This is a genomic window from Clostridium sp. KLE 1755 (assembly GCF_000466465.2).
Lineage (GTDB): Bacteria > Bacillota > Clostridia > Lachnospirales > Lachnospiraceae > Eisenbergiella > Eisenbergiella porci.
This window is the reverse complement of sequence record NZ_KE992732.1, coordinates 1-57,671: the sequence shown is the minus strand read 5'-3', so window position 1 is coordinate 57,671 and position 57,671 is coordinate 1. Positions and strand designations below refer to the sequence as shown.

The 57,671-nt window shown below is 50.3% G+C and carries 45 protein-coding genes (1 of these 45 running past the window's edge); 13 read left to right on the top strand and 32 right to left on the bottom strand.

The genetic code is table 11. The features are described from left to right. The 11 genes from HMPREF1548_RS17320 to HMPREF1548_RS17270 form a co-directional block, all read right to left on the bottom strand. On the bottom strand, nucleotides 1–1,353 hold the 5' portion of the coding sequence (locus HMPREF1548_RS17320) for a sulfatase family protein (RefSeq protein WP_276945658.1). 135 nt of this gene lie to the left of the window's left edge; the window shows 1,353 of its 1,488 coding nt (coding positions 1–1,353); it begins with the start codon at nucleotides 1,351–1,353; the stop codon falls past the left edge of the window. Next, complete coding sequence (locus HMPREF1548_RS17315) at nucleotides 1,350–2,711, bottom strand: sulfatase family protein (protein WP_035322687.1); 1,362 nt, start codon at nucleotides 2,709–2,711, stop codon at nucleotides 1,350–1,352. Before HMPREF1548_RS17315 ends, HMPREF1548_RS17320 begins: the two co-directional genes overlap by 4 nt. Before the next feature lie 5 nt (nucleotides 2,712–2,716). Next, nucleotides 2,717–3,610 carry a carbohydrate ABC transporter permease gene (locus HMPREF1548_RS17310; protein WP_051358430.1) on the bottom strand — a complete coding sequence of 298 codons (894 nt, stop codon included), beginning with the start codon at nucleotides 3,608–3,610 and terminating at the stop codon, nucleotides 2,717–2,719. A gap of 62 nt (nucleotides 3,611–3,672) precedes the next feature. After that, on the bottom strand, nucleotides 3,673–4,602 hold the full coding sequence (locus HMPREF1548_RS17305) for an ABC transporter permease (RefSeq protein ID WP_025488282.1): 930 nt from the start codon (nucleotides 4,600–4,602) through the stop codon (nucleotides 3,673–3,675). A gap of 148 nt (nucleotides 4,603–4,750) precedes the next feature. Next, nucleotides 4,751–6,403: an extracellular solute-binding protein gene (locus HMPREF1548_RS17300; RefSeq protein WP_021637677.1), complete on the bottom strand. Its 1,653-nt coding sequence runs from the start codon at nucleotides 6,401–6,403 to the stop codon at nucleotides 4,751–4,753. Between the two features lie 221 nt (nucleotides 6,404–6,624). Next, on the bottom strand, nucleotides 6,625–8,592 hold the full coding sequence (locus tag HMPREF1548_RS17295; protein WP_157065703.1) for a helix-turn-helix domain-containing protein: 1,968 nt from the start codon (nucleotides 8,590–8,592) through the stop codon (nucleotides 6,625–6,627). Between the two features lie 269 nt (nucleotides 8,593–8,861). After that, nucleotides 8,862–9,560 carry a GTP pyrophosphokinase gene (locus tag HMPREF1548_RS17290; RefSeq protein ID WP_021637674.1) on the bottom strand — a complete coding sequence of 233 codons (699 nt, stop codon included), beginning with the start codon at nucleotides 9,558–9,560 and terminating at the stop codon, nucleotides 8,862–8,864. A 179-nt stretch (nucleotides 9,561–9,739) separates the two neighbouring features. Continuing rightward, a complete protein-coding gene (locus HMPREF1548_RS17285) occupies nucleotides 9,740–11,383 on the bottom strand; it encodes a DUF4091 domain-containing protein (protein WP_021637673.1) in 1,644 nt (547 codons plus the stop codon). Between the two features lie 119 nt (nucleotides 11,384–11,502). Continuing rightward, the gene (locus tag HMPREF1548_RS17280) at nucleotides 11,503–13,152 is read right to left on the bottom strand and encodes an extracellular solute-binding protein (RefSeq protein WP_021637672.1); all 1,650 of its coding nucleotides are present in this window, start codon (nucleotides 13,150–13,152) and stop codon (nucleotides 11,503–11,505) included. 33 nt (nucleotides 13,153–13,185) lie between these two features. After that, on the bottom strand, nucleotides 13,186–14,061 hold the full coding sequence (locus HMPREF1548_RS17275) for a carbohydrate ABC transporter permease (RefSeq protein ID WP_021637671.1): 876 nt from the start codon (nucleotides 14,059–14,061) through the stop codon (nucleotides 13,186–13,188). Between the two features lie 18 nt (nucleotides 14,062–14,079). Beyond that, nucleotides 14,080–15,021 carry an ABC transporter permease gene (locus HMPREF1548_RS17270; RefSeq protein ID WP_035322686.1) on the bottom strand — a complete coding sequence of 314 codons (942 nt, stop codon included), beginning with the start codon at nucleotides 15,019–15,021 and terminating at the stop codon, nucleotides 14,080–14,082. 233 nt (nucleotides 15,022–15,254) lie between these two features. On the opposite strand from HMPREF1548_RS17270, the gene HMPREF1548_RS17265 reads away from it, so the two are divergent. After that, nucleotides 15,255–17,033, top strand: a complete 1,779-nt coding sequence (locus HMPREF1548_RS17265; RefSeq protein ID WP_021637669.1) for a cache domain-containing sensor histidine kinase — start codon at nucleotides 15,255–15,257, stop codon at nucleotides 17,031–17,033. A gap of 59 nt (nucleotides 17,034–17,092) precedes the next feature. After that, entirely contained in the window at nucleotides 17,093–18,475 is a 1,383-nt protein-coding gene (locus tag HMPREF1548_RS17260; RefSeq protein WP_021637668.1) for a response regulator transcription factor, read from the top strand. 42 nt (nucleotides 18,476–18,517) lie between these two features. Here the strand turns inward: HMPREF1548_RS17260 and HMPREF1548_RS17255 are convergent, their stop codons facing one another. From HMPREF1548_RS17255 to kdpA, 8 genes are all read right to left on the bottom strand, one after another. Continuing rightward, nucleotides 18,518–18,940, bottom strand: a complete 423-nt coding sequence (locus HMPREF1548_RS17255) for a tetratricopeptide repeat protein (protein WP_021637667.1) — start codon at nucleotides 18,938–18,940, stop codon at nucleotides 18,518–18,520. 123 nt (nucleotides 18,941–19,063) lie between these two features. Next, on the bottom strand, nucleotides 19,064–19,762 hold the full coding sequence (locus HMPREF1548_RS17250; protein WP_021637666.1) for a response regulator: 699 nt from the start codon (nucleotides 19,760–19,762) through the stop codon (nucleotides 19,064–19,066). Next, the gene (locus HMPREF1548_RS17245; protein ID WP_021637665.1) at nucleotides 19,746–21,341 is read right to left on the bottom strand and encodes a DUF4118 domain-containing protein; all 1,596 of its coding nucleotides are present in this window, start codon (nucleotides 21,339–21,341) and stop codon (nucleotides 19,746–19,748) included. The genes HMPREF1548_RS17250 and HMPREF1548_RS17245 overlap by 17 nt, the downstream gene beginning before the upstream one ends. A gap of 17 nt (nucleotides 21,342–21,358) precedes the next feature. Continuing rightward, nucleotides 21,359–22,060, bottom strand: a complete 702-nt coding sequence (locus tag HMPREF1548_RS17240) for a response regulator (protein WP_021637664.1) — start codon at nucleotides 22,058–22,060, stop codon at nucleotides 21,359–21,361. Between the two features lie 37 nt (nucleotides 22,061–22,097). Then, entirely contained in the window at nucleotides 22,098–24,821 is a 2,724-nt protein-coding gene (locus HMPREF1548_RS17235) for an ATP-binding protein (protein ID WP_021637663.1), read from the bottom strand. A gap of 82 nt (nucleotides 24,822–24,903) precedes the next feature. Then, nucleotides 24,904–25,512 (bottom strand): potassium-transporting ATPase subunit KdpC, encoded by a 609-nt coding sequence (gene kdpC / locus HMPREF1548_RS17230; protein ID WP_035322684.1) that lies wholly within the window; start codon nucleotides 25,510–25,512, stop codon nucleotides 24,904–24,906. A 59-nt stretch (nucleotides 25,513–25,571) separates the two neighbouring features. Beyond that, complete coding sequence (kdpB, locus tag HMPREF1548_RS17225; protein ID WP_035322682.1) at nucleotides 25,572–27,650, bottom strand: potassium-transporting ATPase subunit KdpB; 2,079 nt, start codon at nucleotides 27,648–27,650, stop codon at nucleotides 25,572–25,574. 50 nt (nucleotides 27,651–27,700) lie between these two features. After that, nucleotides 27,701–29,518, bottom strand: coding sequence for a potassium-transporting ATPase subunit KdpA (gene kdpA / locus HMPREF1548_RS17220; protein WP_021637660.1), 1,818 nt, complete (start codon nucleotides 29,516–29,518; stop codon nucleotides 27,701–27,703). Nucleotides 29,519–30,110: 592 nt separating this feature from the next. Here kdpA and HMPREF1548_RS17215 point away from each other — a divergent pair. The 10 genes from HMPREF1548_RS17215 to HMPREF1548_RS17170 all read left to right on the top strand — a co-directional run bounded on the left by HMPREF1548_RS17215 (nucleotide 30,111) and on the right by HMPREF1548_RS17170 (nucleotide 39,170). Next, the gene (locus HMPREF1548_RS17215) at nucleotides 30,111–33,266 is read left to right on the top strand and encodes a leucine-rich repeat protein (RefSeq protein ID WP_021637658.1); all 3,156 of its coding nucleotides are present in this window, start codon (nucleotides 30,111–30,113) and stop codon (nucleotides 33,264–33,266) included. Nucleotides 33,267–33,476: 210 nt separating this feature from the next. Further along, a complete protein-coding gene (locus HMPREF1548_RS17210; RefSeq protein ID WP_035322680.1) occupies nucleotides 33,477–33,740 on the top strand; it encodes a hypothetical protein in 264 nt (87 codons plus the stop codon). Between the two features lie 103 nt (nucleotides 33,741–33,843). Beyond that, the gene (locus tag HMPREF1548_RS17205; RefSeq protein WP_390580511.1) at nucleotides 33,844–34,365 is read left to right on the top strand and encodes a zeta toxin family protein; all 522 of its coding nucleotides are present in this window, start codon (nucleotides 33,844–33,846) and stop codon (nucleotides 34,363–34,365) included. Nucleotides 34,366–34,466: 101 nt separating this feature from the next. Continuing rightward, complete coding sequence (locus HMPREF1548_RS17200; RefSeq protein ID WP_021637653.1) at nucleotides 34,467–35,015, top strand: GNAT family N-acetyltransferase; 549 nt, start codon at nucleotides 34,467–34,469, stop codon at nucleotides 35,013–35,015. Between the two features lie 140 nt (nucleotides 35,016–35,155). Beyond that, complete coding sequence (locus HMPREF1548_RS17195; protein ID WP_035322679.1) at nucleotides 35,156–35,692, top strand: helix-turn-helix domain-containing protein; 537 nt, start codon at nucleotides 35,156–35,158, stop codon at nucleotides 35,690–35,692. Nucleotides 35,693–35,715: 23 nt separating this feature from the next. Beyond that, nucleotides 35,716–36,093: a hypothetical protein gene (locus tag HMPREF1548_RS17190; RefSeq protein WP_025488262.1), complete on the top strand. Its 378-nt coding sequence runs from the start codon at nucleotides 35,716–35,718 to the stop codon at nucleotides 36,091–36,093. Between the two features lie 143 nt (nucleotides 36,094–36,236). After that, nucleotides 36,237–37,256, top strand: coding sequence for a phosphotransferase enzyme family protein (locus HMPREF1548_RS17185; protein WP_198168644.1), 1,020 nt, complete (start codon nucleotides 36,237–36,239; stop codon nucleotides 37,254–37,256). A 28-nt stretch (nucleotides 37,257–37,284) separates the two neighbouring features. After that, complete coding sequence (locus HMPREF1548_RS17180) at nucleotides 37,285–37,593, top strand: cupin domain-containing protein (protein ID WP_021637648.1); 309 nt, start codon at nucleotides 37,285–37,287, stop codon at nucleotides 37,591–37,593. Between the two features lie 115 nt (nucleotides 37,594–37,708). Beyond that, nucleotides 37,709–38,479, top strand: coding sequence for a nucleoside phosphorylase (locus tag HMPREF1548_RS17175; RefSeq protein WP_035322675.1), 771 nt, complete (start codon nucleotides 37,709–37,711; stop codon nucleotides 38,477–38,479). Between the two features lie 184 nt (nucleotides 38,480–38,663). Next, nucleotides 38,664–39,170, top strand: coding sequence for a helix-turn-helix domain-containing protein (locus HMPREF1548_RS17170; protein ID WP_021637646.1), 507 nt, complete (start codon nucleotides 38,664–38,666; stop codon nucleotides 39,168–39,170). Nucleotides 39,171–39,268: 98 nt separating this feature from the next. On the opposite strand, the gene HMPREF1548_RS17165 is transcribed toward HMPREF1548_RS17170, so the two are convergent. The 7 genes from HMPREF1548_RS17165 to HMPREF1548_RS17135 form a co-directional block, all read right to left on the bottom strand. Next, nucleotides 39,269–39,685, bottom strand: coding sequence for a pyridoxamine 5'-phosphate oxidase family protein (locus HMPREF1548_RS17165; protein ID WP_025488257.1), 417 nt, complete (start codon nucleotides 39,683–39,685; stop codon nucleotides 39,269–39,271). Between the two features lie 98 nt (nucleotides 39,686–39,783). Continuing rightward, nucleotides 39,784–40,140 carry a winged helix-turn-helix transcriptional regulator gene (locus HMPREF1548_RS17160; protein WP_021637644.1) on the bottom strand — a complete coding sequence of 119 codons (357 nt, stop codon included), beginning with the start codon at nucleotides 40,138–40,140 and terminating at the stop codon, nucleotides 39,784–39,786. A gap of 42 nt (nucleotides 40,141–40,182) precedes the next feature. Then, nucleotides 40,183–40,890, bottom strand: a complete 708-nt coding sequence (locus HMPREF1548_RS17155; protein WP_021637643.1) for a response regulator transcription factor — start codon at nucleotides 40,888–40,890, stop codon at nucleotides 40,183–40,185. Continuing rightward, complete coding sequence (locus HMPREF1548_RS17150) at nucleotides 40,887–42,026, bottom strand: sensor histidine kinase (RefSeq protein ID WP_021637642.1); 1,140 nt, start codon at nucleotides 42,024–42,026, stop codon at nucleotides 40,887–40,889. Before HMPREF1548_RS17150 ends, HMPREF1548_RS17155 begins: the two co-directional genes overlap by 4 nt. A 34-nt stretch (nucleotides 42,027–42,060) precedes the next feature. After that, nucleotides 42,061–42,711, bottom strand: a complete 651-nt coding sequence (locus HMPREF1548_RS17145; protein WP_021637641.1) for a potassium channel family protein — start codon at nucleotides 42,709–42,711, stop codon at nucleotides 42,061–42,063. Between the two features lie 6 nt (nucleotides 42,712–42,717). Next, nucleotides 42,718–44,067, bottom strand: coding sequence for a TrkH family potassium uptake protein (locus HMPREF1548_RS17140; RefSeq protein WP_021637640.1), 1,350 nt, complete (start codon nucleotides 44,065–44,067; stop codon nucleotides 42,718–42,720). 144 nt (nucleotides 44,068–44,211) lie between these two features. Continuing rightward, nucleotides 44,212–44,739, bottom strand: coding sequence for a hypothetical protein (locus tag HMPREF1548_RS17135; protein ID WP_021637638.1), 528 nt, complete (start codon nucleotides 44,737–44,739; stop codon nucleotides 44,212–44,214). A gap of 497 nt (nucleotides 44,740–45,236) precedes the next feature. On the opposite strand from HMPREF1548_RS17135, the gene HMPREF1548_RS17130 reads away from it, so the two are divergent. After that, entirely contained in the window at nucleotides 45,237–45,857 is a 621-nt protein-coding gene (locus HMPREF1548_RS17130) for a flavodoxin family protein (protein WP_035322673.1), read from the top strand. Between the two features lie 88 nt (nucleotides 45,858–45,945). Here HMPREF1548_RS17130 and HMPREF1548_RS17125 read toward each other — a convergent pair whose 3' ends face one another. The 6 genes from HMPREF1548_RS17125 to HMPREF1548_RS30080 form a co-directional block, all read right to left on the bottom strand. Continuing rightward, on the bottom strand, nucleotides 45,946–47,304 hold the full coding sequence (locus HMPREF1548_RS17125; RefSeq protein ID WP_035322704.1) for an SPFH domain-containing protein: 1,359 nt from the start codon (nucleotides 47,302–47,304) through the stop codon (nucleotides 45,946–45,948). Nucleotides 47,305–47,506: 202 nt separating this feature from the next. After that, complete coding sequence (locus tag HMPREF1548_RS17120) at nucleotides 47,507–48,964, bottom strand: GntR family transcriptional regulator (RefSeq protein ID WP_021637635.1); 1,458 nt, start codon at nucleotides 48,962–48,964, stop codon at nucleotides 47,507–47,509. A gap of 16 nt (nucleotides 48,965–48,980) precedes the next feature. Then, nucleotides 48,981–52,973 carry a PAS domain-containing hybrid sensor histidine kinase/response regulator gene (locus tag HMPREF1548_RS17115; protein ID WP_276945858.1) on the bottom strand — a complete coding sequence of 1,331 codons (3,993 nt, stop codon included), beginning with the start codon at nucleotides 52,971–52,973 and terminating at the stop codon, nucleotides 48,981–48,983. A gap of 16 nt (nucleotides 52,974–52,989) precedes the next feature. Continuing rightward, nucleotides 52,990–55,581 (bottom strand): EAL domain-containing protein, encoded by a 2,592-nt coding sequence (locus HMPREF1548_RS17110; RefSeq protein ID WP_021637633.1) that lies wholly within the window; start codon nucleotides 55,579–55,581, stop codon nucleotides 52,990–52,992. A 202-nt stretch (nucleotides 55,582–55,783) separates the two neighbouring features. After that, nucleotides 55,784–56,842, bottom strand: coding sequence for a YeiH family protein (locus tag HMPREF1548_RS17105; protein WP_035322701.1), 1,059 nt, complete (start codon nucleotides 56,840–56,842; stop codon nucleotides 55,784–55,786). A gap of 330 nt (nucleotides 56,843–57,172) precedes the next feature. After that, the coding region (locus HMPREF1548_RS30080; protein ID WP_021637629.1) for a GH32 C-terminal domain-containing protein at nucleotides 57,173–57,671 on the bottom strand (499 nt) is incomplete at its 5' end.

Genomic DNA, 57,671 nt, shown 5'->3' with positions numbered 1-57,671 from the left:
CACATATTTGGCAAACCATTCCTCAAGCTCTGCCAGCAGAAGCCGTCTGATCCCTTCATATTCCTCTTTATGGATCAGATTATGCTCCTCCCCGGCATCCTCCGTCAGATGATACAGCTCGTCCGGCCCGTAAGGGTATCTGTGCACCAGCTTCCATTCCCTGGTCCTTATCATGCGGTTGGGGCCGTATTCATCCAGAACCACCACCGCTTCCCCTTCCAGGTTTTCCCCTTCCAGAGCCCTGCGGAAGCTTCTGCCGGGCAGGCCGGACGGAAATTCCTCCTTCATCCCCAGCAGATCCATGAGCGTAGGGAAAAAGTCATACTGGCTGTGCATGCTTGTAACCACCTGCCCCTGGGGCAGCGCCGCGGGCCAGGAAACGAGGAAGGGCACCTTTACGGAGGTATCATACATGTTGAAGGGGAAGGTTCCGTTTCCTTTTCCCCAGATCCCATGATGCCCCATATTCATTCCATTGTCCGCCATAAAGAATATAAGGGTATTTTCCAGCTCCCCTTTTTCCCGCAGGAAATCAAGAATTCTCCCCACGCCATGATCCATGGCAGTAATTGCGGCATAGTAGCCTCTCAGCAGTTCCTTCCTGTGTTCCCCCGTCCCCATGGGAGCCGTAGGTATCTGCCTGGGATGGGGTTCTTTTTCGGGAACGGAGTCAAATGGACAGCTGCGGTAGCGTTCTATATACTCCGCGGGATGCTCCTCCTCTTCCCATGGGCTGTGAGGAGCGGTATAGTGCACGCCCAAATAATAGGGCGCAGCCTGCGCGGATAATTCCTCCAGGAAGGTGAGCGCATGATCGGTAATCAGATCCGTCACATACCGCTTTTCCTGATGCAGGACACCGTCCTCCACCATATCCGGGCGCATATAATGGCAGCCGCCGCGTCCGATTGTATACCATTTGGAAAATCCATGCTGTGGGCGCAGGCTGTCCCCCAGATGCCATTTACCGGACAGGGCGCAGGTGTAGCCGTGCCGTTCCAGCACATCCGTATAGGCGGGCATTCCATCCAGATATCCGATAGGCCTGTCCTCCAGCCTGAACTCCCCACTCTTCTTAAGCTCCTCTGAAAGCTTCCCCTGATCCACATTTCCCGACGCGATCCAGTCGTGCACGCCGTGCTGGGAGGGAATCCTTCCCGTCAGAATCGAAGCCCTCGCGGGCGAACAGACAGGGGAAGTACAGAAAAAATCGGTAAATCTTGTTCCGTGCTCCGCCAGGTAATCCAGGTTGGGCGTCTGTATTTCTTCATTGCCCGCACAGTGCATGGCCCACGCCCCCTGATCGTCCGTTAAAATAAAAATAATATTCGGCATACCCTTTTTCGAATTCAATACCATACCTCCCTTGGGAGAAAGCGCTTCGGCGTACGATACTTCTTATGATGCTCCTTCATCTTCCGTGTCAGCTCCTCCACCACAGCCTGATATTCCTCTTCCTGATAGAGATTCCTTCTCTGCAGAGGATCCTTTTTCATATCGAACAGAACATGGTCATGGAAAATCTCTCCCGTATTTCCCCGACCCACATAGGCCAGCTCATAGTCTTCCGTCAGTATCCCCGCCCTGGGCACATCGCTTGGATGAATATAAAGCTCCCTTTGATAGTGCGCCTCACCTTTAAGCAGATCCTCTGATTTATCCGTGCCGTGAACCGCAAAGGGATAGTCAATCCCCGCCAGCCCGGAAAGTGTCACGCCAAAATCAACCACATCCAGATAGGTGCTGCTGCGCACGCCTGTTTCAGCCTTACACGGCAGGTGCATTACCAGCGGCAGATGATATACGCTTTCATACAGGTTGTTTTTCTCCAGCAGGCCGTGATCTCCCATATATTCTCCGTGATCTGTGGTAAAAATCACTATCGTGTTATCCCATAGGCCGTTTATCTTTAAATAATACAGCATTTTCCCCACATTGTCATCAATGCATTTCACAGACCCCAGATACTGAGCCTTCAGCCTGGCCAGATGCCCTTCCCGTTCGAATATGCCCAGAGGGAAATAATGGTTCCTTCCCCAGGTATCCCTATCCGCCCAGTCCGGAATTTCCCTGTCATAAAAGCTTTCCGGGATTTCCATCCTCTTCGGATCAAACATGGTATCATAGGGGGCCCTCACCTCATGAGGCTGATGGGGATCCGGAATACTCACCATCAAAAGGAATGGCTTTTCCTTCTGCCTTTGCTCCATAAAAGAAACAGCCTCATCCGCAAGCCAGTCCGTCGTATAAGTGCGTTCATCCCCAACACAGCGTTCCGGCCGGATGCCGTCCTGTGTCCTGATTACGGATTTGCAATGTCCAAACTCCACCTTATCCTTCCAGTCCTCAAACCCCAGCGGATTATATTCTCCCAGCAGGTCCCCACTTTCCTTGTGATCTGCCAGATGCCATTTTCCGATATACCCGGTCTGATACCCCGCCAGACGAAAAGCCTCCGCGAAGCCATGCTCCTGCATCCCTACAGGGACGCCGTTCCTGTAGGCCCCGTTGGCATGGGGATAACGGCCGGTCATAAAACAGCCTCTGGAGGGTGTGCAGACGGCGCTGGGCGTATAAAACTCATCCAACGCAAGCCCCTCCTCAGCGATGGAATCAATATGGGGCGTTAATACCTCATGCCCGCCGTAGCAGCCCAGCACATCTCTTCTGAGCTGATCCGTATATATAATAAGCACATTTTTTTGTTCCACAGCATTCACCCCTTTACCGATCCGATCATTACGCCCTTAACAAAATATTTCTGTACAAAAGGATAGAGCACAAGCACCGGCAGGGAGGAGACGATAATTACCCCGTATTTTATGGTACGTGCGATTTCCTTCATTAATTCGATAGATTCCGGGTCTGTCACTGAAGGATCCACGGACTGGCCGGTAATCAGAATGTCCCTCAGGATCAGCTGCAGCGGATAGAGCTTGTTGTTATTGACATAAATCAGCGCATTAAAGAAGGAGTTCCAGTGCCCTACCGCATAATACAGAACCATAATGGCGATGATTGCCTTGGACAGAGGGATTACCACCCTCATAAAATACTGGAACATGTTGCAGCCGTCGATCTCCGCGGCCTCCTGCAGCTCCAGCGGCAGCGTATTTACAAAAAAGGTGCGGCACAGTATCAGGTTGAATACGGAAAAAGAGCCAAGTATCATCAGTACATAGGGCGTATCGGTGAGATGCAGCCCTTTGACGATTAAGTAGGTGGGAATCAGGCCGCCTGAAAAATACTTGGTGATGATCAGCAGCTTCATGACAACGCCCCTGCCCGCCATATCCGGCCGGGAAAGGGCATAGCCTGCCGGAATGGTGAGGAACAGGGCAATCAGCGTACCGAACAGCGTATACCGGATGGTGTTGTAATAACCTGTCCAAATCCGCCTGTCGCTCAGGATATAACGGTAGCCCTCCCAGGTAACCCCTTTGGGAAAAAGAAGAACCTTCCCGGAGGCCACCAGCTCCGGGCTGCTCACAGATGCAATGATAACGAACCACAGCGGGTAAAGCACCGCCAGTGTAAGCAATATTACGCTTGCATAGACAATTGTCAGAAATACCTTATCCGACAGGCACAGCCGTTTAAAATTTTTCATAATTACCTCTTTCTGCATATCGCAGGCATGCCTGCAATGCTGCGTCTTTCAGACCTTGCCTCCTACCACAGACTGTTTTCCGAAGTCCGGCGCGCAATCGTATTGACCGCCAGAAGCAGCAGCAGGTTTATCACGTTGTTGAAAACACTGATTGCCGCCGAATAGCTGAACTGCCCGCCCTGGATGCCCACCTTATAAACATAGGTGGAAATAATTTCGGAATAATCCAGGTTAATATTGTTCTGAAGCAGGAATACCTTTTCAAAGCCCACGTCCATGATCTCTCCGGTACGCATGATGAGCATAATCACCATGGTGGGAATAATAGACGGTATGTCGATAAAAAGCATTCTCTGGAATCTGGTCGCACCGTCCACCGTAGCCGCTTCATGAAGCTCCGGCCCTACGGAGGTGAGCACCGATATGTACATGATGGACCCCCAGCCGATTCCCTTAAGCACTCCGGACCAGACATAAATATGCCGGAAATTCGCAGGATTTGACAGGAAATTCACCGGATCTATACCCAGAATCATCAGAATCTGGTTGATAATGCCGTCGCTGGCAAGAAATATCAGAATCATGCCGCAGAATACCACTGTGGAGATGAAGTGCGGCGCATAGGTCACCATCTGGGAAAACTTTTTCAGCTTTTTGCTGCTGATATAATTCAAAAACAGGGCAAACAGTATGGGCAGCGGAAATTCCGCTATCAGAGAATAAAGGCTCAGCGCCAGCGTGTTCCATACCAGATTCGTAAACTGATAGGATTCAAAAAAAGTCTTAAAGTGCTTCAGGCCCACCCAGGCGCTTCCCCATATGCCGTCGGCAACTCTGTAATCCTTAAAAGCCAGCTGGATCCCATACATGGGAAGATAGCTGAACAGCAGGACATAAATCATCATGGGAAGGACAAAAAGATAGCAGCCCCAGCTTCTTCTCAGTTTTTTCAGGCTGCGTCCCCTGTTCTTATTCATTTTGTTACTTTTCATATATGCTCCCATCTGCGCGCTGAAGCGCACATAAAAATAAGGGAGTGTGAAACCGCTTTTTCACACCTGCTCCCGTCCGCGCATTTTGGCGCGAGTGTAATTCAACGGACCAGCCGCGGGGTTAAAATCCCCGCAGCCTGCCCGCGCCTTATTTGTTCATGGAGTCCACGAATTCCTGGCAGAGCGCCGTATATTCATCCACCTTCAGGCTCTCCAGCTTTTTCAGGTGATCCTGCCATTTCGCGTCATCGATGCCGTTAATGATGGAATCCGCAATGAATTTCTTAAGGTAAGTGTCAATATCCGCACTCAGCACGGATCTTCTCTCCGCATTTTCCAGGGAAGCGGTTCCGGCCGGCAGGGATACCACGCCGTATTCCATCTGTTCCTTTACAGCCTCAAGCTTCAGATCTCTCGGCCATTTGTCATCGTAGATAAGTGCAAGGTCATATTCGTTTCTCCACAGGGACGGGGTGACGCCTGCAAAGCTTTCCGCATTCCTGTATTCAGCCTTTGTCTTGTAGCCGCCGTGCTCTTCCAGTACCTGTGCATCCATGGTGAGGAACATGGGAACCTCTTTGCCGTCCTTTTCCACGATATCCCACCATACGCCGCGTTCCCCGCGGCCCCATAACAGTGCCTGCTCCAGGGTGGAATTGATATAGTCATACCATCTTACCAGCGCCGCCGGATTCTTACAGTTTTTGCTGATGACGAATCCGCCTGTCCTTGTCACATTATTGATGCCCACCATCCTGTCCCCGGAAGCATTTTTCAGAAGGGGAAGCGCACGGAAGCTGTCCGTATCGGCGGTTCCACAGTCCCCCGGATTGTAACCTGCCAGCATTCCCACCTTGTTGCCGGAGGAATCCCTTGCCGCATACTGATCGTCGCTCAGGGTAAAGACATCCTTATCGATCAGGCCTTCCTTATATAAATCATTCAAATAGGAAAGCGCATCATAATATCCCTGTTCCTTTGCGCTGAAAGTTACCTTATTATCCTTTGTAAATACATGGCTGCTGTTCTCTATCACGCCGAAGGCGCCCATCATATTGTCTATGGCGTTTCCCCATTCCCATGCGGAATTGAAGGTAAAGGGAATTTCGTCCTTTTCCCCGTTTCCATTGGGATCCTGATCTCTGAAGGCTGTCAGCACCTCCTTAAGCTCCTCGGGGGTTTCCGGCATATCCAGCCCCAGCTTATCCAGCCATGCGCCGTTAATCCAGTACTGGGTATCAATAATATTCTGTGTGGATTCATCACCGGTGGGCAGGGAACGGATTTTACCGTCAGGGGAAAGCAGCGCCTGCGGATAATCATCCCTGGTGCTGAAAAATTCGGTTACGGCCGGTGCATACTGATCCAGATAGTCATCCAGGATCGCCAGCTGTTCGAAGTTTCTCGCCATATCCACATCCCCGATAATCGCATCAGGAAGGCTGTCCGTACTGAACATAATATTGATTTTCTCATCCCAGCCTGAGGCGGGTATTTCCATCCATTCGATATGGATATTCGTTGCCTTTTCCGTTTCAATGACACAGTTTTTCTCGGCGGCCGATTTAATAGAGCTTCTTTCCGGCACTGCTATCACAAAGGTTTCCGGCTCATTTACAATGGGAAGCCCCTCCGCATTGAAATTGCTGTCCGCTTCGGCTGCCGCCGTCTGCGTCTCCTTAGATACGGTTTCGCTGCCGGACTCTTTCTTATCAGAAGCGCCGCATCCGCCCAGTATGGTTCCTCCAAGCATTACCGCACTCAATACAAGTGCACCAATTTTGGTAAATCTCTTCTTCATTTACCTTCCTCCTTTTTTCGCAGCTTTTTGTGCACTATGCACACCAGCTGTATCTGATGTGCCAATCATATCGTCATTTTTGCATTCCGTACATATCATACATTTGAATAATGTATCGCTTTCATGAAAATAATACAGGAATTTTCAATTTTCAGCCTCCAATTCATTAAAAGAATACGGGCCTGGGAGTCTCCTCCAAAGCCCGTTTTGTATGCAGCCGACTAAAAATCCTGTTTCCTGATCTGTTCCCTGTAAGCCCCCGGCGTCATACCGGTCTGTTTTTTAAACACCTCAATGAACACCGTGCTGCTTCCGTATCTCAGCAGCCGGGCAATTTCCGATACCTTTCTGTCACTTTCCTCCAGAAGCTCTCTGGCCCGATCCATTTTAATATTCTCCACATATTGCGATATGCTCATACCCTGATTCTTTTTAAAGAAATGGCTTAAGTTGGAAACGGAGGTTTCAAATTCGGAGGCCATATATTTTACGGAGAAATTGTCCTCCAGGTAATGCTCGTGAATATAGGTGAGTACATCCACGATATTTTTCTTCCGGTAGCCTCCGGCCGCTTCTGCCTGCTGCGGCCTCTCCTGTTCCTTCCTGCAGCTCAGGGCCTCCCTTATCCGCTCCTTCCACCGATCCGCGGATTTCACAAGCCCGTCTTTTTCCTCTTCGAATAAAAGCTCCGGATCCAGCTCCGCCATACGCAGCATATCCCAGAGAATACAGACGGCCGCCGTTTCCTTCACTTCCTTTATCGTATCGAACAGCCCCTCCAGCAGTACATCCGCCCGCAGCGTATCGCCAAGCTCCACCGCTTCCCGGAAGGCGTTCATCTCCACCTCCGGATAGCCCTTTCCCGTTTTATCCAGGCTGCGCAGCGCCCGGGAGGCCTCCCGGTAGGACTGCCGGATCCGGGATATGTCCATGCACAGCTCCCCGATTCCGATATCCGCGCCCATTTTGCTGCACCTGTCCCGCTTCTGTTCAAGCTCTATTCTCGTTTCGTCCGAACAGATCAGATAAACCCTGGCCTCCTCAAAAAGAGCCAGCGGATAGGCGGTGGTAATACTGCTGCCGCTCATCTGCTTATTGAAAAATTCGCATATCTCCTGGTTTCTTTCACTGTCCTGGGGAACAATAACGAAAAATTTGTACCGTCTGTTCACATAGATTCCATTTTCCAGGCAGCTTTTCCACAGTTCATCCCCCTCCTGGATATCCTGTCTCAGAAGCTCATATAAGCATTTCTCCGCCCGCAGCCTGTTGCGTTCCTCCTCCAGTTCCTCATTATTCTCCATAAGCCACTGGAAGGAACGGTAACGCCGCCTGGAAAAATACAAAGCCAGGCCAAAGCCCGTCACCACCGAACAGCCAAACCAGATGCCGTAGCCCTTCAAAAACGGCTCCATATTTTTATATACCACGGCTTTGGGAATCATCTGGATGACCTGGAACCCGGAATCCAAATCCCTCATGTATGTAAGATAATCCTTCTCCTCCTCCAGCCCATCGACGGGCTTTCCCAGCTCATACAGCACCACACCGTCGTGAATGATCCTGGTCACGCCGCTTTCCGGAAACTCGCTGATTCCGAACTGTTCCTTCAGCCTGTCCCTTGTTATGGTAAAAAGAAGGTACTGCACCTCGTTTTCTCCCGACTTTCCCCAGGTATGCAGCGGGCAGACCAGAACCATTTTCTCCTGCTGCCGCTTCCCCACCGCCTTTCTGGCACAGATGGCTTCCTCTTCCTCCGGGAAATCCCGTTCCATCATACAGATGGACTGAAAAAAATAATCCGCCTCATACAGGCCGCCGGAGGACAGCACCCGTTCCCGATCCGGCTGATAGAGATAAATATTCTCCACAAAAGGGAAATTTTCTTCCTTCTGCTTCAGATCCGTTTCAATATCCAGAAAATACCCGGGCGGCTTCTCCGCATAATAAGAATTATACCGTTTATCATATCTGCATTCCGTATTATAAAAATTGACCACGCTCATCTGCTGGTGCCAGTATTCCTCTTCCCTTTCACCATAGCTTCTGAGCATCGTCTCTATCTTCTGCACCTGCTGTCTGCCTTCCATAATAAAGACACTGCAAAACACAATGATCATTGGTATCAGCAGAACAAGATTATAGGTAATCACAAAATGAATGTAGTTCGGTTTATGCGTCTTTTTCAAACCTATACCTCCCGCATACCACAGTCCTGCCTGTGGTACGGCATCCCTCAGCAGTTGGGAAGGAACCTTCCGGCTTCCTCCGCGAATCCCTGCATCACTATGTATTATGAGGCATTTCAGAGGGTAATACAATCCTTTTCTTGCTGCATAATTTTCCCTGCCCGGAAGGAAAAAACGCCGGCCAGCCGGCGGCCGCTCCTCCGTTCTCAGCCGAAAAAAAAGATGCCCCGCCGCGGCACCTTTTTTGTAATCCTGATTCAATTTTCCCGCTATCCTCTCTCAATCCGGTTGCGTATCTCCTGCATCCTCTCATCCATGCTGCTGATGATTTCCGCGCACACCTCCAGCTCCTGCGCTATCTCCTCCGAGTGGTCAATGTCCTTTTTGTATTTCAGCTTATGCTCCAGGCTCGCCCAGAAATCCATGGCGATGGTACGGAACTGCACCTCCACCCGCATGTATTTCTTACAGTTGGAGAGGAAAATGGGCACCTCCACGATAAGATGCAGGCTGCGGTAGCCGTTGGGCTTGGGATTTGCAATATAATCTTTTTTCTCAATCAGCTTAATGTCGTCCTGCTTCACCAGCATGGCGGCCAGCGCATAGATATCGTCAGGGAAGGAGCAAATCACGCGCACCCCGGCAATATCGTTCAGTGTCTGCTCTATATTCTCAACCGAAAGGGGGACACCCTTCCTGCGCATCTTCTCAATGATGCTCATAGGCTTCTTCAGGCGGGCTTTAATGGTTTCGAAGGGGTTCCTGTTATAGGTCATGGAAAATTCCTCGTCCAGAACCCGGAGCTTGGTTTCCACCTCCATCATGGCGCAGCGGTATCTGCTCATCAGCTCCATAAAAGGGAACGCAGATTCCAGCAGCTCCTCAGGCCGCTCCCCTTGTATAATCCGGGTAAAAGGATCAGACGCCAAATCCTTTTCCTGTAATTCTTCCGTTCTTTTCTCTTCCATAATCCTTTTCCTTTATCACGGGCCGCATTCCTGCTTCACAGACTGCAGCCCGGTAATATTACGGTGATATTCTGTAATGTTTTGGCCGCATCACGGCTTCCATAAGCATAACACAAAATATTTTTTTGGAAAAGCATTCTGAAAGGCTTTATAAAGATTTAAGCTTCCTGAAATTTTTATTAACTCAGGGCACAAAGCAGTTCCTCATATACCTCCTCCATAACCTGCGGATCGTCACAATATTCCTGGTTGCTGACAAACATCCGGCCGATTAGTTTATCATACAGCTCTTCGTTTTTTTCCTTCAGCAGCCTTAAAAGTTCCACGTCCTCCGCCCCGCGCCTTTGTGCTTCCAGACGCATCCCCGGCCAGACCTCCTTCTCTGTCCCGGGATAGACAAGGAACGAATCCCCGCAGGGGAAATTTGTCCCCAGCCCTGTATCATTGGGACAGCTGGTTCCCTGGAAGGGATTCATCCCTTCCGGAAACTGATTGAAGCCCCAGTGCAGAAAACCGGTGAGATGGTTAGCCTCACAGCCCCAGAAGAGCAGCCGGTTTTTAATCAGGGCAAAGTCCAGGAAACGGTTCAGCCAGTATCCCTGGGGACCGCAGCACACATAGTTCCATACCTCTTCCCCTAAATCCGTCAGTCTCCCAAAACCTTCCCTGTCCGCTTCAAAGCCTGCCATGCCAGGTACCCAGATGTCAATACCGCCGCGGAAGGCTGCGGAGCTAACGGCCTCAATAATCCGGGCTCCAGGTAGATATTTGCGCAGCACGGATGCTGTAAGATAATACTGCCTTTTTCTGGACTCCAGCGTTTCCGGGCAGTCCACATGAATATCCGGTTCATCATGGATATGCACCATCACCTTATCGTCCCACCCGTTTTCCCGCAGAAAATCGGCCAGAGCCCGGATAAGACGAACCGTTATTTCATATCCTTCCCAGGTATCAAGATCCACGTCCGGCGCGGCCATACAACGGAAAGAAGAAGTAAAGACATCAGGCGAACCGTCCTCACGGATGCCTCTGGTCAAAAGCGGGCCTATTTCCAAATACTTCATGCCACAGTCAAAAAAACGGGCAATCCTTTCCCTTAGATAAGAAAAGTCAAACCGGTATGGATTAGTACCCGCCACGCAGGATGTATCCAATTGTATATAAAAACAGGTCTGGTGTGCCCGGCGCATCAGGGATATATATTTTTCCAGTATGTCCCCAAATGCCTGCCCCTCCGGTTTCACATTATGGAACCGGCAGATGGATGGAATACTGAACCAGTTGGTTATCTGAAAGCTTTCCCCGGGGATCCGCACCGGATACACCTCGATCTCCAGCTTCAGGCTGTACTCTCCCTCCTCCAGGTCAATCCTGATTTCCGCCTGACAGGTTCCCGCATGAATCTTCTCTTTAGGAACAAGGCAAAGGTAAATGGCCGCCTTCCCGTCTTTTACCTCCATAATTCCTTCCGGGCGCGGCGCCAGACAGTCATAAACCTGGAAAGGTGCTTTCTTTATCGTATAAGGAGGCCTTTCCTTCACCGGCTCCATAAGTACCATACCTCCGCCCTGATCCACACCATTGCCTGTATTATACTCCACCGGTACAGCCTTCATTTCATACCATTCCGCCGTAAAATCTTCACTTATGAAGGAACATACCGCTTTGCCTCCAGCTGAGGGCAGAAGCAGCTGTATCCCTCTTTTCCCATTCAACGGGGTAACAAACCGCAGCTTCTCCGGCAATGTCCCAAGCTCACTGTCCGGAAAAAGGAATTCCTCCTCCTGAGTCACCCTGCCTGATCTGATTTTTCCTTTCATACAGATTACCTCTCTTTCAAAAACAGGCGGCGCAGCCCTCCTGTTACGGTGCTGCGCTGCCTGTCTCCGGCATTTATGCCGTTTTATATCAGACCGCGGTTTCCCGCCGGCCCTGAATTTTATTTGGTAATGCCCGCCTCTTGGGCAGCTGCATTCACCTCTGCAATCATATCGCTCAGTCCCTTGGATTCATAGCTGTCCATCAGCGCATCCACCATCTTATCCACCGGCTCCGTCCCCATCATAATCTGCATGAGATCATCATCGGTATTGTATACGAAGTTATCCTTCAGCGGTGTGCTCAGGAACATAATTGCATCATAGTATTTGGGCAGATAACCGTTCTGAACCGCATCCTGATGCCTTGCCTCATTGAGTTCCCTGTACTCCATCGGACGTGTGCTGGGGAATGTCATATCCCAATCGGAAGGATTCCACATGGCAATACTGTTCACACTGGAATTGGGGTTCATGAAAGGATACTTGGAGGCCAGATCCACGCCTTCCTTCATCACAACATTACCGTCGGACAAATCATAATCCTCGCCTTCAATACCGCAGAATACCAGCCGTTTTCCCTCATCGCTGTAAAGGAAATCATACAGCTTGCAGATAGCTGCCATTTTGGCATCATCCACATTCGCAGAAATATAGCTCTCCGACCAGGATTCCGTATCCACAAAATAATATTTCTTTCCGTCTGCGCCGGGATACAGCTTTGCAATTTTCACATCATCCAGGAAGCTGCGGCCGTACAGGGCTTCATAATCCTTTCCAATCTGATCATACAGCCATGCCGGGCCGGAACCGGCGAATACCATGGCCGCCGACTGTCCCTGCAGGAACTTCTCCTTAGAGGTGTCCAGCTTTGCAAGAGCCACGTCCTTTTCAATGGTTCCCTCCTGGTACATATCCCTGGCAAGCTGCATGGCAGCCTTCATATCCCCTGCAAAATAGCCGGGTACAAACTGATCGTCCTTTACCACCCATTTTTTGTCAATGATGCCGCCGTAAGGGTATATGAATCCGCCCAGCAGGCTGGGAAGCGCCTGGGTAAGCCCGCCCACATTCTTTCCTTCCGGGTCGGCCTCGATAATTTTCTTCAGCATATCCCTGAATTCATCATAGGTTTCCGGCTCCTTGGTCACGCCTGCCGCCTGTGCCAGATCCCAGCGGTACACCACGTTCCTGTCCTGCACACTGTAGGAGATGTCACCGTAGGTCTGACGGGGTATCATATAATAATGGCCGTCTCTCATGGCCGCCACCGCCCTGTCCATCTTCAGGTATTCCTTCAGATTGGGGTAAGCGGACAAATCATCGGGAAGTGCGCGGATGACACCCTGCTCAATCCATTTCCCGTAAAAGTTCTTGCTCACAAAATCCCCTGCAAAAATATCGGGAAGCTGGCCGTTTGTCGCCCAGAGCTGGATTTTCTGGTCCGCATCGTCCCAGGTTACATTCTGGGGCACAAGCTTCACGCCTGTTTTTTCTTCTATTGTCTTGTAAATGGGATCATTTTCCCCGCCGGACAATCCGTCCTCAGCTCCCCATATGGCAATGGTAACCTCCACCGGTTCCGCACTGTCGGAAACAGCTTCTGCGGCTTCTGTGTTTTCTGCCGCCGCTGTCCCGGCCTCGGAGGCCTCCGGCGCTTTTCCCGTTTCCGCCGGGGCGCTTGTTCCTGTCTGCCCGCCGCAGCCTGCCAGTAAGCCCGCCGCTACGGTAACCGCTAATAAAGCTGCTGATAACTTCTTCATCTTTTTCATATTCTCTCTCCTTCTCTTTTTTTATTTTCAGGCCTATTCCTTAACGGAACCGACCAGTACCCCCTTTACAAAATACTTCTGCACGAAAGGATATACACACAGGATGGGCAGCATGGTGATGATAATAGTCGCCATCTGGATGGACTGGACAAATACCTTGTTATGGGTGCTCATCATGGACTGCGCCTGGGTTGCCAGCTGGCTGTTGAAATTGACCAGCACATCCCGCAGATAAATCTGCAGCGGCTTGATATTTTTATCACTGATATACAGATAGGCGTTCCACCATTCGTTCCACCGCTCCACTGCATAAAACAGCAGGAAGGTGGCCATAAACGGCTTGGAAATAGGGATAAAAATACGCGTCATCACCACAAATTCATTGGCCCCGTCAATCCTGGCCGCCTCCTCCAGGCTGGCGGGAAGGCTGACGAAATAATTTTTCATGATAATCAGGTAATAGGTGCTTATCATGCTAGGAAAAATCATGGACCAGATGCTGTTGTCCAGCCCAAGGCCGCTTACCACCAGATAGGTGGGAATCAGCCCGCCTGAGAACAGCATGGTAAATAAAATCGCGCTGAGGAAAAATCTTCTTCCTATCAGCCTTTTTCTGGACAGCACATAGGCTGCCGTAACCGAGAATACCATATTTAAGGTGGTTCCCACAATGGTAACGAACAGCGTGGTTCCCAGCGACCTGTAAAAATAGGGGTCATTCATAATGGTTTTATACCCCGTCAAATCAAATACATGAGGATACAGATACGGAGAATAGGTTGCGCTGGCCAATGTATTAGCCAGGGACACAATCAATACATTATAAAACGGATAAATGGTAATCAGTGCAACCAGCCCGAAAACCAGGTATAAAATCACATCAAACAGTGATATTTTTTTCTTCTTCATAATTCTCCCTCCTCTCTGTCAGAACAGCCCTTCTTCTCCCACGCTTACCACCGCTTTATTGGCCGCGGTAATCATGACAACGCCGATTACAGATTTCAGCAGGCCGATGGCCGTGGTATATCCAAAATTGGTTCCCACCTGGAAGGACTGGCGGAATACATAGGTGTCGATAATATCTGCCACCGGATAGACCGGGGAGGAATACAGATTGAATATCTGGTCAAAGGAAGCCCCTCCCATAATGCCGCCGATCTGGAGGATGAGCATGGTGCACACAACGCCCAGAATCCCCGGCCAGGTGATGAAGCGCATTTTCTGGAACCGGTTGGCGCCGTCTATGCTGGCCGCCTCATAAAGCTGCGGGTCAATCCCGGTCAGGGCGGCCATATAGATAATGGCGTCCCAGCCGCATTCCTTCCAGATATTGGATATCCAGATAAAGGGCCGGAAGGAGGTTAACGACATCAGCGGCGATACCTGGGGAAGGTGCAGCGCCCCCAGTACCTGGTTTACGATACCATTGGAAGCAAACATACTGATGAGGATGCCTGACAGCACTACCCAGGAAATAAAATGCGGGAAGGTAAAAACCGTCTGGAAGAATTTCTTCACACCGGGCCGCCTGATTTCATTCAGGGCTATTGCCATTAAAATCGGCATTGGAAAATGAAACAGCAGCTTCCCGAAGCTGAAAATCAATGTATTTTTAAAGGCGCGCCAGAACTCCGCATCCTTAAACATGGCCTGAAAGTGCGTAAACCCAATCCAGGGGCTGTGCCACAGTCCCGTGTTGTACTGGTAATTCTTAAAAGCCAGGGTAATTCCTCCCATGGGCAGATAACAGAAAATCACGTACCACAAAAGCACCGGAAGCAGCATGGTATAAAGCATCCAGTCATTTTTCAGATGCTTCCTGAAATTCCCTCCTGGCTTCGGGGCCGCCTTTTTTTCTCGTTTCATCCCTTTTCCCACCTCGCTATTGTGTTTTGCCTTTCTGTCATTATTATAGAAAAATACAGGCCGAATAAGTATGGTCAAATCAGGGGAGTTCCCGTTTCAAAAAATGGATAATTTTTAGAAACGGGAACTTATTTTTATAAAAATGGATTTTCTTTAGGTGGGATCCGGCATTTTTCCATACAGGGTTTGGGATGGGTATGCTATACTTTTATCCATAAGGAAGGGGGAGAATTATGTCAAAGCTATCCATTAAGAAGCAGTTTCAGATCATATTGGGGTGCATGGCCGCCCTCTGCCTGATTCTTTCCGTCGTATCCTATACTGCGCTGGACCGTCTGCTGCTGAAAAATGCCGCCGCCTACGCTAGAAATACCTCTCAGAAATTCGATGGAGAAATGAACTACCTTTTTCAGCGTATTGACTCCATTTTCAACACCCTGCTATTTGACCGTAATATCGAAGGGCTTCTACACACTCCCTATTCCTCTGAAACCCAGAAATACGTGAAGGAGCTGCTTGTCCAGTTTTCCTCTTATTCCATTATGAACCAGGATATCAGCGATATTGCCCTGGTATCCTCCGAAATGTCCTGGTCCAATGTGTATGATGCAGCTACGCTGCGCCGTCTTTCCGCACAAATGGAAGGGAGCCACGGACTTTACAGCTTCGGTTTTCTGTCCTCCCCTCTCACGGATTCCAACCGGTCCCGGGAAAAACGGATGGTCTTCGGCTGCAACGTATATGGTATGCATGAGATGGCCAACTACGGGAAATATCAGGGAAGCCTGATCCTCTCCATTGATTTAAAAAAGGCGCCGATTATTCTTCCTACACAACAGGAGGGAACCACCTATTTTCTTCTTGTTGACAATAAGGAAAATCTTTTCTCCTTTAACTGTCCGGAGGATATCACCCGCAATCTCCTGAAAAGCTGTGAAAAAAAGAACGCCTTAGCCGCAGGGGAGACCGTAGATTATGATACCCACGACTATTTGATTTACGTTACACCGGTTTCCGATATGGGGTACCATATCATCAGCGCTATTGATAAACGCCAGCTTCACCAGGAGGTCCTGCAGACCACTGTAATCATCACCTTCATTATCACGGCCTCACTTTTACTTCTGGCATTTTTCATGTATACACTGCTCCATAACATGGTTTCACCGCTGAATCAGCTTTCCTGCTATATCGGGGAAATCAGGCAGAAGCCCCTGAATAAAGAAAGAAAGCCCCTGCATTTGGACGGCTGTACGGAAATCCGCACTCTGAATGCTTCCTTCCATGAACTCCTTGATGAGCAGCAGACACTAACCCGTCAGCTTTACAACACCACGGTTTCCTTATACGAAACGGAGCTGGAAAAAAAGCAGGCGGAGCTGGAATTCCTGCGCAGCCAGATCAATCCTCATTTTCTCTACAATACCCTGGAATCCATCCGGGACATTGCCCTTGAGGAGCAGGTGCCGGAAATCGCCGGCATGTCCGACGCCCTGGCCAGGCTGTTCCGGTATAATGTAAAGGGCCAGGCAATCGTCCCCTTATCCCAGGAGCTGGAAATCACCATGGCCTATCTGGATATCCAGAAGGCACGTTTTCCCGGGAAGCTGGAGGTCATCTGCAGCGTCCGCCCGGAGGCTGGGAATGTACCTATTATGAAGTTCCTGCTCCAGCCGCTGGTGGAAAATGCAGTCTTCCACGGCATAGAACCCGCCTTACGCAAGGGTACCCTGTTCATCGGCGCAAGGGTGCAGGAAAACAGGCTGCTGATTACTATCCAGGACGACGGAATCGGCATTCCTCCGGACCAGCTTGCGCAGCTTCAGGCGCATCTGGCCGATATCAGCATCATTAACACCTATACCCAGCAGCATGTGGGCATACTCAACGTAGCGCACCGAATCCTTCTTAACTATGGAAAGGACTACGGGCTTACACTGGATTCTTCACCGGGGGAGGGAACCCGTATCCTTCTGACACTGCCCGCCGATGCCGCACAGAAGCCTGCCTGACGGGGCCTCATCAGTCCTCCTGTCCCCCTCCAAAGCAGACCCTATAAAGGAGCAAATCTATGTTTCGTGTTATCATTGCCGACGATGAAAGCAGAATTGTAAAAATGCTGACCGCTTCTATTCCCTGGACGAAGCTGGGGCTTTCCGCCGCGGGCACCGCCTCCAACGGGCTGGAAGCCCTCCGCCTTGCGGAAGAACAAAAAGCGGATATCATTATCACGGATATCCGTATGCCCGGCCTGGACGGCCTGGAGCTGTGTGAGAGGCTGCACGAATCTAATCCCAATATCCAGATCATCCTGATTAGCGGCTATGCGGACTTTTCCTATGCCCAGCGCGCTATCCAGTTGGGTGTGCTGGGCTATTGCCTGAAGCCTGTGGATATTCCCGAGCTGCAAAAGTTCCTCCGTCAGGCCGTCCGGAACATCCGAAGGGAGGTTTCCCTGCAGGCCGACACACTGCTGGATTATATGGAAGAAGGCGAAGAGTCCCCCCTGCGCGGCATCCTCCGGGATTTCGGCTTCACCGCCGGAGAACTGTATATCGCCTCCTCCGTGCGTATGCCGGACTGCGGGGAAGCGCTTGAAGCCGGGCTTACGGTCCGTCTGGGGAAAAGGAAGTATCTGTACCTGAGTGAAAAACCCTTCCAGCGGGACGCCGCCTGCCGCCTCATTGGGGAAAGCACGGAAAAATGCGGCATCAGCCTGCCCGCCGCCCCCCTGTCCCCCGCCCAGCTGAAGGACAGGGTGACGGAGGCGGAATTGATGGCCTGCCATTTTTTTATCACCGGCGCTTCCTGTCTGACGGAGGTTCCCGTTTCCGCCGGCCTTACAGAGGAATTCTTCAGACAGCTGCAGGAGGCGCTGGCTTCGCCGGATTCCCTCCTTGCCTTCCTACAGAAGCTGCAAAAACAGAACTGCGCGCTTTTTCTGGATATCGGCAGCGCCTATCGTTTTTACAACCTGGTATACGCCAGCCCCTTCCTTGATTCCTCTCCGGGAGCTGATGAACACTTCCTGAACGGTTACGAACAGCTTGCGGAAACTTACGGCTCCTTTGCAGATGTCCTCGAAGAAATGGAAGCCCGCCTGCGTATGCCGGAGCCTGTTCCGCCGCAGCCTCAGAATGCATCTGAGGCCTCCTCCTTCATGCAGATTATCAAGTATCTGAATGAAAACTATGAAAAGGATGTCTCCCTGAAAAAGCTCTCCGAGCTTTTTCACCTGAATTCCTCTTACGTAAGCTTCCTGATAAAAAATGAAACAGGCCTTACCTATTCCCAGTATCTGACGGAGCTGAGAATAGGCAAGGCCAAGGAACTGCTCTCCCACACCGATTTGAGCCTGGCTGAAATCAGTGAAGCAGTGGGCTTTAATGATTATTTTTACTTTATTAAGAAGTTTAAAAAGGTAGTGGGGGTGACGCCGGGGCATTTCGTATGAAATGCCTTACCGACCCTTTTCATTCGCGTCATCAGGCTTTTTTCAATGAAAAAAGCATTTGTTTTCTCCATTTCTCTTAACTACATGGCCAATGCCGTTTTCATCATACTCAATTTTAAAGTGTTCCTTTTTTTCAGCCGTTCCGCAGTCCTCCATTGTATATGCGGCTGCTCCCGGCCTGGAAAAGCTGCCGTAGTTCTCCATGTTCTTTCTTGCAGGAAGAAAAGTGGGATCCAGTACCGAAGCCGCCCGGAAATGCTTCATGGCTGCAACATGGTTTCCCTGCATCTCCATCAGAATTCCCAGCAGGTTATGAGGCTGCGCCGCATCCGGATACTCCTTCATTGCTTCACATATCATCTCCCTGGTTTCTCCCATACAACAGTCATTTAAAAGACCTCTTACATTTTCACTTAACCAATCCAAATATTCCTGCTTTGTTCCCGCTATTGTTGCTGTTCTCATTTTCACTGCTCCTATTATTTCCTTTTGATAAACTTATTTTAAAGGAAAGCCTGTGAGAGTGGTGTGAGAGTTTAGGGCAGGCGTGTGAGAATGTTGTGAATTAAAATCATGAAAACACGGCGGCTATTCATCAGCCATCCGATACCCCACTCCGATTTCCGTCAGGAGATACCGCGGCTTGGCGGGATTCTTCTCTATCTTACGGCGCAGGGCGGCCATCAGGGCACGGAGGGCCTGGGTATCGGAATCATAGGAAACACCCCAGACCTCCTTCAGCAGGTAGCCGCTGGTCAGCACCTTGCCTGCATTTTTCATAAGCAGAGACATCAGGCTGAATTCCATGGGGGTCAGGTGCAGCGGTTCACCGTCCAGGGAAGCGGTATGCTTTTCCACGTCCAGCTCCAGACCTCCCACCCGGTACACCGACTGCGGGCGGGGGAGCCCCTGACGGTAAAGGTGGCGCAGCGCCACACGGATGCGCGCCAACAGCTCCGTTGCAGAGAAGGGCTTGGTCAGATAGTCATCCGCGCCCATATCCAGCACAGCGGCCTTCTCCCTGTCCTGATCCCTGGCGGATACGATGATGACAGGCATTTCCGACCACTCCCTTACCTTTTTCAGCACCTCCCCGCCATCCATGTCGGGAAGGCCCAAATCCAGGAGCATCATGTCCGCCGGCTCCGCCAGCAGCTGCTTCATAGCCGTTGCCGCATTCCCTGCGGTGATGCACCGGAAGCCCTCCGCCTTCAGCGCATAACAGATAAAATTCCTGATCTGTATATCATCCTCCACCACCAGAATCATCTCATGATACTGCTCCATTGCCCTGCTCCTTTCCGTCCTTAACAGCTTCCTCCCCCGCCGTATCCGTTTTCAGGGGCAGGGTAAAAATAAATTCCGCCCCCGGGCCGTCCGTTCTGTTATGGGCCTCCATCCTCCCGCCGTGCTGGCGGACTATGGATTCGCTGATGGTCAGGCCCAGCCCGATTCCCTTCCGGGAATCCACCGGCTTGATCTGCGAGGTATAAAAGGTCTGGAAAATATTCGGCAGATCCTCCGCAGCAATGCCCTCTCCTCTGTCCGCTACGGTGAATACGGCATTTTCTCCCCGGCTGTCCTTTTTTACCGTCACCCTGATTTCCTGCGTCGCATCGGTATGCTTTACCGCATTATCCAGTAGATTAATCAGCACCTGCATAATCAGCCTGGCATCCATGGGCACCATAAGCACCTCCTCCGGCGCCTCCACCTGAATTTCATGCTCCGGCGCCCTGCCGGCCATCCGGGCCACCGCGCCGCCTACAATTTCCTCTGCCGCCTCCTCCTGACTGCGGATCACCATCCGTCCTTCCTGCAGCCTTGTAAGGCCGAGGATGTTTTCCACCATGCCGTGGAGCCAGACGGCATCCTTATGGATCCCCAAAGCCAGCTCAAAGCGGGGATCCTCTCTGCGGGACATATCCATAATCATTTCCGACGTACCCATAATCCCTGAAAGCGGCGTGCGCAGATCATGGGATATGGCCCGGAGAAGATTTCCCCGGTATCTTTCCTGCTGCATCTGCTGCTGGGAGGCTGCCTGCTCCCTGACCGCCAGTATCCGATCCATGGCCAGAGCCACACACTCCAGCATGGAATGAAGAAAAACCATCTGCGCATCATCAAAGCCGGCCGCTTTTTCCGCCGGAATCCGTACCACGCCCAGAATCCCCTGCCCGCCGTAAACGGGCCAGTCATAAAATTCCGGGCCGACAGCAAAGGACGTATGCAGCTGCCCCAGCCTTTTCTTCAGCTCCTCTTCGCCCTCCAGCCTTTTGCTGACAAGCGCTCCTTCCTCCGTCCGCTGCAGGAAGGTCTTTTCCGGGCTTCCCTTTTCATCATAACACAGGCAGGCAGCCTGGCAGCCAAGCAGATCACTGATAATTACGACCGCGGTTTCCGCCGCATCCGAAAGCTCCTTCGCCTCCGTCAGACGGCTGGTAAGGCGGTATAGGGCCTGCGTTTCCCGCTCCTTTTCCAGCGCCCTTTCGGCGTTTTCCTTCTCCCTGGAGGTGAGCGTGCTCGTCACGAAGGCCACCACTGTCATGACCGCAAAGGTAACCATATAGCCCGCATCATAAAACTGAAGGGAATGGTAAGGCTTTGTGAAAAAATAATTGAAGGTGAGAGTTGCCGCCACCGAGGCCAGAATTCCCCAGAAATAGCCTCTGGTGAGGCTGGAGGTGATAAATACGGCCAGGATATATAGAAGCACCACATTTGTTTCCTTAAAGCCTATTTTACGAAACAGCAATCCCACCAGCGTGGCCGACAGCAAAAACACCGCAGTTTCCAACGTATAAAGCGGCCACAGCCGCCCATCCCTTCCGCCAGGCCCCGCCTGCTCCTCTTTCCTGCTCATAAAAACCCCTTTCCGGCCTACAACCGGTTCATTTTATAACCGATTCCCACCCTGGTCTGGATGTAGCGGGGATTTTCCCTGTCCGGCTCGATCTTTTTGCGCAGGGTTGCCATATAGACGCGCAGGGAAGGGATATCGCTCACATTTACATTTTCCCATACCTTGTTCACCAGATACTGATGGGTGAGCACCTTGCCCACGTTTCTCGCCAGCTCGCACAACAGCCTGTATTCAATGGGAGACAGATGCAGCTCTTTCTCTCCCATATGGACCTCCGCCGCCGCAAAATCTATTTTCAGATCCCCGTTGGTAAAAACAGTGGTTACCTGCCCGTTTTCAGACTGTATGTAGCTGATGCGCCGGAAGGTGGAACGCAGCCTTGCCAGCAGCTCCTCCACGCTGAAGGGCTTGGTGAGGTAATCGTCCGCACCCGCATCAAGCGCTTCTATTTTATCCTGATCCTCCGTGCGCGCGCTGATAACTATAATCGGGACCGAAGACCAGCTCCTGACCCTGCGTATAATCTCCACGCCGTCCATATCCGGCAGACCCAGATCCAGAAGAATGATTTCCGGGCTGTGGGAGGTGATTTCCATCAGGGCCTGCGCCCCGTTGGATGCCTTTTCATAATGATAGCCCTGGGTTTCCAGGGTAGTCGCAATCAGATTGGAGATTGCCTTTTCATCCTCCACAATCAGAAGGTTATGTTTTGTTTCCATACTTCAAACGCACCTTTCCTTCCGCAGGCGCCTCTTTTTACAGAGCCGCCTGCGAAATATCCCTGCCCAAATCCTCCGCCTTCAAATCAAACAGAAAACAGGTCCCCCGGGGGACATTGTCCCGTACCTCCAGCCGGCCTCCGTGCGCCTCCACAATGGAACGGCACAGGGAAAGCCCTACCCCCATGCTGCGCGTACCATCCGCCGCCTGGTATTCTCCTGTGTAAAAAAGGTCGAATACCTTTTCCTTTCTGTCATCGGGAATCCCCTGCCCGTCGTCCGCAATATTCACATAGATCCTGTCACCCAGCTTTTTTGCGGAAATATCGATATGGGAATCCTCCGGCGTATATTTGATGGCATTGTCCACAATATTCATGATCACCTGCATGATCAGCCTGGCATCCATCCAGGCCATTAGAAATTCGTCCTCCAGGCGGACCTGTATCTTATGCCCGCGCAGCCTCCTCCGGATATGGTTAAGCGCCTCGTCAATCACATCCTCCAGCAGCTCCGGCTGCAGCTTCAGCTCCATGCTGCCGTTTTCAATCTTCGTTACGGACAGCAGGTTCTCCACCAGGTTATACAGCCACACGGAATCATCGTAAATATCCTCATACAGCTTTTGCTTCTGCTCCCGGCTCAGGCTGTCCCCCCGGTCCATCAACATACCCGAATTGCCGGAAATGCTTGTAAGGGGCGTCCGCAAATCATGGGAAATGCTCCGGAGAAGATTGCTGCGCAGCTGCTCCTGCTTAATGCGCAGCCGCGCCTGGTTACGATCCTCCATGCTCTTTTCCTTTTCCAGCGCCAGCGCCGCCTCGTTCAGCATGGCGTTCAGTATGCTTTCATCAAAGGCAGGCAGGAAGCCTTCCCCCAGGCAGATGCCCACCACGCCATATACTGCGTTGGCGCTGCGTACCGCCAGGTACAGCCCCTTCGCGCCGGGAAGGGTTCCTGTGGATGCCCCTGCATGCTTATTATTCCTGAAGCTCCAGGAGGCAACCGCCGTCTCATCCGGGGAAAGCAGCTCCTGGATATGGCTGTTTTTTTCCCTGGGAAAACAGTATGGCCTGACGCCCTCCCCGGGTTCTCCCGCATAATATACCACATCCCGGTTCAGGAGCTTTACCAGCTGCTCCGCCACCGTTTCCGCAATTGCCGCCTCTCCGGAGGCCATCTGCAGCTTCCGGCTGGTATCCAGGAGTATTTCCATCCTCCATGCCTTTTTTACGGCCTGCCTGCCGTAGGATTTCACCCTTTTTGCCAGGAAAGCAGTGATAAAGCCGGCCAGGAACATGATTAAAAAGGTAATCATATATCCCGGATCGCTGACGCGCAGGGAATGATAGGGATAGGTAAAAAAAATGTTGAAGCATGCCACGCTCAGCACCGAGGCCAGAATATTATATATCTGATTTTCTGTAATCAGGGCGATCAGAAGCACTCCCAATATATATATGGTTACAATGTTGGCTTCATCAATGCCAAGCAGCCGGAACAGATACGCCAGGATGGTGGAGGCGGCCAGAATTGCGGCCATCAGCAACGTATCCCGCAGATAATTCTGTCCCTTTGCCGCTATCAGCCTTTCCAGATGTTTTTTCCGCTGATATTTCTGTGTATAATTGTCCGGAATCAGGTAGACCTCCAGCCTGGGCACCAGCGCAGTAAGCTGATCCGCGAAATTCACATTCTGAGAAAAAAGCCGCCGCTTCGTATAGCTTCTTCCCAGAACGATCTTGGACACGCCGGAAATCCTGGCATATTCCGCTATCTGCCTGGTAATGTCCCCACCATACAGGGTTACCGCCCTGGCCCCCAGCTGCTCTGCCAGCCGCTGGTTCATGCGGAGCCGCAGCGCATCCTCTTCCGCCATCCCCTCACCGCCGGGCATCTCCACATGCACAGCCGTAAACCGGGCGCGGAAGGCATTGGCCATCCTTGCCGCCGCCCTTATGACCTTGGCGTTGGAGGGCGATGAGGACAGACACACCAGGATATGCTCCCCCGTATAATATTCGCTGTCCCGGTTCTGTTCCCGGTTCCTCTCCGTCACCCGGTTCACCCTGTCGGCGGTTCTGCGAAGCGCTATTTCCCGCAGCGCCGTCAGATTGTCTATCGTGAAAAAATGATCCATGGCGTTATCCGCCTGCCCGGGCCGGTAAACCTTTCCCTCCTTCAGCCGTTCCAGCAGTTCCTGGGGTTCGATATCCACCAGCTCCACCTGATCCGCCCTGTCAAATACAAAATCCGGGATTCTTTCCTGCACCGTAATCCCGGTGATGGATGCCACAATATCATTCAGGCTTTCCAGATGCTGTACATTCACGGTCGTATACACGCTGATTCCCGCCTTCAGCAGCTCCTGGATATCCTGATACCGCTTGGTATGCCGGCAGCCCGCCGCATTGGTGTGGGCCAGCTCATCCACCAGAAGCAGCTGGGGATGCCTGCAAAGCGCCCCATCCAAATTAAATTCCTTCAGCAGGATATTTTTATAGGGCAGCTCCAATACGGGCAGCTGTTCCAGCCCGTTCAGCAATGCCATGGTTTCCGGGCGGGCATGAGGCTCTATGTAGCCCGCCGCCACGTCGATTCCCGACTCCGCCGCCTGACGGGCCGCCTCCAGCATAGCGTAGGTTTTCCCCACACCCGCTGCATAGCCGAAAAATATTTTCAGTTTTCCCTGATTTTCCCTTGCTTCCTCTTCCTTTACCTGCTCCAGAAGCTTATCGGGATTCGGTCTGTTTTCATCCATTCCGTCTATTCTCCTTAGCTGAAAACGGCTGTTCCTGAAATCACAGTAAGCCGGCAGTCCCGGGACTGTCGGCGCTGCTTCCTCATTCTGTGAGAATTCCGTCAAGAGCCAGATTTACTTCAAGCACATTCACAGTTTTCTCTCCCAGTATACCAAGGAACCTGCCGTTTGTATACTTTGCAATCACCTCTCTGACTTTCTCCTCCGGAATGTCCCTGGCCTGGGCAATCCGCGGCACCTGATACTCTGCGGCCGCCGGTGATATATGGGGATCAAGGCCGCTGCCGGAGCAGGTAACCAGCTCCACCGGGATGGCATCCATATCCGCATCCGGGTTTGCCTCCCGGATCATGGCTACTCTTTCGGCGGTCATTTTTTCAAATTCCTCCCCGGCGGGGGACTTGTTGGAAGCGCCCGCATACATCAGCGGATTCCCCTCCTCATCCTGATAAGTGGATACATCCAGAATCATGATTCTTCCCCAGAGGTGCTCCGGATCCGTAAACTGCTGTCCCAGCAGCCCGCTTCCGTACTTAACCCCATTTACCTCTATTATGCTGCCATTGGCCTTATCTTTGAAAAAAAGTGCGGATATCCCGGTCATGGCCAGCGTGTACAAAAGACCGCACAAAATCATCATTATCAAAAACAGCAGGGCGCTTTTCCCTGAAATTTTTCTGAAATCCTTCATTCCTGTCATCCTCCTACTTACTTTGCGCTGCAAAATATGAGCCTTCCTTTGCCTTTTTCCTAGGCAAACAGCCCGCAAGCCGTCAGCATCATATCGATCAGCTTGATACAAATAAAGGGGGCGATAATTCCGCCTGCCCCGTAAACAAGCAGGTTCCGGGAAAGCAGCTTCCCTGCGGATACCTCTCTGTATTTAACCCCCTTAAGCGCCAGCGGTATCAGCGCCACGATGATCAGGGCGTTGTAAATAATCGCAGAAAAGATTGCGCTCTGTGCGCTGTGCAACCCCATGATATTAAGCGCCGCCAATCCGGGATACAGCCCCATGAACAGGGCCGGTATAATTGCAAAATACTTGGCCACATCATTGGCAATACTGAAGGTAGTCAGGCTGCCTCTGGTCATCAGCAGCTGTTTGCCGATTCTTACAATGTCAATCAGCTTGGTGGGCGAGCTGTCCAGATCCACCATGTTGCCCGCTTCCTTTGCCGCCTGGGTACCTGTATTCATGGCTACCGCCACGTCCGCCTGGGCCAGCGCCGGCGCATCATTGGTGCCGTCGCCGGTCATGGCAACCATATGTCCCCCGGCCTGCAGCTTCCGGATCATGGCCAGCTTTCCTTCCGGTGTTGCCTCTGCGAGGAAATCATCCACACCTGCTTCCGCCGCAATCGCCGCAGCGGTCAGCGGATTGTCGCCTGTAACCATCACTGTCCGGATGCCCATCTTTCTCAGGTCGGCAAATTTCTCCTTTACTCCCGCCTTAATGATATCCTTCAGATAAATCACGCCGAGAATGATATGATCCTTCGATACCACCAGCGGCGTGCCGCCCTGGCTGGCAATTCTCTTCACCACATCGCCGCATTCCCCACTGTAAATCCCGCCATGCGCCTCCACATATTCCTTCATGGAATCGGCCGCGCCCTTGCGGATTTCGGAACCTTTCGTATTTACGCCGCTCATTCTTGTTTTGGCGGTAAAGGGGATAAATTCCATAGGGGCCTCCGACAGGTTTCTTCCGCGGATGCCGAATTTTTCCTTCGCCAGGATTACCACGCTTCTGCCCTCCGGTGTTTCATCGGGAAGGGAAGCCAGCTGCGCCGCATCCGCCAGCTCCTGCGCCGTATGGCCGTCCACCGGGATGAATTCACTGGCCTGCCGGTTACCCAGGGTAATGGTGCCCGTTTTATCCAGCAGCAGTGTATCCACATCACCGGCCGCCTCAATGGCACGGCCGCTCATCGCAAGCACATTTGCCTCATTCAGACGGCTCATGCCCGCAATGCCGATGGCGGAAAGCAGCGCGCCTATGGTTGTGGGAGCCAAGCAGACAAGAAGCGCCACAAGCGATGTCACGGAGGTGGGGTTTTCCACCCCCATCTGCTTTGCCGAAAACAGGGAATACGCATACAAGGCCATAACTACCAGGATAAATATGATGGACAAGGCAACCAGGAAAATCTCCAGCGCAATTTCATTGGGGGTTTTCTTTCTTGCCGCGCCTTCTACCATGGCGATCATTTTATCCAGGAAGCTCTGTCCGGGATCGCTGGTAATTCTTATCACAATCCAGTCGGAAAGGACTCTCGTTCCTCCGGTGACCGCGCTCCTGTCACCCCCGGCTTCCCTGACCACCGGCGCTGATTCCCCGGTAATGGCGCTTTCATCCACGGAGGCTGCGCCTTCAATTACCTCACCGTCACCGGGTATCTGTTCCCCGGCCCTGACGATTACGATATCCCCTTTTAAGAGCTTTGCTGACGCAACGTCTGTGATCTGATCCTTCTTTTGGGGGGAAGGGATTTTATGCGCCTCCACATCCTGCTTTGCAGCCCGCAGGGAGTCCGCCTGGGCCTTGCCCCGGCCCTCCGCAATGGCTTCGGCAAAGTTGGCAAACAATACGGTAATCCAGAGAATAACCGTAATGCCCAGGATATAGACCGGCGCCGCATCCCTGATTCCAAACAGGGATACGAGCCACAGCACCGTGGTCAGAACCGCCGACACAAATACCAGGAACATTACCGGATTTTTCAGCTGTGCCGATGGCGCCAGCTTCAGGAATGCATCCCTGAAGGCCCGCAGGACCATTTTTCTATCGTGAAGGGCACTTTTTGTTTTAATTCCGCTGCTCATTTCTGTTACCTCCATATTAAATAAAATAACTGTTCAGGATGGCGCATCTCTCAGCCTGCCATCTGAAAATATTCCGCAATCGGCCCCAGCGCCAATGCCGGGAAGAAGCTCAGGGCGCCCACCAGAAGTACCACGAATATCAGAAGAAATACAAACAGCCCGTTACAGGTGGAAAGGGTTCCTGCCGTTGCAGCCACCTTTTTCTTTTTAGCCATGCTGCCCGCCACCAGAAGCATGGCCGCCATGGGGATGAACCTCGCGCCCAGCATAACCAGGCCAATGGATACGTTAATAAAAGGGGTGTTTGCATTGAAGCCGGCAAAGGCGGAACCATTGTTTCCTCCGGCCGAGGAATAGGCATAAAGCACCTCCGACAAGCCATGCGCCCCGGTATTATTCAGACTGTCCGCCGTGGAAGGGAGGAGCGTTGCAATACCGCTGCCTGCCAGAATTACAAGCGGTGTGGCCAGACAGCAAAGCACAGCCATTTTCATTTCAAAGGGTTCGATTTTCTTTCCCAGATATTCCGGCGTGCGCCCTACCATCAGCCCTGCTATGAAAACGGCGAGGATGGCAAATGCAAGCATGCCGTAAAGTCCGCAGCCAACGCCGCCGAATACCACCTCTCCCAGCTGCATGAGGAGCATGGGCACCAGGCCGCCGACAGGCGTATAGGAATCATGCATGGAATTTACGGAACCATTGGAGGCCGCAGTGGTCCAGGCTGCCCAGGTCACGGATGTGGCAATGCCGAAGCGTGTTTCCTTCCCTTCCATATTTCCGCCGGCTGTCCCGTCCGTACTGTCCACAGCCACCGCGCCGTCCTGCGCCAGCTGAGGCGTCCCGTTGTGTTCATTTACCGCACAAACAGCTAAAGCTGCCGTCAGAAGGATAAACATGGCGGCAAATATCGCATAGCCCTGTCTTTTATCCTTTACATTCCTTCCGAAGGTAAAGCAGAGCGCCACCGGTATCAGAAGCAGATAAAGCATTTCAATCAGGTTGCTGAAAATCGTGGGATTTTCAAAGGGATGGGTGGAATTCAGGCCGAAGAAGCCGCCGCCGTTGGTCCCCAGCTGCTTGATAGAAATCTGGCTTGCCGCAGGCCCCAGAGGGATTACCTGCTCTGTAACGATCCTGGACGCCTCAACCGGTACGCCGTCCACCGTCACCGCGCCGGTTTCTTTATCCACATGCGCTCCTTCGATGATTTCTCCATTTTCATCCAAAGCCACCGGCTCAAGCAGCTCCGCCTTATCATAAGGCCGCAGGCTCTGCACCGCCCCCTGGGAGCTGATGAGGATGCTTCCCACAACAGCCAGCGGAAGCAGGATGTAAACAACGGCTCTGGTCAGGTCGGCCCAGAAATTGCCGATGCCGTTTTGCTTCACTCTGACAAAGCCCCGGATTACCGCAAACAACACCGCGATTCCCGTGGCCGCGGACACAAAGTTCTGTACTGTCAGGCCCATCATCTGGGAAAAATAGCTCAGCGCGCTTTCACCGCTGTAGGCCTGCCAGTTGGTATTGGTCATAAAGCTGACTGCCGTGTTGAAGGCCAGGTGCCAGGAGTTTCCCGGGATGTGCTCCGGGTTCAGCGGCAGGATCCCCTGCAGAAGCAGCATAAAAAACAATACCAGAAAACCGATTGCATTAAATATGACCGCGCTCATTATGTATTTCTTCGCAGACATTTCCTCCCTGCTGTCTATACGGAGGATTTTATATATCAGCCTTTCGCAGGGACCGCAGATGGGGGAAAGGATTACCTTCCCGCCGTCCATAACCCTTCCGATATAAGCTCCCAGCGGAACAGCCAGCACCACAAGGATAATAAGATAAACCGCATATTGCATAAAGCTTTCCATTACCTGTCTTCTCCCTTCAATAAAATAACAAAGTAATAAATCAGCATGCCGATGCCTGTCGCAGCTATCAGCCAAATCAATATATCCATCACTGTCTCCCTTCCGCCGCCCGGGGACGGCATAGCTGTATTGATGCATCAGGGCGAGGCCTTTTGACGGCTCCGGCCCTGATTACTGATTGAAGTATAGCAGGGTCCGTAAAAAAATAGGGTTAGAGAAATCCCTCCCATGTTAAAATTGTGTTAAAAGGGGGGATTACCCCCACAGTGTACGGGCCGTCCGGTTGGGAGGTTTTCCAGGACATGGGAGGGTGGACAGATGATTCTCGTAAAAGCTGTTGAAACTTATCACTATTTCTTTAAGAGGTATTGCATTTTTATTACGGTTTGAGGGAAAATTTTACTTGTATTTTGGGTTTGTATTGCTATTCCATTAAGATTTTGCGGATTGGAATTCTTTTGTTAATCTTAAGATTTACTTCATTGTTTTCCTATGTGGGATGGTTCATAATGGGGGTATAAGGAAGCAGATTGTTTATTTTTAATAGGTAATTGCGTAACAAGTCCGCAATTAGAAGAGGGGAGGCATCTTAATGAATGGTTTGAGACGTGTTTCTATATTGCTTGGAGTCAGCCTGGTGCTGACGCTTTTTCTGGGGGGAATGACTGTCCTGGCGGATGAGGCTGGGAGCGTGAGCGGGAATTCCAACCCGGAGCCTCCTGTTGTGGAGGCGCCGCCGGAGACTCCCGGTGAACCTGACGGGAATGGGACACCTGTACCCCCTGCGCCCGCTGAGCCTTACCTTTGCGGGAAGGACGGAATTATTACAGGGGTGAACCCCGAATACATACAGGGCCTGCTGGCACAGGGAACGAATCAGATGAAGCTGGTTATTCCTGCTGTGGTTGGAGGCGTTCCGGTGAAGGGCATTGGGGATAATGCCTTTAATCAGAGTAATTATGCCAGCATTAGTTTTGTTGGGCTGGATTTATCTGCTGCCACCGGTCTTACTGCCATCGGGAAAGGTGCATTTTTTAACTGTACGGGGCTGACGGGCGGCCTCAGGCTTCCTGCAGGAATAACATCGGTAGGGGAAAATGCTTTTTATTCCGCGGGATACCGTTTTGTTTATCTTTCGGGTAAGAACACTGTATATGGGGATTCGGCATTCGGCGGGGGAGCGCTTGCTGCGGTTGTCTGCCCGGACAAGTCTTCCTATGACGCACTTACCGTCAAACCGCCGGTGGATCGCGCAGAAAAGCTGACTTACCCTGTCACTCTGCGTTTTGTGGATGAGGCGGGAAATGAGGCGGCTAAGGCCAGGGCGGCATTGTACCGGATGCCTTTGAAGTATGTACAGAAGGATAATAAATCCTGGACAATTAAGGCGGATTATAAGCTTCCGGAACCTTCCGCGGGTACGTCTTCCAATAATTGGAGGTGGGTATTTGATAAGGGAAGCAGCACCGGGGTTACCCCTGATTCCCTTGTGACCGGCGAGGTGCTCACACTGATTCAGCCGCTGGATCTGCCTCAGGTAGGCTTTGGCGGCGATATTGATAAGACCTATGACGGCAAACCGGCTTCTCTCAATGTCTCAGCCAGCCATCCCCATTACTCTTCCTATCAGGGCGCGCAGAACGGGGATGTGATTTTCTATTTTATCTGGACCTGGGTTGACGAGAGCGGAAAAGAAACAAGAAAATCAGATTATGACTTATTCAATATGGAGTTCCGGGATGCGGGCAGCTTTACCTGCCGGGTTACGGTGCAGGCGGCAATCAAAGGCGAGAATAAGATCATTTATGAGGATCATCATGACTTTAAGGTGAAAATCCGTAAGGCAGAGCCTGATGTTACCCCTGTTATTTCCTCCGACAGCATCTCTGTCAGCGGCAGCCTCCCTACGCTTTCCCTGAAGGAAGGAAGCACGGAAGGCACTATCCGCTGGGATGACGGCCAGACGATTCAGGAAGGAAAACATGATTATTCCTGGACGTTCACGCCGAAGGACAGCAATAATTATACAGAGGCACAGGGCACAATAACCCTGGAGGGTGTTTCTGATGCCCTTTACGCAATTGAAGTTACAGTATCCGGTAAAGGTAAGGTATCTCCATCCGGCTCCTTCTCGTTAAGTAAAGGGGAGACTGTTGATTTCACCTTTACGCCTGAGCCGGGTTATAAGCTTGATTCCGTTACCTTTGACGGTGTTGATATCAAAGGGGAACTCAAGGAAAATACCTATCAGTTGAAAAATGTACCTGCCGGGGATTCCAAGACCCACAGGCTTGCGGTATCCTTCGTTATTATGGAATCTGAGGATATGAAAAAGGTGTTTGACAGCCTTCCTGTGTTAAGTGAAGGAAGCAGTGTCAATACAGAACAGGCAAATGCTTATCTGGATGCTAAAATCCAATATGAGGAGCTTTGCCAAAACCGTACGCCCAATATCCCCGAAGAAACGCTGCTGAAGTTCCACCGTTCCCTGCTGGCTCTCCCTTCTATTAAAATAGACGTGGATGAGACCGGGATCGTAACCATGTCCGACTATGCCGCACTTCTGTACGATATGACAGCGCAGGAAGCCAGGGAACTGAGAAACGGCGCCATTACTAACTACACAATAACAATCAATGTAAAAAAATCTACTGTTAATCCGGAACAGAAAAAGGAAATCCAGTCCCTGTTAAAGGATGCCGTTATCACTTCCGGAAGCTACGATATAAAGCTGTATAAGATTATTACCAAAGATAGCACCACCACAACCACTGCTTTATACGAAACACCCAAACAGCTCATTTTGAGCTTCCCTGTTCCAAAGGATATAAAGGCAGTTGCAAACGGATACCAGAGAACCTTTTATGTTGCCGGATTACATGAGAACAGCCGATCGCGTACTTCCGCTTCACTTTTTACCAACAGTGATTCTTCCGGAAAGACCATTACCATTAAATGTGATAAGTTTTCGGTGTTTTCAGTTATTTACCAGGACGTAAAAAAAGCGGAGGATTCCCACCACTCCGACAATAAGGATAATAACAGCTCCAACAATAATGACAATAACTCTTCTTCCAACACATACGTACCTGACTATGAGAAGGATTTCTGGGACAATGTGGTCAAGCTGATTAAAAAAGCAAAGGCCGGGGATACCGTAAATGTCAATGCGGTTACCTATGATAAAATGCCTGAAGCAGTTATGGCCGCCCTTCGGGAAAATCCTTATGTGGCCCTGATTGTGAGATGGGACGGAGGAAAGCCTGTCATTATACCGGCTCAGACGGCGCTGGTTTATGAAAAGGGACGTGTATATTATCCGCTCTCCCTTCTAAGTGAGCTGTACGCCAAGGTAAATGCGGCGCTTACAACGCCCGCTCCCGCTCCTTCGGGTTCCGGCTCCACTTCCAACAGCAATTCAGGAAAATCGTGGGAAATTTCCGCGCCTTCCTCCAATAAGACCTCCTCCTATACGCCAACGCCAAAGGATAAAGGTTCTGAGACAACAACGGAAACAGAGACGGAAAGCGAAACGGAAACACAGGAAACCGAAACCCCTTCGGAAACGATGGAGGAACCCACTCCCGCACCGGAAACCACTCCGGAGGAAGAGCTTCCTGTCAAGGAGCTGACAAAAAAATCAGAAAGCAAGACAATTACCATCGTTCTCATAGCCTCCTGCATCCTTCTGATACTGGTGGTGGTAATTATCGCAGTGCTTCTTTCAATTAAGAGAAAGAACAGATAAATACGTAATTCTAATTGCATGCAAGATCAAAGCTGCGGGCCGGAAAACAAAACCGTTTTCCGGCCCCTGTTTGTCTGCTGACAGAATATTTTATATTATGGATTACTGTTTATCGCAATAATAAATACAGTGCTTCATTTTTTATTATATTTCTGTTATAATTAAACAAATTTCCCGGCCTGATAAGTTTGAATTCGTATGAGGTTTATAATGAATAACAGCGAAAAAATATTTGCTCAAATTAAAATGTTATCCTCACACATTACAGAAAACACCTATTATGACAGGATACAGCAGGGATATGCACTTTTGACAGAGCTGCACGATATGAACTTAGAACAAAAAGATGTGTATCAGCCATTATATGAATACCATAATAGTCTGAATGATGGCCTTTCCCGTGATTATATCGCAGATCTTCTGGATTATGTGGCTGGCTGGTGTCCCCTGCAATACCGGATTTGGAACGATTGATTAAAGGCAGTTATGGAATGGTTATAAAGCAGAACTGACCGAACTCGTTTAAGAGTCGCCTTGCCAATAACAATAATTTTATTTATGAACACAATTAGTCTTAATAAAAAAGACAAGGAGAAAAATTATGAAAAAATTAGTTATATTAAGGGGCAATTCCGGTAGTGGGAAAACAATAGTTGCAAAAAAATTGCAGGAAAAGTTCGGCCCTAATACTATGAGGCTTTCCCATGATATGATTCGTATGGAAGTACTGCATGTATGGGGAGATGAAGGAATTGCGAAATCAGAGCCATTGATGATTAATTTATTAAAATATGGCAGGAAAAATTCCGAAATCACAATACTCGAAGGTATCTTACCCGCTAATGAGTATCATCGTTTATTTGAATCTGCCATAGAAGAATATGGCCAAAATATTTTTGCATACTATTATGATTTGCCATTTAAAGAAACACTGCTTCGACATAATACAAAACCAAATAGAAATGATTTCAGTGAGGCTGATATGAAGCGATGGTGGAGGGAGAAAGATTTTATAAATTTCATACCAGAAACTATTTTAACTAAAGAATTACGTCTGGAAGATACCGTGGAATTAATATACCAAAATGTTATGGCTTAATTTTTTAGTTTCTATAATTTCTTACAATAAAATAGGTGTGGTATTAGTTTATGGCGTTGTTTTATATACACATATCAAATTGAATGAGAGTAAATACATAAATGAAATATTCTAAAAAAATCGTTCTCAAAAATAATAAAGAATGCTTATTAAGAAACGCGGTGGCTTCAGATGCTCAACAAGTATATGATATTTTTAATTTGACTCATAGCCAGACAGATTTTTTACTGTCATATTCGGATGAGAACAGTTTTGATATAGAACAGGAACGACTGTTTTTAATAGATAAGGAAAACAGTGTAAATGAAATTGAAATTTGCGCCATTGTTGATGGGCACATTGTTGGAACTGCAGGTATTGAAGCCATAGGAAAGAAAGACAAGGTCAAGCACCGTGCTGAGTTTGGTATCAGTATCGAAAAGAGTTTTTGGGGCATGGGAATTGGCCGGGCCTTGACTATGACTTGTATAGAATGTGCCAAAACTGCCGGATATGTACAGTTAGAGTTAAATGTCGTAAGTGAAAACTACAGAGCCATCTCATTATACAAAAGTATAGGGTTCAGTGAATACGGCCGTAATCCTAAAGGTTTTTTCTCCCGCCACGCTGGCTGGCAGGAAGTAGTTTTGATGAGAATTGAGATTGCTTGAAAATTTCCTCTCGGCCGGACCGAAAAATAAAAATTTATAAGTATGCAACTTCAAGTAGCGGAAACGCAAATAGCAGTTGGTACTAATTCCTTTGACTGACACCTATAATCTATTCATAATCTATGAATGGAGGTAATGATATGAGCTTTGCGGAAAACCTGAAACAAATCAGGAAAGAAAAAAATATCTCCCAGGAGAAGCTTGCCGAATTGCTGGGTGTCAGCAGGCAGGCCGTATCAAAATGGGAACAAGGCATCGGGTATCCTGAGGTGGAAAAGCTTTTGCTTTTATCTAAAGAACTGAATATTTCTCTGGATAGTCTTATGGAAACGGAAATTGCCAATGGCGAAAACCCGGAAACCGGCAATGTAACAGGATCAATTGTAATTGAATCCCCAAATGAAAATATTGTCATGACCTGCTGTAAGGTTATGTCCTCCCCCCAATTTAAGGGCGGGAAAAAATCCCCGAAATATGCACTTATAGGCGTGCAGAGTAATGGAGGATCATCGTTTTGCGGGGAAAACACTACCTTTCTGGGATGGTATGCATCCCAGGAAAGCATAGCAAATGAAATCCGAAGTATTTATGAAGCTATCGCCAAAGGAATCCCTGCCTATTCTTTGAAATATAGTGTAAAAGTGGAAAAGCATTTGTTCTCTGTTAAAATAAAATAAATTTCAAATCAAAGGAGAAAATGATGAAAAAAAATTTGTGTATCTTGTGTTCTTTCATATTGATTTTAACATTAACAGCGTGCGGGACAGGTTTTGACGGCAGCCGAACAGGAAATGACAGTGAGCTTGTCATGGATTTTAAGATATTAAATACCACAGACTCGCAAGCTTTGGCTGCAGCAGAAGGCGATACTATTCATGCAGAGCTCGCGGCAAAGGACGGGTGCTTATCATTTACAATTCAGAAAGGTGATGAAGAACCTTTCTATGTAAGCGAGAAACTCATCGGTTCCCAGCAATTTGATTTTGAAATTAACGAAAGCGGTACATATACAGTTACAGTGACAGGAAAAAAGGCCAAAAACGGAAGTGTCAGCTTTACGGTTGTAAATAATCAATAGCCAAACCTCCGCTTATCACAATAGCCAAACCTCCGTCCCTTAGAATAATAATTTGGTACTATATACCCTTTCATGAAGAACATATTGCGTATTACCGGAAAATAATAAATATGACAGGCTTTTAAACATTGGAGGTATTCCAAGTGGAGCTAGAAAGTAATCTGCTATTGTCCCAGGCCAAACAGCTTTATCATATAACACCACTGCGGGAAATAACTACCGGATATTCAGGCGACAGCATTTTTGAGGCCGAATCCGGATTACGCCGCCGTATCCTGAGGGTTGCTGAATTCAGTAATAAGAAAGAGGCTCATGTGGAATTTGAGACGCGCTGGACAGAATATCTGGCGCTAAGAATGGAGGGCATTGCCAAACCGGTACGGAGTGTAAACAACCGGCTCTATGAGGTGGCCGGGGCCGGCGGCAAAACCTACATCCTGTCCCTGCAGGAAAAAGCGCCGGGAAAAATTGTGGACATTAACGACCCTAAAGAATTTAATGAAGAGCTATTCTTTCAGCTTGGTATGCTGATGGGCCGTATGCACAAACTGACCATGTGTTACGAAGGAAACCAACGCTGCCCCGAATTCAAATGGAATGGCCCGCATTTCTGGCGCAGGAATATTGCGATACCGGACGAAGCTGTGCGTCAGGGAGAAAAGAGATTCCTGGAAGAACTGGAACAGCTTCCTATCGGAAACAAAAATTATGGGATTGTCCATTTTGATATCCACACCGACAATTTTCTTGTCGAAAACAAAAGAATAACCTTAATCGATTTTGATGCCTGTCAGTTTAACTGGTATGCTGCCGATATGGCGAGTGCAATGTTTTTTATGGTGCAAAAAGGGGCGGGGCCGCTTAAAAATCTGACGGAAAAGGAACGTACCAATTTTGCCGAAGCTTATCTGCTCTCCTACCTGAAGGGATATCTTCAAACCAACACTATCAACGCTTACTGGATTGGGAAAATGGATTTATTTATGCGCTATCAGATGATTGATGAGTATGTGGCCGCCCAAACAGGCTGGCCGGAAGAATCCGCTCACCTGAAGCAATGGTATCTGAACTGGTATAAGGAAAGAATTGTGAAGCATTTGCCCTATGTATTTATAGATTATGAAAGAATCCTGAGGAATTTACCCGATCTGAAAAAAATATAAACTAAACTTAATCAAGGAGAATCGTATTATGTATAATTTTATTACACCGCCCAACCACATAAATTTCAAAGCGAAGAAACTTTTTGGAGCAATGGGAACAATTATTGATGGCTCGATAGCATACGTCGATTTAAATGGCGGCGGCCCAACCGAACAGCATACGCATGAACATAATCACCTCTTTATTGTAACTCAGGGTGAAGCAAAAATAAAATTAGCGGACAGCGAAGTTGTGGTGAAAAAAGACGAAGCGTTTCTTGTGGAAGGTAATATTCCGCATTCTGTATGGAATAACCTGGAATCCGAAACAATAATGATCGGAATTTCAGTTAAATAGATTTTGGTTTATTGGATTTAACCTCAATTACTGCCGGAATTGAGAACATATCTTCACAATCAAGGTGCCTGCAGCCAGGCTGGATAATACTGAATTTATGGAGGAAAACAGAACTATGGGTATCATCAAACATGAAATACCGATTTTAGAATTTGATACCGAGAAAACAGCAGTCATTAATCCTACGCATGACAGACTCGACCTGAAGCTTCCATCGAAATGCGTATTCGCATTTCTTGGGGAGTACATCGATGAATATGCGAAAAACAGTGAGACAAGACAAGTAGAAACCTTTATCAGCGCTACCAAGCAGTATCCAATTTATGTAACAAAATATATGGATACGGACATTTGCCTTTGCCAGGCTCCCGTAGGAGCGGCGGCGGCCGCACAGCTCATGGATTTCCTGATTGGCTATGGCGTAAAAGAAATTATATCCGCAGGCTCCTGCGGAGTGTTGGAGGATTTTCCGGAAAGCACTTTCCTTGTTCCATATAAAGCGTTGAGAGATGAAGGAACTTCCTATCACTATGCTCCGCCGTCGAGATTTATTGATATAGACGAGAAAGCAAGAAAAGCCATAGAGAAAACTATTTTAGAACACAAAATGAATTACCTGGAGATTATTACCTGGTCTACTGACGGCTTTTTTCGTGAGACTAAGGAAAAGGTCGCTTACCGAAAGGAAGAAGGCTGTTCAACGGTGGAAATGGAATGTTCGGCGCTTGCCGCCTGTGCCAGGCTTCGTGATGTCATTTGGGGAATGATACTCTACACCGCAGATAGCCTTGCAGATGCCGAAGCGTATGATCCGCGAAACTGGGGCGGCAACGCCTGTGAATATGCATTAAAGCTGTGCCTGGATGCCGTATTGAAAATAGGGTGATGTGCTTAAAGATTTGGGATCCGGGCCAGGGAAATTGATACCTGTTGTCCTGATGAGGGCAGAGTTTGTATTCATGAACTGCACATACCGTGTCTGGTATCGGAAAACACGGCATTTCCCGCTTTGTGTCGTGTTTTTTTCATTCGATTTGTTCTATGATTGCTGTTGAAAGGAGGAATACCCGGTGGATCAGAAAAAAATCGGAAGCTTTCTGAAGGAGCTTCGAAAAGAAAAAGGCCTTACCCAGGAACAGCTGGCAGAATTGATGTATGTTTCTGACAGAACCGTATCCAGATGGGAAACCGGCAGCAATATGCCGAGTCTGGATATCTTAATCAGGATATCCGATTATTATAATGTTGAATTGAGTGAAATACTTGATGGAGAAAGGAAAAGTGGGAAAATGAATAAAGAATTGGAAGAAACCGTATTAAAGGTAGCAGATTACAGTAATGATGAAAAAATGAAAATGATGAAAAAACTCCATATTTTTTCATGGATCGGAGTTGTAAGCTTTCTCATCTACCTGGCTTTGGATATAACCGGCCTTGCCGGCCAGGGAATTACGGAAGCCATAGCTTCCTTCTGCAGCGGACTGGCTTTGGGGATGTTAATTACCGCCGTGCTCTATACGAGTAATTCCATATATAAAATTAAGGCCTTTAAAAAGCGCCTTTTGGGGAAAAAATAAAATTGCTTTCTCAGCAGATAAGCGGTTCTGGTTATCTGCTGACAATAGATACGGGCCGAAAAACATTTATGTTTTCCGGCCCGTACCTGTTTCGACTGTCAGATTTCAAAGGTTTCCGATTTGAAATTACTGTAATATCTTCCCTCGGCAGCCGTAAACCGCAGGACGCAGTAATCCGGATCCGTGACACCTTTCGGGTAATACATGGTATCCCCTTCTCTCCAAATCATTTCCTTACTCTCGCTGTCCTCCAAAACCTCCATCGTCCCTTTGAGCATAACGCCCCTGAAGAAGCGCCTGTCGCAGAAATAAATACAGGCTTTTGGGTTATCCCGATACTGCGCCGCTCTCATGGATGATGTATTCGTAGTAAAATAAAAGGTCCTGATGCCCTCTCTTTTACGCGGCGGCAGCATGGCCTTGGTGTTCGGAAAGCCATCCCCGTCCACGGAGCTGATAAAAGCCACCCCTTGCTTATCAATCAGATTTCCTATTGTGTTTTCCGCATTTTTCATCACTCGCCCTCCTTTTCCCCCATTATAACTGGCTGCCTTCCTTTGGTAAAGTACACACTTTTTAGTAACTATTAAATGGCAGTTATAAAGGGCCTGCGTCACAGCAGGCCCTTATCCCTCAATAAATCCGTTTTATTGTCTTCCACCATAATCTCAATCCCCACCTCCTGCATGATGGTCACGGCGCCGAAAATCTTATGACCGCGCGGCGTCAGGAAATATTCCACCTTCAGCGGATATCCTTCATAGGTCTTTTTCTCCACCACGCCGCAGGATTGCAGTTCATTCAGGTGCTGAAGCAGCATTTTCTGGCTGATTCCTGCAATTTCTTTTTTCAGGGCGGACAGGGAAGCAGGCCCTTTGCTCAGCTGCCACAGGATAACAGGCTTCCACTTTCCCTTAATCATATCGTGGGTTAATTCCAGCGGGCAGGTATATTCCTCACGCATTTTCATTTCCGCTCACTCCCTTTCCGGCGGCGGCCGCCCCATTTCCCTTTATTCCGAAAACCGGTACCCCACGCCTACCTCTGTAATAATAAACCGCGGGTTGGTGGTATCCTTCTCGATCTTCCGCCGCAGCGTCGCCATGAATACCCGGAGGCTGTTGGGATCGCCGCCCTCCCCATATCCCCAGATTTTACTCTGGATATAATTGTGTGTCAGGACCTTTCCCCGGTTGCTCACCAGAAGCGTAAGCAGCTTATATTCAATGGGCGTCACATGGATTTCCTTCCCGTCAATAAACACCATGCGTTTCACAAAATCAATCCGCAGATAATCACATTCAAAGCTTTCCCCCAGATCGCTGCCGCCGCTGCTCTGCTCGGATTTCCGGATAGCAACGCGGATTCTTGCCAGCAGCTCGCCCATATGGAAGGGTTTCACCACATAATCGTCGGCGCCCAGATCCAGCGCTTTAATCTTCTCGCCTTCCTCCTGCCTGGCCGATACCACGATGATCGGCTTGTCCGAATTGCTCCTGATATGCTCTATGACCTCCATGCCGTCCATATCCGGCAATCCCAGATCCAGGATGACCACATCCGGGTTGTTGGCATAGCTTAAGCCGATGGCCTCCCTCCCGGTGTCCGCCTTCAGATAATGGTAGCCTTCCTGCTTTAAACTCATGCAGATAAAATTGGATATATATTTATCATCCTCCACAATAAGGATGCTCACTTCTTTTTCACTGTTTTCCATCATTGCTCCTTTTCCGGCAGATGCCCGTCGAATGGCAGGTAAAACCGGAAGCATGCGCCTCCTTCCTCCCTGTTGAGAGCCTCAATCGTACCGCCGTGCGCCGTGACTATGGCCTTGCAGATGGCCAGCCCCAGGCCGATTCCTTTCCCCGTATCCCGGTTCACCGGCCGGAAGGTCACAAACTCATCAAAAATCCTGTCCTTAATTACCTCTTCGATCCCCGTACCGTTATCCTCTACGGAAAACCAGACCCCTTCCGGGGCCGCCTCCGTTTTTATCCGGATAAAGCCGTCCTCCTTCGTATGCTTGATGGCGTTGTCCAGAAGGTTGATGATCACCTGTACGATCATCTTTCCATCCATTTCCACCAAAAGCATCTCCTCCGGGATGTCTATTTCCACCCGGCGCTGCTTCCTCCGCCCCTTCACATAAGAAAGCGCATTGTTAATCACATCCTCCACGGCCTCCGGCTTTTTCTCCACCACCAGCTTGCCGCTGTCAATCTTGGTCATATTCAGGATATTTTCCACCAGCTGGATAAGCCAGTCCGCCTGCTCATTGATGTCCTTGCCCAGGCTCACAATGCTTTCCCGGTCCATTTTATCCCCTGACTCCGCGATCAGGCTGCTGGCCCCTGCAATCCCCGTAAGAGGCGTCCGCAGATCATGGGAAATGCTGCGCAGCAGATTGCTGCGCATCTGCTCTTTTTCCATGGCGAACTTGATTCTCTCCTGCTCCATGGTCAGCTGCTCCGCCAGCTGCTCATTCTTCCTCGCCACCTCCACCTGATTCCGGAACCGTACCGTCAGGTTGGAAGATATGAGCGCCGCCACAAGAAAAAAGATGAGCAGAATCACATCATCCTGATTGGATATGGAAAACGTACGCACCGGTTCCGTAAACAGGTAATTGAATACCATAACGCTGACAATGGAAGCGATTACGCCATACTGGTACCCATTCGTACAATAGGCCACCAGAAGCACCCCCACAATAAAAAGCATCAGTATATTTTCCTTACCGATGCCCAGCCCGTGAAGCAAAAAAGAAAACAGAGAGGTAATGAGCATAATCCCCGCCAGCCGTCCCGCATACCGGATCTGATATAATCTCAAAAACCTTTCCATTTTCTCTTTCACAATAAATCCTCCTGAAACCTGTGTTGTCTCTATTCTATAGATGTTTCAGGATTTTATCAATATCTTTTTTACGGCCAATTACCATCAGGTGCTCTTCCGCGCGGAATACATGGTTCGCTCCGGGGAGGAAGCTGGTCTCGCCGTTGATTTTCGTACCGATAATGCTGCTGTTGAGCCTGGCGCGGAAATCCACCTCGCCGATTGTTTTTCCAACCCATTCCTTCAGGGGAGGGATTTCATAGATGGAATAGTCCTCATCCAGCTCGATATAATCAAATACATTATCAGCAGAATAGCGGACGGCCACTCTTTCCGCGATATCACGCTCCGGGTACACCACTTCGTCCGCGCCGTTTTTTAAAAGGAATTTTGCCTGGATATCCCTGGTGGCCTTGCTGACCACGAACCTGGCTCCCGCCTCCTTCAAAAGGCTGGTGATTTCCAGGCTGCTCTGGAAATTGGTGCCGATGCACACAAAGCACAGGTCAAAATTTCCCACACCCAGGCTGTGAAGCACCTCTTCATTGGTACAGTCCCCTATTTTGGCACTGGTCACCAGAGGAAGCAGAGCCTCCAGGGCCTCCTCCCTCTGATCCACTATCATGACTTCATTTTTCAGCTCCAGCATTTTTCGGGTTAAATGCTGCCCAAACCGCCCCATGCCTATAATCAATACTGTTTTCATCTTATCTTATCCTATCATTACTTTTTCTTCCGGCAGCTTTATGGGCGCCACCTTTTTGCGTTCCATAAAGGACAGGGCAAAGGACATGCTGCCGATACGTCCGCAGTACATCAGCAGGACAATGACAATCCGGCTGGCCGCGCTCAGATCCCTGGTAATGCCTGTGGACATGCCCACCGTGCCAATGGCGGAAAAGACCTCAAAAACCACATCCTCCATTACCAGCTGCGGCTGGAAATAAGGGATGGCTATGGACGCGATAATCGCCATGCACAGACTGATTACAGCCACGTCGCTGGCTTTTCTCACCGCATCGTCCTCCAGCCTTCTTTCGAAAATATTGCAGCCTCTGGCGCCGCGCAGGTTGGACCATACATAGATGAGAAGCACCACAATGGTGGTGGTCTTGATGCCGCCTGCCGTGGATCCGGGACTGCCTCCGATGAACATCAGAAGCACGGTCAGCATCTTGGAGCTGGTGGTCAGCCCCGCCGTATCTATGGTATTAAAGCCCGCAGTACGCGCTGTCACGGAGCTGAAAGCGGAGGTGAGTACCGTTTCCTTTACGGACATGCCTGCCATCAGGTTATCCTTTTCAAACAGATAGATAAAGAAAGCGCCTCCCACAATGAGAATCGCCGTACAGGACAAAACAATTTTAGTATGCAGCTTGTATTTCTTTATCTGCCATTTATTTCTGCAGATATCATCCCAGACAAAAAAACCGATGCCGCCGATTATAATCAGTCCCATAATCGTTACATTAATCAGCGTATCATCCGCATATGAGGTGAAGGAGGAGTAAGGGCCTTTGCTTGTTCCCATCAAATCAAAGCCCGCATTACAGAAAGCGGATATCGCATGGAAAATACCGAAATAAATTCCCCGCAGCACCCCGAATTCCGGCACAAACCGGAACGAAAGAAGAACCGCGCCCGCCATCTCTATAATACAGGTGCCGATGAGCGCCTTACGCACCAATCTAACCACGCCGCCCACCTGGCTGGTATTCATGCTCTCCTGAAGGATTCCCCTTGTTTTCAGGGAAATTTTCTTATTCAGGAACATGGCGAAAAGCACGCCAATGGTCATAAAGCCCAGTCCGCCCACCTGAATCATGAGCAGGATGATACACTGTCCGAACACACTCCAGTAGGAAGCGGTATCCACCACAACAAGGCCTGTCACGCAGGTGGCGCTTGTTGCCGTAAACAAAGCGGTAAGGGGCGTAGCCATCTCACCGCTTCTTGTAGCCGCAGGCAGCATCAGCAGAAGCGTCCCTACGGTAATTACCAGAAAATATCCCATCGCAATTATCTGTGCCTGTGTCAGTTTGTTTCTGATATAATGAAACATTTCCCAATCCTTTTCCTTTTATTATTTTTTATTGTTATTTCTCTGTAACAGTTCAGGCAGGTTTGCGCATTCACTGCGCAAACCGTGAGAAAACGTGGTGGCAGCAGGCATCCGCCCATACCCACAGTCACGGGGCTGTGCTGCTCAGGCATTGCTGCCTGAACTCTGTCTTTCAAAAAGATGATACAATCCTTCGGGCGTCGCTCCCGTTTTTTCCAGGACCCTGATCCGGTTCTCCAGGTAAATCCCCCGGTTTCCCGATTCATTACAGATGCCGTACAGCTGCTCCGCCCCTGCCAGGCGGTTTGCCATGCCGCACAGCAGCAGGTTATGGTAATCGGAACCATCCAGGGCGAACACCGTCATCCCCGGCGCGCCGGCCACCTCATGCCATCGGGAGGATACATCCGTCAGCTCTTCTCTTGCAGCGCTGTCAAACTCCGGAATCCGCAGGCAGCTGATACCGTTTTCCTGGAGCTTCTTTTCAAACAGAATGGCAAGCTCCCCTTCGCCTCCGATGAGCACCTCGTAATCATCGTCCGGTGCCGCACCCTTCGGCCGGAAATGGTATCCCTTCAGGATCTCATCCATATGTCCTGTAAAAACAAAGCCTACAATCAGCAGATATGCAGTCAATGCGGTCAGCAATAAAATATTTGTCAGAATCGTCATTTCATGATCGCCTCCTTGCCTTTTTTCCGTATCCACAGCTTTCCGGATACGAAAAAGGATGCTCGCTTAAACTCTTTTCTTAATTTAAGCATAGCATCCCGGGCATTAAGATAGTCTTAAGATTGCTTCTATGGCATTAAGATTCCAATAAGATTCGTGTACCTGAAATTCTCCAGCATTTATGCGGGTTTCAGGCACTTTCTACAATGACTTCAAGTCTTTTTTCAAGAGGTTTTGTCACAAATTAATCTTAATTCTGACGCACTATATACGTATATCCCGTCATTCCCTATAGCTTTTCTTAACACAGCCCCATTAAGGCTGTCGGAATCTGTCATTAAGTTTCAATCTCCATAAAGTGCGTGTTGCTTTTGATTATTTTACTGTCAATTTTCGGCTGTAGCGCGCTATAATAATAAGATAAGGGAGACCGGCGTCTGTTTTCCGGCCCTGGAGAGTCCCTGCCTGATTATATTATGAAAAAAGAGGTACATAGCATGAAGGTATTATTAATTAACGGAAGCCCCCACAAAAATGGCTGTACATTCACTGCACTGTCCGAAATTGCAAAGACCCTGCAGGAATGCGGCGTTGATTCTGAAATTTTCCATATCGGCGCCGCTCCCATCCGCGGCTGTATGGGCTGCGGCGGATGCGCCGGAAAGGGGAAATGCATCTATGAAGACACTGTGAACACCGCTATCGAAAAGGCGGCGGAGGCAGACGGCTTTATCTTCGGTTCCCCTGTTCATTACGCTTCTGCGGGCGGAGGCATTACCTCCTTCCTGGATCGGATGTTCTATGCCGGGAAAAGCAGCATGGTTTACAAGCCCGGCGCAGCCGTGGCAAGCTGCCGCCGCGCCGGATCCACTGCCACGCTGGATCAGCTGAACAAATATTTCACCATCTCCAACATGCCCCTTGTGGGTTCCTCCTATTGGAATATGGTGCATGGAAATACCCCGGAGGAGGTGCTTCAGGATAAGGAAGGTCTGCAGACCATGCGCAATCTCGCCAGGAACATGGCTTGGCTGCTGCACTGCATCCAGGCGGGTAAGGAAGCCGGAATCCATGCGCCTGAACCGGAAAGAGGAAATACCACCAATTTTATCCGGTAACTGCGCATCCAGGTTATAACATTGAAAAAAGCAGGAAAGCCGGCGGCCTCCCAAACAAGGCCCGCCAGTCACTTCCTGCTTTCTTTTTCTACTTCACATCCCCGTCGTCAAACCTGTCGCCGCATTCCGGGCAGAATTTCGGCGGATGAGCCGGATCCTCAGGCTCCCAGCCGCATTTGTCACAGCGGTAAAGCTTTGCGCCCGCCGGCCTGGGCTTTCCGCACTCCGTACAGAATTTTCCTTTGTTTACCGCGCCGCAGGAGCAGGTCCAGCCGTTATCTGACGGCTTCGGCTTTCCGCATTCCGCGCAGAAGCGGCCCGTATTTCCCTGAGCGCCGCAGCTGCAGGTCCAGCCGCCGGCAGCCTGGGACATGCCAGCCCCTGCCTGGGATGCCGTGCCCGCCCCTGTCTGGGGCGCCGTATTGTTTTGTCTGTTCTGCTGTCCCATTTCAAAAAGCTGGCCCGCATTTATTCCGCCTGCATTGGCTGCCATATTCATTCCCGCAAAGGCCATCATCGGCCCGGCAGCCTTATTTCCTGCCGCGGTTTTCATCGCATCGGCCTGCGCGCCGGTGATTGTTGCAGCCGCCATGTTGGGATCCCTGAGCACCGCCGCCTTCTGCAGCTGCTTAATCATATCCTCATCCTCTTCCGACGCCTTCACGCTGCTCACGCCGAAGGATGCCAGCGCGATGCCGCGCAACTTCACCCATTTTTCGGAAAGCACCTGGTTCAGCGCCGCCGCGATTTCCTGCGTATGTCCCGGAAGGGAGCTATAACGGATTCCCATATCCGATATTCTTGCAAAAGCCGGCTGAAGGGCCGTCATCAGCTCACTTTTCAGCTGGCTGTCCAGATTCTCCCTGGAATAGGCCCCCTCCACATTGCCGCATACATTCACGTAAAAGCAGATGGGATCCACCACACGGTAGGAATATTCCCCATGGCAGCGGATGGCGATATCAATATCCAGCCCGATATTCCTGTCTACCACACGGAAGGGAACCGGATTGGCCGTGCCGTATTTATTGCCTACAATTTCCTTTGTATTAATATAGTAAACACGCTGATCCTTAGGCGCTTCCCCGCCGAAGGCAAACCGGATGCCGAAATTTTCAAAGGATCTCCGTATGTTTTCTCCTAAATCACCGTAAAAAACAGAGGGCTCGCTGGAGGTGTCATAAATGTATTCCCCGGGCTGGGCACAGATATCCACAACCCTGCCCTGATCCACAATCATCATGCACTGTCCTTCATTGACCGCAATGACGGAACCGTTGGAAATTACATTGTCGCTTCCTTTTTTATTGGAGCCTCTTCTTGAGGTTTTTTTGCTTCCTTTTACCGCAAGGATATTGGCAGGAATGGAGTCACAGTAGAAATACTCCTCCCATTGGTCCGCCATTACCGATGCCGCCGATTGTACTGCCGCTCTGATTAATCCCATTAAAACCGTCCTTTCTGCAGCTGCTGTCATGCCGCCGTACCATGCTCTTTCTGTTTCCGGGAATCAAGGCTGCACGCCGTTCCTTCCGGGTCTTTTGCGCCCCAGCCTCCTGTGCCGGCTGCCCCTCTGCCGCGGCATGCAGCAATATGTGTCTATTATATGTCATCCACCCTTTTTTTGCAAAAGAAACCGCCCGCCTGGTTTATATCGTTCCGGGAGCCGGCTGCCCCGGAGCCTGCCGCTCCATGGCGCCATGTGGATCCAGCACGGGAAAGGAATCACGGATAAAGGCCCGGAACTGGCTCTCCTCCGTCTCCACAATCCTGCGCCAGCTGTCGGCAAACTCCTCCGGCCGCCCGTTTTTCAGATATTCCACCGCCTGCTCCGTACATCCTGCATAAACAGAATGAAGGCTTTTCCCCTTCATACGGAGAAGGGAAAAGGGATAGCCCCAGGGAAGCAGCTCCCTTATTTTTTGATAACATTCGCGAACAAGGGCAAGGGGACATTTTTCCACAATAAAGGTTATACAAATCTCAAAACACAGATATCCTTTCCCCTCCTGTAAATACCAGGAGAAGCTTTCCCCCAGGCGCTTCTGCACCTCTTCTCCCTCCGCCCGTAACGTATACAGAAGGACCTGGCTGATTGTAAGGGCAAGCAGCTGAAGGCTTTCCTGATACAGCTCTATACCTTCCCTGATTTCCCTGCCCGCAGCCTCGATTTTCTCAGGCTCCGTACAGACGATTGTCCCTTTTCCGTGATAGGATCGGGTCATTCCCAGATCCTCCAGAATATCCAGCGCACGCCGGATGGTATTCATCCCCACGCCATATCTGTCTGCCATATGAGGAAGGGAAGGCAGGTAGCTGCCGGCCGGATAGCTGCCGTGGATAATCTCGCGGATAATGCGCGAGGCCAGGGAATACCGCCGCTGCGGCCTGCTGCGGAATACATCCCAGCAAAACGGGATTTGCTTTACCTGCTTTAAGGAAAATTCATTTTCCGCTTCGTCCATGAAGGCAAACAATTCCGAGGCGGCCTTGCCATAAGAGACCTCGAACCGGTTTCTCAGGGCTGAGATGACTTCTTCCTGTGACAGCTCTCCCGCATTCCAGACCTCAGTTTCCGCATCCGCTTTATTGTCCAGATAAGGAAAACGGATATACCGAATCGTTTCCCAGTAAAGATCCAGAATCAGCCGGTTGTTTAAGTTGGAAAGAACCATTATATAAAATGACACAGGCATGGACACAGCCCCCTGAAAAGGTTCTTCCGGCGGCCTGCAAAACCGATCCCATGTTTTTTGATCCATCCGCCGCAGCCCTTCCTCCCAGAGAGGCTCAAACAGAAGCTTTCCTGATTCCGCCAGGTCCATAATTCCGTTCCTTCTCGGCACGAAATACAGGGCCGCATTTTTGCGGAAGCTGACCCTGGGCGCTTCATAAATCACCCTGGCGGTCTTTCTCGCATCAATCCGGATATATCCCTTTTTTTCCAGGAGCGCCAACGCGGACCGCACGGTTCCGGGAGCCATGCGGAACATATCCCCGATTCTGGCAATCGACGGCAGGCTGTCACCGCAGGCATAATATCCATAGAGAAGCCTTGTTTCAAAATACTCATAAATAAGCTTATAAAGTCCGTTATCCGACTTCATCGTAAACCCTCGATTTTTATTTCCCTTTCTTCTTATTCGTCCGTCCAAGTATTCTGGTCAGCGTATTTTTCAGCATTCCCACATCAATGGGCTTGGCAATGTGGGCCGTCATGCCCGCATCCCGGGCTGCCTGGATATCCTCCGCAAAGGCATTGGCAGTCATTGCAATCACAGGAATTGTCCCGGCATCCTCCCTGTCGGTTTCCCGGATGGCGCGCGCGGCCTCATAGCCGTTCATCACCGGCATCTGAATATCCATCAGCACCGCATCATAGGTTCCTGCCGGCGCGTCACGGAACTCCCTCACCGCCTGGGCGCCATTTTGCCTGAGAACCGGCTCCGCACCGAACATGCGGAGAAGCTCGCTGATAATCTCCGCATTTATGGCATTATCCTCGGCAATCAGGAAACGGCGGCCGGCCAAAAGCGTGTCCGCCCCCGGCTCCAGAATTCCTGCATCCGTCTCTTCACTGACGTCGCTGTCCATTCCGTCCGCGCATTCACCCTCCAGTTCCACACAGAAGGTGGTTCCTTCCCCGACCCGGCTTTCCACACTTATCGTTCCGCCCATTAAATCCACAAGCCCCTTGGTTATGCTCAGCCCCAATCCGGTTCCTTCAATCCCCGCAGTCCTGTTGCTTCGGGTAAAAGGATCAAAAATATGGGATAAAAATTCCTCCGACATCCCAATCCCCGTATCGCGGACCGTAAACCGGTAGCGCGTATGCTCCGGTTCCCGGCAGGTCTCCAGTTCTTCAATCCGGAACTCCACCGTACCGCCCTCCGGCGTAAATTTCACCGCATTGCTAAGGATATTGATCAGAATCTGGTTAATCCGCAGGACATCCCCATAAAAACAGTCATGCCGGATATCCCCTTTGTTTATCACAAACCGCAGCCCTGCGCCCCCGGCCTGGGGAGCAATAATGGCCGACAGCTGTTCCACCAGCCCGGAAAGGGATATGCTCATCCGGTTCAGGGTAATCTTGGAGCTTTCTATTTTGCTCATGTCCAGAATATCATTGACAAGGCTCAGCAGATGTCTGGAAGACACGGATATTTTCTTCAGGCAGTCCGCCACCCTTTCCCTGTCATCCAAATGGGCGGCAGCCAGAGCCGTCATCCCCGTAATCGCATTCATGGGCGTTCGGATATCATGGCTCATGGCGGATAGGAATTCACTCTTTGCCTTGTTGGCTTCTTCCGCCAGGGCCAGCGCATCCTCCAGTATTTTCTTGGTCTGACGTTCGGAGGCCAGCATATCCGTCACATCCGCACGCACCAGGCAGATCGTCCTGTGATTGGCATCTCCCCAGAGTACATTGACCTGTTTATAACGCAGGCTGCCGTCATCTTCCTTGTAGGAAAAAAGGAAATCATAGCCTGACGGCTTTTCCCTGAGGTTTTTAAGCATCGTTTTTGTCCGGAAAAGCTCTCTGACATCCCGCTTCGCATCCTCTGAATCATGGCTGCCCAGGAAACGCATGATCGCTTCATCATAATTTTCCATGATAAACGGAGGAAGGTTCTTCAGCACCGTGTCCCTGGTATACATGGTCAGCCGTCCGCCGCTGCTAAGATCCACAAAGCCCGCCAGATCAAAGGTATAGGCAATCATATAAAGCAGCCCCTGCTGCTGCCTCACCGATTCCGTAATATCCGTCCTGGCAAGGCATACCCTTCCCAGCCTGAGATCCGTAGCGAAAACGGTCATATTTTTAATACGGATATCCCCGCTGTCATCTACCATGGAAAAGGAAAAGGCATAAGCCCCCTCCCTGCCCAGCTTCTCAGAAACTTTCTCCGGATTCAGGCTTTCCCAGTACAACTGTGCATCCTGCCCAACCACGCTGTCACGGATCATGGAATCTATCCATTCGGTATACCGGCCCTGCTGAGAAGGTACGCGGGAGGCGCCTTCATTACTGGAAACAAGCGTGCAGCTGTCCATGGACAAATCCACATCCAGCACATAGTCGTAGCCTGTAACGGACAGCTGATGCAAAATCCTGTCGGAAATGGTCTGTCCGGTTATATCCGACACTGTCAGTATCCCCGTCACATCTTTGCTGTCCGGCGTGGCAACCAGATTCATATTGATGAGGACATACCGTCCCCTTTCTTCATGAGGCAGCTTTACAAAGCATTTCAGGCGCCGCTGGGTATCCCCCCGGCGGAATGCCTCCAGGGAAGGTCTGTTCAAATAAATACCAAGAAATTCCTCCCGTTCCTGTTCATCCACCACCAGGCTGGAAAGGCCCATAAAAAACTCTTCCCTCACCGTACCAAAGGTCTCCAGCAGATTTGAACCGGTCCTGTCGATAATTTCCAGGATACGGTTCTGCGTAATATTGCAGTGCCCCATAACGAGCGCATTGGGATCAGGAGTACGGTAATGGCTGATAATCAGATCCTGATATTTTTTCCGAAGCCGCTCCTGTTCCTCCCGTTCCCTGGTAACGTCATGATAAACGGCATAGACCCGGCGCTCCCCGCCTTCATTCTGGATAAGGGTAAGGTTGTTTTTGACCCAGACATAGCTGTCCTTCCCTTTTTTCAGGCGGTAAACAATCTCGCAGTGGCTGTCGCCGCTTTTGATATAATCATTCATCCTTTTATTTACATAATCCCGATCCTCCGGATGGACGCCCACCATGGCATCCTCTTTGTAAAGCTCCCAGGCCTTGTCCAGCGGCATGTCGGTCAGAGCCGCAAAACCGTCCGACAGAAATTCCGGTATCATGCTTCCGTCCGGTTCATAATGCACCACCGCAATACCGCCCGGCAGATTCTTCACCACCGTTTCGAAGTATTCCTCAAGACGCTCCTTCTCTTTTCTCGTCCTCACCTCGTCCGTCACATCCCGGATATACGTCACATAGGCGGGAATCCCGTTCCATTCCGTTTCGTTAAAACGGGCCATGAAATAGCGGTCCGTACCGTCAATCCGCATTTCATGCTCAATCCCGTCCGGCTGATGGCACCGCAGGGTACAGAAAGAACAGGGCGCATCCTTGCCGTGCAGCGCCTCATAGCATTTCTTCCCCACGCATTCAGCGCCTTTGCTGAAAAGAGTCCTGGATTCATTGACATAAAGCAGATCATAATTATCCCTGTCAATGATATAAATCCCGTCCGCCGTTTCATTGGCAATGCTCTGAAAAAGCCTGGTTTCCTCGGAAATCCCCGTAAAAACAGCATAAAACCTCGTGCTTTCCGCCAGCGGCCCCATCCGCCTGCCATTCAAATGAATCCAGACCAGATGTCCGTCCTTATGGAACATCCGGTAGGAAACATCCAGCACGCCGCCGCTTTCCACTGCCTTTTGCGCCGCCTCAAAAACCCGCTTCCTGTCCTGTTCATAAATCACGTTCAGCGCATCCCTGCCAATCATCCGCTCATATTCCTCCCGGCTGTGGCCGGAAAGCATGGTAACGCCGTCGGAAAAATAAGTGGGGATAAAACGTCCCCCTTCTATCCGGTAGCTGGCAATCCCGCCCGGTATGGAGTTAATCAGATGATCCATTTCCAGCTGCGCTTCTTTCAGATCGGATATATTATGGAATACACAATGGAGCAGAGGGCAGCCGTCCTCTTCCCCGATCCATTTCATCCGTACCCGCACCCATACAATATGCCCGTCCCGGTGCTGCTTACGGAACTCAAAATCATCCACGCCATGGCTCCTGGCAACCTTCATCGCTCTGGATACCACCATTTTGGAATCCTCACAATAGGTCATTTCCGCCGCATCCCTTTTCACGAGCTCCCGGTATTCCTCCACCGTATAGCCGGACAATTCCGGCACACCATCCGAGAAATAGATGGTTTCAAAAATATCGGATACCTTATAGATGGCAACGCCCCCCGGTATGGCATTTATGATTTCCTGCATTTTTTCGTTGGCTTCCGAAAGTTCCTTCTTCAGCAGATATTCCGGGAAAGGCCGCTCCTTCAGGTCTTTATTGTCCATCCCTGTGCTGTCCCCCTGATATTCGTATTCCCCCATGATCTCCAGGCTCCCTTCACCCTTTCCAGAGGCAGCATCCGCCTTTATTGGCGGTTTTGGCACTATAAAGCGCCTCATCCGCCCGTTTTACCATTTCATTCAGGCCGTCTTCCTCATTACCAATCACAATTCCGGCAGAGCATGCCGGTACCAGGCCCTCTCTCCATCCGCTTTCACGAACCGCCCGGCAGATTTCTCCTCCCTTTTTAAGAGCCATTTCTTCGGAACGCATCTGCTTCATAACTACGACAAACTCATCTCCGCCGAACCGTGAGAGAATGTCTGTCCCCCTGGTATGGCAGCGGATAATTTCACTGAACTTCATGAGCATCCGGTCCCCTTCTCCGTGTCCGAAGGAATCATTGATGTATTTCAGGTTGTCCAAATCAAAAAGATATACCGCCAGAGGGCAGTCCTCCTTATGCAGGGCTTCCACGGACGCCTCCAGCCCCCTCCGGTTCAGAAGCCCTGTGAGGAAATCCCGGTAGGCTTCATTTTGAAGGGTGCGCTCCCGCTCCCTGGACGCTGTAATTCCCATGGCGCGCAGCGCCCGGTTCCACAGACTTTTCTGGGTATGTGGCTTTCCTGCGAAATCATCCACGCCCGCATCCAGCACCCGTTCCTCCAGCTGCGTATCTCCGGGGCCTGTGGCAATCACAGGGATGTTCCAGACAGATTTTTCCCGAAGCAGCACCTCAAGCACAGAAAAATTATCCGGACCGTCAAGCGTCATACTCAGGATCGCCACGGCAATTTTATTTTCATAGCTGGCAATGCAGGCCAGAGCCGCTTCCCCGTCGGCTGCCTCCACTACCTGATAGTTATTCTCAAAGGTCTTCTTCACCTGGCTGCGGTACTCCGCATCCTCATCCGCCACCAGGATCACGCGGGACCATTGCTCCACCCAGGGCCGCTCCTTCGCCTGCGCCTGCCCCTCGTCCACGGTGGTCCGTTCCTTCCTCAGGAGCGCTTCAAACTCTCCGCAGGGCATGGGCCTGGCAAAAAAGTATCCCTGTACATAATCGCAGCCGATTTCCCTGAGCCTCTCCAGCTGTTCCCTGGTTTCCACGCCTTCCGCGACCACGCCCAGGTTCATCCAGCGGGCAAGTCCCATAATAAAGCGGAGAATCCCCTGATTCACCGGCTTTGCCGTCTCACTCTGGATAAACTTCATGTCCAGCTTCAGAATATCAATGGACATTTTATTCAGCATGTTCAGGGACGAATAACCGCTTCCGAAATCGTCCATTTCAATCACGAAGCCCAGCTCACGCAGCCGGCCGATGGTATGGATGATCTGCGCCGGATTTTCCGTATAGGCGCTCTCGGTAATCTCCAGATGGAGGCGCGAAGGCGGGAGCCTGTGCCTGCGGATGGTGTTAAGCAGAATATCCGCAATGTCCGCGTTGTAAATGTCGGCACGGGATACGTTGACGGAAACGGAAAGCGGAGGATATCCCTTATCCTCCCATTCCCTCAGCACTGCGCAGGCCCGGTCCCAGACATATTGATCCAGCTTGGTGATAAAACCGTTCTTTTCAAATAAAGGAATAAAATACGCAGGGGACTGCATTCCCCATTCCGGATGGTTCCAGCGTACAAGCGCTTCTGCTCCGGCCAGCCTGTCATCCTTAATCCGGTACTTGGGCTGCAGATACACCTCAAACTGGCCCTCCGCCAGCGCCGCCTCCATACCGTCCGTAATGGCCTGCTCCCGCAGGAGCCGGCTCCGCAGCTGATCGTCATAGGCAGCACAGTATTTTCCGTACTGCCCCTTGATGCTGTTGGCCGCCAGCAAGGCCCGGTCGCACATCTGCTCCACGGAAATCCCCCTGTCGTGTATGGAATAAATCCCCCATTTCATCACAATATTTTTTGCATGGGAGAGGGAATTGATCTCCATTCCCAGCTCAATGAACATGTCGTCCGTATATTCTGCGGTATGCTCCAGCAGGCAGGCAAACTGATCCGCGTTAAAACGGCCGCAGATCCCCTTATCTCCCACAAGCCTGGTATACATGTCGGCCACGCCGCACAGGAGCCGGTCCCCTGCCGGTATGCCGAATATATCATTGATAAGCTTGAAATTCTCTATATCGGAGCACAGGATATCATACTTCCTGTCCGGATGCTGCAGCAGGATTTCCTTCACGCGCTGATAAAAAAACTCTTTGCTGTACAGCCCGGTCAGCCGGTCATACTGGATCATATTGATCACAGCCGCCGTTTCCCTTAAATTAATGATGCTCGCCACCCTGTGCAGTATGATCTGCGGACGGTAGGGCTTCGCCACGAAATCCGCCGCCCCATGGGAAAGCGCCGCCACCTCGTCGGATTCACCGTCACTCTGCGTCGTAACAATCACAGGAATCGAAGAATAGGCCTGATCCGCCTTTACATGAGCCAGGAAGGTATAGCCGTCCATGACAGGCATGATGATGTCCAGCAGGATCAGTGAAATCCCCTCCCCATACTCCTTCAGCACATCCAGAGCCACCGCTCCGTTTTCCGCCTCCAGGACCTGATATTCCGAGGATAAAATCTCGCTCAGCATCGCCCTGTTAATTTCGTTATCTTCTACCACCAGTATTTTTTTCTGTGAAATCATGTCTCCGCCCTCTGCATTATGTTTTCATTCCTGCCCAACCCACATATATCTAATAATTTTATCATACAAGAAAGGAATAAGCAATGCTGCGGAAGTTTAGAAACGGAATTATGAAATTTAATATCACCGGAACAACTAAAAAAAGAAGCCCTGAAAACCAGGACTTCTTCTGACGCAGTTCAGATATTGAAACCGTACCGTCTTACCAGATGCCGAGCATCTGCTGCAGGGTCAGGCTCACAAGGGCAATGGCCACCCAGCAGGTAAATCCAAGAGCAATAGGCTTGCCTCCTGTTTTTACCAGTTTTACCACATTTGTGTTAATTCCGATAGCCGCCATGGCCATAACGATAAAGAACTTGCTCAGCTGCTTGAGGAAACCGAAGATTTCATTGGCGGCTCCCAGGACAGGCCCGGTGCAGACAGAGGTGATAACAGTGGTAATGATGGAGGCAGCAACGAAATAGAGTATGAATGTGGGGAATACGTTTTTCAGGCTGACCGGCTTCCCTTCCCCCCGCATTTCTTTCTTTTCCTTCTGCATCCTTACAAAAGCAAGCATCAGCGAAACCGGTATGATTGCCAGCGTCCGCGTCAGCTTCACGATGGTCGCATATTCCAATACCGTGCCGTTCGTACCGTGCAGCGTATCCCAGGTGGAGGCCGCCGCCGTAACGGAGGAGGTATCGTTGACCGCAGTTCCCGCAAAGAGCCCGAAGCCCGTGTCAGTCAGCCCAAGTACCTTTCCCAGCGTGGGGAAAATAAGCGCCGCTATTACATTAAAAAGGAAAATAACGGATATGGCCTGGGCGATTTCTTCATCGTCCGCGTCAATGACAGGCGCTGCGGCCGCAATGGCAGAACCGCCGCAGATGCAGGAGCCGACGCCGATAAGAGCCGCCGTCTTGCCAGGAATCTTCAGAAGCCTGTACATGAGTATTGCAACCACCAGGGATGTGGTGATTGTGGAAATGATAACGGGGAGGGAAGTCATCCCCACCTTCCCTATCGTTCCCAGATTCAGGCCGAAGCCCAGAAGGATTACCGCATACTGCAAAATTTTCTTGGAGGTAAAGGCGATGCCTCCACTGACAGAAGACTTGTCCCTGATGGCAATTGCCAGCACCATTCCCGCTATGATCGCTATAACCGGAGCTCCTATCACCTCCAGGGCCCCTACCTGCCTGACCAGCAGCCAGGAGGGAAATGCAACCAGAAAGCACAGTAAAATTCCTTTTCCATTCTTTTTCAGAAAGTCCATGATCCACCTCATATGTTTTTTTCTTCCAGATTATATCGGCCCGGAATAATAATGTAAATTTATTTATATTTATATAATGATAAAAAATATTTATGGGAAGTCATAATACACAATTCATTTCCGGTCAATATTTCGTTTTCGATCCATCTTGCATAAACGTCAGGTACAATTTCTGCCAACTGTGCATAAATCCGGGCACCAAAAAAACTTCCTCCGCAGGAAAACACCGTGTTTTTCTCTTCGGAAGAAGTTTTCACATTTTGCAGCCGTAAAGCCCTGCGGCACGGGAAATATGCCGGGCAGGCGGGAAGGCCGCTTTTTATTTTTTAATTATTCAGTCTCCTGACACATGGGCCAAAGAACTCCGGCTTTAGCGTATACGCCTTCCACGAGAAGGCGCCTGGTATCCTCCGTCGGGTAGAAACGGGTGGTAAACACTGTTTCTCCATGGTTGACATAAATCTCTATCAGGGATGTATCTGCCAGGATACGTACTTCCTGTATACCGGAGATCAGCGCCCTCCGCTGCGTGCGTCCCCTGCCGGCGCCGATCTGTCTGCCGGCAACAGCGTCCGTGAAGGAAAGCACCGCCTCTTTTCCGTCCCAGGTAAACCTGAGAGCGTCTGCAATCGTAATTGACAGTTTACTGTCTTTTACACCGCTGGCACCGGCGCCTCCTTTTTCATCCACAGGGACTATCAAATCAAAGGCGGGAGCGCAGTACACGGCTTCCCCGGCCCTCACCTCCTGCCGTTCGCCGCGCAGGGCTTCCAGCTCGGGAACCGGATACTGGAGCAGGCGGCCGTTTTGTTCCCGGATGACCCGCGGG

Bases quoted from the DNA above. Each gene is read 5' to 3' on its own strand.
- HMPREF1548_RS17310 (WP_051358430.1), bottom strand. From the start codon at position 3,610: ATGAAAAATTTTAAACGGCTGTGCCTGTCGGATAAGGTATTTCTGACA.
- HMPREF1548_RS17305 (WP_025488282.1), bottom strand. From the start codon at position 4,602: ATGAAAAGTAACAAAATGAATAAGAACAGGGGACGCAGCCTGAAAAAA.
- HMPREF1548_RS17300 (WP_021637677.1), bottom strand. From the start codon at position 6,403: ATGAAGAAGAGATTTACCAAAATTGGTGCACTTGTATTGAGTGCGGTA.
- HMPREF1548_RS17290 (WP_021637674.1), bottom strand. From the start codon at position 9,560: ATGGAAGAGAAAAGAACGGAAGAATTACAGGAAAAGGATTTGGCGTCT.
- HMPREF1548_RS17285 (WP_021637673.1), bottom strand. From the start codon at position 11,383: ATGAAAGGAAAAATCAGATCAGGCAGGGTGACTCAGGAGGAGGAATTC.
- HMPREF1548_RS17280 (WP_021637672.1), bottom strand. From the start codon at position 13,152: ATGAAAAAGATGAAGAAGTTATCAGCAGCTTTATTAGCGGTTACCGTA.
- HMPREF1548_RS17275 (WP_021637671.1), bottom strand. From the start codon at position 14,061: ATGAAGAAGAAAAAAATATCACTGTTTGATGTGATTTTATACCTGGTT.
- HMPREF1548_RS17270 (WP_035322686.1), bottom strand. From the start codon at position 15,021: ATGAAACGAGAAAAAAAGGCGGCCCCGAAGCCAGGAGGGAATTTCAGG.
- HMPREF1548_RS17265 (WP_021637669.1), top strand. From the start codon at position 15,255: ATGTCAAAGCTATCCATTAAGAAGCAGTTTCAGATCATATTGGGGTGC.
- HMPREF1548_RS17260 (WP_021637668.1), top strand. From the start codon at position 17,093: ATGTTTCGTGTTATCATTGCCGACGATGAAAGCAGAATTGTAAAAATG.
- HMPREF1548_RS17255 (WP_021637667.1), bottom strand. From the start codon at position 18,940: ATGAGAACAGCAACAATAGCGGGAACAAAGCAGGAATATTTGGATTGG.
- HMPREF1548_RS17250 (WP_021637666.1), bottom strand. From the start codon at position 19,762: ATGGAGCAGTATCATGAGATGATTCTGGTGGTGGAGGATGATATACAG.
- HMPREF1548_RS17245 (WP_021637665.1), bottom strand. From the start codon at position 21,341: ATGAGCAGGAAAGAGGAGCAGGCGGGGCCTGGCGGAAGGGATGGGCGG.
- HMPREF1548_RS17240 (WP_021637664.1), bottom strand. From the start codon at position 22,060: ATGGAAACAAAACATAACCTTCTGATTGTGGAGGATGAAAAGGCAATC.
- HMPREF1548_RS17235 (WP_021637663.1), bottom strand. From the start codon at position 24,821: ATGGATGAAAACAGACCGAATCCCGATAAGCTTCTGGAGCAGGTAAAG.
- kdpC (WP_035322684.1), bottom strand. From the start codon at position 25,512: ATGAAGGATTTCAGAAAAATTTCAGGGAAAAGCGCCCTGCTGTTTTTG.
- kdpB (WP_035322682.1), bottom strand. From the start codon at position 27,650: ATGAGCAGCGGAATTAAAACAAAAAGTGCCCTTCACGATAGAAAAATG.
- kdpA (WP_021637660.1), bottom strand. From the start codon at position 29,518: ATGGAAAGCTTTATGCAATATGCGGTTTATCTTATTATCCTTGTGGTG.
- HMPREF1548_RS17215 (WP_021637658.1), top strand. From the start codon at position 30,111: ATGAATGGTTTGAGACGTGTTTCTATATTGCTTGGAGTCAGCCTGGTG.
- HMPREF1548_RS17210 (WP_035322680.1), top strand. From the start codon at position 33,477: ATGAATAACAGCGAAAAAATATTTGCTCAAATTAAAATGTTATCCTCA.
- HMPREF1548_RS17200 (WP_021637653.1), top strand. From the start codon at position 34,467: ATGAAATATTCTAAAAAAATCGTTCTCAAAAATAATAAAGAATGCTTA.
- HMPREF1548_RS17195 (WP_035322679.1), top strand. From the start codon at position 35,156: ATGAGCTTTGCGGAAAACCTGAAACAAATCAGGAAAGAAAAAAATATC.
- HMPREF1548_RS17190 (WP_025488262.1), top strand. From the start codon at position 35,716: ATGAAAAAAAATTTGTGTATCTTGTGTTCTTTCATATTGATTTTAACA.
- HMPREF1548_RS17180 (WP_021637648.1), top strand. From the start codon at position 37,285: ATGTATAATTTTATTACACCGCCCAACCACATAAATTTCAAAGCGAAG.
- HMPREF1548_RS17175 (WP_035322675.1), top strand. From the start codon at position 37,709: ATGGGTATCATCAAACATGAAATACCGATTTTAGAATTTGATACCGAG.
- HMPREF1548_RS17165 (WP_025488257.1), bottom strand. From the start codon at position 39,685: ATGAAAAATGCGGAAAACACAATAGGAAATCTGATTGATAAGCAAGGG.
- HMPREF1548_RS17160 (WP_021637644.1), bottom strand. From the start codon at position 40,140: ATGAAAATGCGTGAGGAATATACCTGCCCGCTGGAATTAACCCACGAT.
- HMPREF1548_RS17155 (WP_021637643.1), bottom strand. From the start codon at position 40,890: ATGATGGAAAACAGTGAAAAAGAAGTGAGCATCCTTATTGTGGAGGAT.
- HMPREF1548_RS17145 (WP_021637641.1), bottom strand. From the start codon at position 42,711: ATGAAAACAGTATTGATTATAGGCATGGGGCGGTTTGGGCAGCATTTA.
- HMPREF1548_RS17140 (WP_021637640.1), bottom strand. From the start codon at position 44,067: ATGTTTCATTATATCAGAAACAAACTGACACAGGCACAGATAATTGCG.
- HMPREF1548_RS17135 (WP_021637638.1), bottom strand. From the start codon at position 44,739: ATGACGATTCTGACAAATATTTTATTGCTGACCGCATTGACTGCATAT.
- HMPREF1548_RS17130 (WP_035322673.1), top strand. From the start codon at position 45,237: ATGAAGGTATTATTAATTAACGGAAGCCCCCACAAAAATGGCTGTACA.
- HMPREF1548_RS17125 (WP_035322704.1), bottom strand. From the start codon at position 47,304: ATGGGATTAATCAGAGCGGCAGTACAATCGGCGGCATCGGTAATGGCG.
- HMPREF1548_RS17120 (WP_021637635.1), bottom strand. From the start codon at position 48,964: ATGAAGTCGGATAACGGACTTTATAAGCTTATTTATGAGTATTTTGAA.
- HMPREF1548_RS17115 (WP_276945858.1), bottom strand. From the start codon at position 52,973: ATGGGGGAATACGAATATCAGGGGGACAGCACAGGGATGGACAATAAA.
- HMPREF1548_RS17110 (WP_021637633.1), bottom strand. From the start codon at position 55,581: ATGATTTCACAGAAAAAAATACTGGTGGTAGAAGATAACGAAATTAAC.
- HMPREF1548_RS17105 (WP_035322701.1), bottom strand. From the start codon at position 56,842: ATGGACTTTCTGAAAAAGAATGGAAAAGGAATTTTACTGTGCTTTCTG.